This is a genomic window from Nocardia sp. NPDC056541 (assembly GCF_042794235.1).
Lineage (GTDB): Bacteria > Actinomycetota > Actinomycetes > Mycobacteriales > Mycobacteriaceae > Nocardia.
In genome coordinates, this window is sequence record NZ_JBHTUD010000014.1 from 55,923 (window position 1) to 112,938 (window position 57,016).

Consider the following 57,016-nt stretch of genomic DNA (forward strand, 5'->3'; position numbering starts at 1 on the left):
TCACGGCACTGCCGCGGCGCGTGTGCCCGATGATCGACCCGAGCGGCACCGCGATCACCGCCGACAGCGCCACCGCGAGGAAGCTGTACCACAGGTGTTGCAGCAGGCGATGTTCGATGCCGGTGGGTCCGCCCCAGTTCGCGCTGTCGCTCAGATAGTTCCAGGCTTCGACGAAGAGGTTCACGAGCGGGCCCCGCTCACGCGCGCGTCTGCCCTGGTCCACGGGGTTGCGAGGGTGCCGAGCAGGAACACCAGCCGATCGAAGATCAGCGCGAGCACCAGGGTCACGATGATGCCCGCGACGATCTGGTCGGGGTAATCGCGCTGGTAGCCCTGGGTGAACAGCTTCCCGAGCCCGCCGACTCCGATCAGCGCGCCGACCGACACCATGGCGATATTGGTGACCACCACGACGCGCAGCGAAGCGGTGAAAACCGGTAGCGCCAACGGCATGTCGACGGTGACGGTGCGCCGCATCCGGCCGAACCCGATCGCGTCGGCGGCATCGATCACGCTGTCGGGCACCGTATCCAGTGCCATCGGCACCGCGATCAGCAGCAGCGCGGTCGAATACACGGTGAGCGCGATGATCACATTGAGCGGGTCGATCATCGAGATGCCGACCAGTGGCGGAATGATCACGAACAGCGCGAGCGACGGGATGGTGTAGGCCAGGCTCGACGTCGTGGTGGTGATCCGCCGGGCCCAGCGGTTTCCGTGCACCAGTGCGCCGACCGGGACCGCGATCACCAGGCCGAGCAGTAAGGGGACAAGTGCCAGCACCAGGTGGGTGCGGGTGATCGCCATGATGTCGGCGAAGTTGTCGATCAGGTATCTCACGAGGTGCCCTGGGTGAAGAACTCCTGATTGCGTCGGGAGTCTTCGGCTACTCGCTGTTCGGCGAGTTGGGTCAGCACCTCGGTGGCGAGTAGCCCGCCGCGCACGGCGCCCGCCTCGTCGACGGCGACGCCGATTCCCGAGGGCGAGGAGATCGCCGCGTCCAGGGCTTGGCGGAGGTCGCCGGTCGGGGTGAACAGCGAGCCGCCCGCGGAAACACTGGAGTCCAGCGGTTTTCCGGCCCGCACCCGCTCGACGCCGGTGACGTCGATCCAGCCGCCCGGCTTGCCGAGCTTGTCGACGACGAGTGCCCATTCGCCCTGGGTGAGCCGCAATCCGGCGATGGCGTCCGGCTCGATCATCCGAATCGGCGCCAGCGCAACAGCTTCGGCGCTACGGAACGACAGTCCGCGATACCCGCGGTCCCTGCCGACGAACCCGGCGACGAAATCCGTGGCGGGCTGGGCCAAGACATGTTCCGGCGTGTCGTACTGCTGGAGCACCCCGCCGAGCCCGAACACCGCGATCTTGTCGCCGAGCGTGATCGCCTCGTCGATGTCGTGGGTGACGAACACGATCGTCTTGTGCAATTCGGACTGCAGCCGCCGCATCTCCGATTGCAGTTCCGCGCGCACCACCGGGTCGACCGCGCTGAACGGCTCGTCCATCAACAGCACCGGCGGGTCGGCGGCCAGCGCTCGCGCCACCCCGACCCGCTGCTGCTGGCCGCCGGACAGTTGCGCCGGATACCGCTGCGCCAGATCACGATCCAGCCCGACCCGGTCCATCACCTCCAGTGCGGCCGCGCGGGCGGCCTTGCGTGACTGTCCGAGCAGCATCGGCACGGTCGCCACATTGTCGATCACCCGGCGGTTGGGCAGCAGCCCGCCGCTCTGGATCACATAGCCGACACCGAGGCGCAGTTTCACCGGATCGACCGTCGCGATGTCGCGTCCGTCGACGGTGATGGTGCCCGCGCTGGGGTCGACCATTCGATTGATCATGCGCATCGAGGTGGTCTTGCCGCAGCCGGACGGACCGACGAACACGGTGAACGATCCCGAGTCGATGTGCAGGTTCAGATCGCGGACCGCGTGTGTGCCGTTCGGATAGGTCTTGTCGATACCGCGGAATTCGATGTCGGACAATGCGATTCTCCTCGAGGCGCGGGTTCGCCTAGCCGATGGGGGAGTTCAGCCCCTGGGCGGTGATCCAGGCGAGCGCGGCGGCCTTCGGTTCGATCTTGCTGTCGCCGGAGACGGCCGTGTTCAGCGAGATCAGTTCGGTGGTGGTGAGCTTGGCCGAGACCGCGTCGAGCACGGCGACGGCCTTGTCGGACTTCTTCGCGGCGTTGAACAGCGGGACCACGTTCTGCGCGGCGAAATTGTGCTTCGGATCGGCCAGCACGACCAGGTCGTTCTGCGCGATCGCCGGCGACGTGGTGAAGATGTCGGCCGCGGTGACCTGGCCGTCGACCAGTGCGCGCACGGTCGCGGGGCCGCCGCCGTCGGCGATCGGCACGAAATTAGCGTCGGTGATATCGAGGCCGTAGTTCTTCTTCAAGCCCGGCAGTCCGCCCGGGCGCTGGGCGAATTCGGCCATCCCGCCGAACTTCACCTCGGCCGAATGCGGCGCGAGGTCGGCGATGGACTTCAAGTTCCACTTGTCGGCCGTGGCGCGGGTGACGACCACCGCGTCCGAGTCCTCGCCGGGGGCGGGGGTCGCGATGGCGAGGTCGTCGCCGAGTGCTGTGGTGAGCGCGGCGTTCACCTCGGGCGCGGCGGTGGCCGTGGCGTCTTTGTCGAGGTATTGCAGCAGGTTGCCGGTGTACTCGGGGATGAGCGAGATCGCGCACTGGCGCAGTGCGGGGATGTAGGCCTCGCGCGAGCCGATGTCGAACTTGGTGTCGACCTTGAAGCCGTTGATCCGCAGCACCTCGGTGTAGATGTTGGCGACGGTCTCGGACTCGGGGAAGTTGGCCGACCCGATGATCAGCGCGTCGCTGGTGCAATCACCCTTGGCGGCAAGGGGATCGTTGTTGCCGCAGGCGGAGGCGATCATGGCGGCGGCCAGCGCCACCGCGGCAACCAGTACCCGGCCCGCCCGCATCACGAGGCGGCGTGCCGGTCGACGTTGTCCTGGCGATGAGGAGGCGAAGTCGGTTTTCACTGGTGTCCTTCCGGCAAAGGCGGGCAGTGCGCTGTGCGTGCGACCCGGGGGCCACAGGTACATTCTGGTAGTTCATACTGCCCGCCGTCGGGCCGAATTGCGCGGGTTGACGGCAAATACGGAAAGTTGGTGTCGCCGCATGTACTCGGTCGCCGTGCGTCGAACCGCCGCCGCGATCCTGGCCGCAGCCTGCGCTTTCACCACTCTTTCCTGCGCCTCCGACGACGCCGCCCCGGTGGTCGTCGTGGGTGGGAATTCGACGACGGAATCGGTTCTGCTCGCCGAGATCTATTCCCAAGCACTGGACCGCGCGGGCGCCGACTCCACCGTCTCGACCGGATCGGCCACCCCCCTCGCCGATCTCGACGCGGGCCGCATCGCGGTCCTCCCCGCCCGCAACGGCGCCCTCGTGGACCGCTGGAACCCCGCCTCGCCCGCCCGCACGCCCGACGAGGTGGTCGCCGCGGTCAACTCGGCTCTGCCCCAGGGCATTTCGGTCTCCGACGCCGCGGACGGCACAGACCTGCGCCTGCGCGCGCCGGGCGGAGCGCCCGAGGGCGCCGCCCGCTCCCAGAGCATCGTCGCCCTCTACCGCAGCGGCATCTTCGACCGCCGACAGCTGAAGAAGCTCAACTACGTTGCGGGCGAGCTGACCACCGAGGATCTGACCGAGTCGATCAACCAGATCGAATCCGGCACCAGCCCCGCCGACGCGGCCAGATCCTGGCTGGACGCCCACGGCCTGTAGCGCACGGTCGCACAGAACGGGCGGTCAGGAAGCAGCGTCGGACCACCCGGCTTGGGCCCGGCCGATTCGCACGATGCCCACGATCAGGCACCCCGCGGCGGCTGTGAACAACAGCGCCGAAGCCGACCGGCTCGCGCTGAAGATCAACAGGCCGTCGACTTCGTGGTCGCGCATGGTCTGGATGGTGTCGTGGTCATCGGGCATACGCAGCGAGACGATGCCTGCCCAAAAGGTGATCCAGGCGAGAACCCAGGTGATCCACCAACTCGCGATCAATCCCCTGCTGCGGCGTCGCGGTGCGGAAACCTTGTCGAGATCGTCGACGAACACGGCGGGGAACCACAGCGAAACGACCGGAACCACCCAACCCCAGAACGCCCACGGCGGCGAGAGGCGGTGCGTGGCGTCGGTGAACGTGTCGGCGTTGGCACGCGCCCGTGACAACCACACGGTCACGATGATCCAGGCGACCAGCATCGCCAGAAACGACATCAGCCACAGGCCGACCTCGATCGGGAACAGGGTGTCGCGCGCCCACTTGTAGTCGGAGCTACTGATCTCGCCCTCATAGCGTGCCGCGACTGTTCGGTAGCCGATCCACCGCAGAACCACGGCAGCCCACTGGATGACGACCGCGATCACCGCGATCACCGCAAAGGCCGAACCCACCCCCCGTACGGCGCGGAAATTCCCAGGATGATGCTGCATTGTCTTGCTCCCCTCCATGATTCGCCTCGCACGGTACTCGCCGTGGTATCGCCGCGCACGGACTCGCGGCCGCGAACCCGGATGGTGGCCGGCAGCGGTGTTCGGTGTGACGTCGTCGGGGGGGGGGGGGGCGCCCTTGCCAAGCTTTGTTCCGCTCCGTATATTCCTACTGGAATATTTGGTGGTGGAACATAGAGCTGAGTGGAGGTGGCGGGGTGGGGAAGCCCGGGCGGAATGTGATGACGCCGTTGGCGATCGCGGTGCTCGCGTTGCTCGACGAGCGCCCCATGCATCCGTACGAGATGTATCAACTGCTGATCGCTCGGCGGGAGGACCTGCTGGTCAAGGTGCGGCCCGGGTCGCTGTATCACGTGGTGGCCCGGCTGGCCGACGACGAGATGGTGGCGGCGGAGGGGATCGGCCGGGCCGGGAACAGGCCCGAGCGAACCACCTATCGGATCACCGATTCCGGGCGGACCGCCCTGCGGGGACGGATCGCCGAGCTGCTGCGGACACCCGTGCAGGAATATCCGATCTTCCGGGTGGCGTTGGCCGAAGCGCACACCCTTCCGCAAGAACAGGTCATCGCATTGCTCGACGAGCGCGTGGAGTACCTGACTCAGTCGCGGGCCGACACGGACGTGCTGCTCGACTGGGCGCGCAGCCGAGCCATCCCGCGCCGGTATTTCGTTGTCCTGGAATACATTCGCGCCACCATCCACGCCGAACTCACGTGGATCGAACGCTTCGCCGCCGAACTCGGCAGCGGTGCCGTGCCGTGGGAGCAGTACGACCCCGACACCGGCGAACGGATCACCGACGATCACGTCCACGAATGGCCGACCGGGGATCACCCCGACGCCGCGCCCCGGCCCCGCTGGGCCGCCCGAAGCTGAATCCTTCTCCTCGATTGGAACGAATTCGATGACCACCCAACGTAATCCGTGGCTAGCGCTCTTCGCGCTGGTGGTCGGGTTCTTCATGATCCTGCTGGACATGACGATCGTCGCGGTCGCCAATCCGGCCATCATGACCGACCTCAGCACCGACATCTCCAACGTCATCTGGGTCACCAGCGCCTACCTGCTCACCTACGCGGTGCCGCTGCTGGTCACCGGTCGGCTCGGCGACAAGTTCGGGCCGAAGAACATCTACCTGATCGGCCTCGCGATCTTCACCGCCGCCTCGCTCTGGTGCGGCCTGTCCGGCAGCATCGGCATGCTGATCGCCGCCCGCGCCGCCCAGGGTATCGGCGCCGCGCTGATGACCCCGCAGACGATGGCCGTGATCACCCGCACCTTCGCCCCGGACAAGCGCGGCGCCGCGATGGGCCTGTGGGGTGGCGTCGCCGGGCTGGCGACGCTGATCGGACCCATCCTCGGCGGCGTGCTGGTCGACAACCTCGGCTGGGAATGGATCTTCTTCGTCAACGTGCCGGTCGGCATCATCGCGTTCGGCCTGGCTGTGTGGCTGGTGCCCGCGCTGCCGACCAGCGACCACAAGTTCGACATCGTCGGTGTGATTCTCAGCGGTGTCGGCATGCTCGCCCTGGTTTTCGGTATCCAGGAGGGCAATGCGCAGGACTGGTCGTTGCGGATCTGGCTGCTGATCGGCTTCGGCGTGGTGATGCTGGTGGTGTTCGTGATCAACCAGGCGCGCAACAAGGGCGAACCGCTGGTGCCGCTGAGCCTGTTCCGGGACCGCAATTTCGCGCTGTCGAACCTGGCGATCGCCGCGATGGGCGCCGCGATCACCTCGATGATGGTGCCCTCGTACTTCTACCTGCAGGCGGTGCGCGAGATGACGCCGACCATGTCGGCGCTGGTCTTCGCGCCGATGGCGATCCTCACCGGTTTCACCGCGCCGTTCATCGGCAAGGTGTCGGACAAGCTGCCGCCGCGGCTGCTGCCGACGATCGGATTCGTGCTGTTCGCCGGTTCGGTGGCGTCGTTCGGCGCGCTCATGAGCCCGGATTCGTCGATCATCTGGTTCCTCGTCGCCGCCGCCGTCGCGGGCCTGGCCAACGCCTGCATCTGGGCACCGCTCGCCTCGACCGCCACCCACAATCTGCCGGTCGCCCAGGCCGGTGCGGGCGCCGGTGTGTACAACACCACCCGTCAGGTCGGCTCGGTTCTCGGTAGTGCCGCGATCAGCGCCCTGATCGCCGCCCGTCTGACCGCCAACGGCCTCGGCGGTGGCGGCCCGGTCGGCGAGGGCGCGGCCACCGGCCCACTCCCGCCGCAGATCATCGACGAATTCAGCACCGCGCTGGCCCAGTCGATGATCCTGCCCGCCGCCATCCTGGTGATCGGCATCGTCGCCTCGGCCCTGTTCGTCGGCCACGGCAAGTCCGCCGGAAACGCTCCCACGCGGGAGAAGGCCGACGCTTCGGCCTGATCGCGAGTGCCGAGTCGCCTGCCCGTCACGTGCGAACGTGGCGGGCAGGTTTCAGTTCACCTGGATGGTGAGGGTGGGGTAGCCGGTGGCGCCGTCGGGGACGACGTCTTGTTCGACGGCGGTCTGTGGCTGACCGGTGGTGTCGGTGGTGCGGGCGCGCAGGGTGTGCTGGCCGGGGGTGGCTTCCCAGTCGTAGGTCCACTGACGCCAGGTGTCGACGGTGACCTCGGTGGACAGGCGGGCGGGGCGCCAGTCGCCGTTGTCGACCTGCACCTCGACGCCGGTGACGCCGCGATGCTGGGCCCAGGCCACACCGGCGATCACGGTGCGGCCCTGCGGGATTCGCCCGCGCCCGCGTGGGGTGTCGATGCGGGTGCCGGTTTTGATCGGGCCCTGCGCCGACCAGCCGCGCCGGGTCCAGTAGGCGGTGGCCCTGTCGAAGCGGGTGACCTCGAGTTCGGTGACCCATTTGGTGGCGGAGACGTACCCGTAGAGGCCGGGGACGACCAGGCGAGCGGGGTAGCCGTGCCGGACCGGGAGGGGTTCGCCGTTCATGCCGATGGCGAGGAGGGCGTCGCGGCCGTCCGTGAGGACCGAGAGGGGTGAACCCGCGGTCCAGCCGTCTTCGCTGTGCGACAGCACCATGTCGGCGTCGGGGTGCGGTCGTGCCTCGGCGAGGAGTTCGTCGAGGCGATAGCCGAGCCAGCGGGCGTTGCCGATCAGGTCGCCGTTGATCGGGTTGGAGACACATGCCAGGGTGACCAGGCGCTCCACCGGAGTGCGGCGAAGCAGGTCGTCCCAGGTGAGAGTGATTTCCTGGTCGACCATCCCGTGGATGCGCAGGGACCAGGAGTCTGTGGACACCTGGGGAACGATCAGCGCGGTGTCGATCCGGTAGAAGTCGCTGTTCGGGGTGATGTACGAGGTGAGTCCGGGTACCCGGAGATCGGCATCCGGCGGGAGATCCGGCAACGGTGCTGTCGCCCTGGGCAATTCGACGGTCTCGCGCTCGGCCGTCACATCATGGCGCGCGCCGCCGAGCAGCCGGCCCGCCAGGCCGGCTCCGAGGGCGAGTACCCCGGTCGCCGCGATGCTACCGAGCACGCGCCGCCGCCCGGCTCCTGCGATCGACGCGCCGGTGCGGACCGGGCTGTCCTCGCCGCCTACCTCCGGCGCCGCGGTGGCCTCACCGAGTTGTGGCGCAGCGGGTTCCGTCGCCGGTCGCCGCGAATCGGATGCGTCATCGATCCGCCGGGTCAGTCCTCGCAACGCGAGAATTCCAGCGGCGGTACCGATCAGCGCGGGCAGCGCACCGGCGAACCCGCCGACTCTCCCGGCGCCGACGACAGCGGCGACCACGCCGAAGATCGCGAACAGTACCGATCCGATCGGTCGAGCCGCTCGCTCGAAATATCCGGCGATCCCCGCGACCACCACCGCGACAATGCCCATGCATACGAACAGCACGGCCTTGTCGCTGGTTCCGAAGGTCGAGATCGCCCATTCCCTGACCCCGTCGGGGGTGTGGTCGACCACCGTCGCGCCGAGTGCGTAGGCGGGTGCGCTCCCGGACCCGGTGAACACCGCGACCAACTCCGCCACACCGAGTACCAGTGCAGCGGCCACGATCCCGGCTATCGCCCGCAAGAACGCCATGCACAGAGCGTACGTCGCGCCCGGATCGCCCCGGTGACCGATTTGTGACGGCCGAACACCTCCCGCGGATCGGCCATCAAAACTACACTGCGTAGTAGAAACGATCCCGCTCGGCAGGAGACATGATGACCGAGACAGCACCGGACTCGACACTGCGCGCCACGACGGCGGTCTTCGCCGTCGCCCTCCTGGTCCACGGCGCCGACCACTTACGCCGGGGCATGGGCGCCACCTCATCGCTGGTGAACGCCCTCGGCACCCTGCAAATCCTCTTCGCCCTGTTCACGGTGTTCCTCGTGTTCCGCAGGCACCCGGCGGCCCCCCGCGCCGCGGTGTTCATCGGCTTCGCGAGCGCGATCGGTTTCACGATCGTGCACCTGCTTCCGGACTGGTTCGGTCCGCTCAGCGACAGCTTCATCAACGCGCCTGCCGCCTCCGGCGTCACCGGATTCTCCTGGTTCGCCGCACTGTTCGAGATCGCGGCCGATCTGGCGATCGGCATCGCGGGTCTGCGGATGCTGCGGTCCAGGGCGGTGAGTGTGGCCTGAACGCCGGGGCCGTCGCTCACCCGGCGGCGAATCCGGCCGAGTCGAGGCGATGGTGAACAGTCGCGGTCGGTAGTCTGCGCGGCATGACAGCACGTTCCTTCTCGCGATTCGTGTCTGCAGTCTTCTTGGCAGCCGCGATTCCCCTGGTATCGCCCACCCATCCCGCTACCGCCGAGCCCTGTTCCGATGTGGAGGTGGTGTTCGCTCGCGGGACCGCCGAGCAGGGTGGCGAACTCGGTCTGACCGGTATTTCCTTCGTCGAAGCGCTGCGCGCGAACGCGGGCGGACGCTCGGTCGGCTCGTACGGCGTCGACTACCCAGCCAGCAGCGACTTCACCGACCGGCTGGCCTTCGCCCGCACCGTCGTGCAGGGCATCGGTGATGCTCAGCGACGGGTCGAATACCTCGCGGCGAACTGCCCGAGCGCCCGCATCGTCCTCGGCGGATATTCCCAAGGCGCGGCGCTGGCCGGTTTCGCGACCGGTGTCGGTGTGCCAGAGGGTGTGCTGCCGGAGTACGAGATGTATCTGCCGCAGCCGATGGCGCCCGAGGTGGCAGAGCACGTCGCGGCGGTCGCGCTGTTCGGCAAACCGTCGGATCGGTTCATGGCCGACGCGGACGCACCGGCGGTCTCGGTCGGCGCGCTCTACAAGGACAAGACCATCGAGCTGTGTGTCCCCTCGGACAACATCTGCGACGGTTCCCCGCTCGCCCAGCCCAACGTCTCGCACACCCTGTACAGCATCAACGGAATGACCATCACCGCGGCACAATTCGCGGCGCAACGGTTCTGAACAGCCGAAAGGCCGGTTGCGCGAACGCAACCGGCCTCTCGGCTGTGTGGGATCAGGAGTAGATCTTGTCTACTTCGCCCGCGTACTGCTTCATGACGACGGCGCGCTTGAGCGACATCTTCGGGGTGAGCTCGCCGCCCTCCTGGGTCCAGTCGACCGGGAGGATACGGATCTTCTTGATCGCCTCGGCCTTGGAGACCTTCTTGTTGGTCTCGTCGATCGCGGCCTGCACCTCGGCGACCAGCGCCGGGTTCTCGATCAGGGTCTCGATCGCGGTGTCGGCGGCGACGCCGTTGCGATCCTTCCAGCCCGGCAGGGCTTCCGGGTCGAGAGTGATCAGCGCGCCGATGAAGGGCTGGCCGTCACCGACGACCATGACCTGGCTGATCAGCGGGTGCGCGCGCAGCGAGTCCTCGAGGATCGCGGGGGAGACGTTCTTGCCGCCCGCGGTGACCAGGATTTCCTTCTTGCGGCCGGTGATGGTGACGAAACCGTCGGCGTCGATGGCGCCCAGGTCGCCGGTCTTGAACCAGCCGTCCTCGAACGCCTCCTCGGTGGCCTCGGCGTTGCCCCAGTAACCGTCGAACACGACCGAGCCCTTGAGCAGCAGCTCGCCGTCCTCGGCGATCTTGGCCGCGTGGCCCTGGATCGGGCGACCCACCGAGCCGACGCGGATGAACGCGGGCGTGTTCACGGTGAACGCGGCGGTGGTCTCGGTCAGGCCGTAGCCCTCGTAGATCGTCACGCCTGCACCGCGGAAGAAGTGGCCCAGACGCGCGCCCAGCGGGCCGCCACCGGAGACAGCGGCCAGGCACTGGCCGCCGAGGGCCGCGCGCAGCTTGCTGTAGACCAGCTTGTCGAACACGAAGTGCTTGACCTTGAGCAGCAGGTCGGGGCCGCCCTTGGTCTCGAGCGCCGTGCTGTAGGCGATGGCGGTCTCCGCGGCGGCGTCGAAGATCTTGCCCTTGCCGCCGTCGTGCGCCTTCTGCTTGGCGGAGTTGAACACCTTCTCGAACACGCGCGGCACCGAGAGGATGAAGTCGGGCTTGAAGTCGCCGAACTGCTCGACCAGGGTGGTCCAGTCCGAGCTGTGGCGGATGGTCACCTTGGAATCGAAGGCGATCAGCGCGACAGCGCGGGCGAACACGTGCGCCAGCGGCAGGAACAGCAGGGTCTTCTGGCCCTCGGAGACGAACGCGCTGAGCTCGATGCCACCCGAACGCGATTCCGCCCACAGGTTCGCGTGGGTCAGCTGAACGCCCTTGGGGCGGCCGGTGGTGCCCGAGGTGTAGATCAGGGTCGCGGGCGAGGCCGCGCCGACCTGCTTGCGACGCTCGTGCACGGCGGCGTCGTCGAGCCCGGCACCACGCTCGACGAGGGTATCGATCGCGCCCTTGTCGATCTGCAGGGTCTCGGCCAGCGCGGGCAGCGAACCGGCTTCGATCTCGTCGATCGTGGCGCGGTGCTTGTCGTTCTCGACGACCAGCAGCTTGGTCTCGGAATCCTGCAGGATCCACTTGGCCTGCTCGGCGGCCGAGCTGTCGTAGATCGCGACGGTCACGCCGCCGGCGGCCCAGATCGCGAAGTCCAGCAGCGTCCACTCGTAGCGGGTGGCTGCCATGATCGCGACGCGGTCGCCCAGCTCGATGCCGGCGGCGATCAGGCCCTTGGCCACGCCGAGGACGGCCTTCTCGAACTGTGCTGCCGTGACGTCATTCCAGCCGCCGCTGCCGTTCGGGACGTTGAACAAGACCGTGTTCGGCGTCTCCTGCGCGAAGCGGAAGACGTTGTCGGCATTGTTCGCATCGTCCGGGATGGTGTAGGAAGCCGGAACTTCGAACTCTCGCATCTGTGCCCTTCCAGTGGGTTCTACTCGCCAGTAATCTACGACACGTTCGGGCGGGTCGCGATATCGCCGCCCGAATTGCCCGTCACCAGGCTTTATCGTAAATCGTCTATCGATACCGGCTGAATTGCTTCTCGCAGGAATTCCGCGAGTTCGCTGAGAGCCAGCGCTGCCTCGGTGACCAGCGCGGCTTGCAGTTGCGCGACATGCCAGAGGCCGCGGGTTTCGGTGAAGCGGACGTGCACGCCCGCTCCACGCAGGGCTGAGACGAGCTTGCGACACTGGTCGTGCAGGAGTTCGCTCACATCGACCTGCACGTAGGTGGGCGGCAGGCCGATCAGGTTGCCCGACAGCGGGGCGTAACCCGCTTCGGTCGCGGCGGAGTCGCCGAGGTAGTGGGCGGCGCAGGCTCGCGACCACGTTCGGTTGATCACCAGGTCGCGATCCCTGCTCGGCACCTCGGTGGGGTCCACCCAGGGCGCGATGAGGCCGAGCGCGGCGGGGGTCATCTGATGCTTCTCGATCAGCCGCTGGGCCAGTGCCATCGCCAGGCCGCCGCCCGCCGAGTCGCCCGCCAGGCAGATCTGCTCGGGCCGGTAGCCGACGTTGCCGACCAGGTCGAGGAACGCGGCCTCGGCGTCGTCGAGCCCGGCCGGGAACGGGTGTTCCGGCGCCAGCCGGTAGTCCAGCGAATACACCGCGCAGGAGGTCTCACGCGCGAGACCGGCCACCAGCGAACGGTGTGTGGCGATCGAGCCGACCACGTAGCCGCCGCCGTGCAGGTACAAGATCGCGCCCGCGGCACGTTCGGGCGGGACCGCCCGGGTACGCGAACCCGGAATGGCGGTTTCGGCGATCACGCGTTCGGCGGGGCGCCCACCCAGCTGCAGGTGCTGCACGACGGAACCGTCGGGCACCAACTGCAGCCGGGAGACCGCGTCGAGCAGAACGCGCTGTACCGCGACCGGTAGCCGTGCGTTGAGCGTCACCCGGAACACCGGGTCGAGCAACGCACGGGCGATCGGCAGCGGAATCTTGAACTCGCGCATGGAGTTTCCTCGGGTCCGGAGGAGCGTCAGTGTGGCATGAAGCGGCCGTTGACCACGGCCGAGATCCGGCTGTAGCCGGAGGCGAGGAAGCGCACGCTCACGTCGAGCACCTTGGCCTCCCAGCCGATCAGCACGCGGGCCTGCCCCTTGCGCACGCCCTCGGTGATGGTCTGCGCGGCCATCTCCGGGGTGTGAATCGCCAGGTACTTGTCGAACAGGGTGGCGGCGTTGGCGCCGTCCATGCCCTCGGCGTAGGTGGCGTTGCGGGCGACCGCGGTCTTGATGCCACCGGGGTGCACACAGGTGACCTTGACCGGCGCCTTGGCGACCTTCATCTCCTGGAACAGCGCCTCGGTGAAGCCGCGCACCGCGAACTTGGCCGAGTTGTAGGCCGCCTGGCCGGGCACGGCGACCAGGCCGAAGAGGCTGGACACGTTGATCACGTGGCCGTCGCCGGACTCGATCAGCATCGGCAGGAACGCCTTGGTGCCGTTGACGACGCCCCAGAAGTCCACATCCATGATGCGTTCGATGTCTTTGAACTCGGTCTTGATCACGTCGCCGTGGTAGGCGATGCCCGCGTTGTTGTAGATCTGGTGCACGACGCCGAAGTGCGCCTTCACCTGATCGGCGTAGAGCAGGAACGCCTCGCGCTCGGCCACGTTGAGCCGGTCGGACTTCACCTGCGCGCCCAGCTTCTCGCAGGACGCGACGGTCTGGGCCAGGCCCTCGGCGTCGATGTCGGACAGCGCGAGTTTGGCGCCACGCGCGGCCAGATTCTCGGCCAGCGCGCGACCGATGCCGGAGCCGGCTCCGGTGATCACGCATACCTTGTTCGTGAAGTAAGCATCTTTGCTCACTGTGCTGCCACCACTTCCCTGTCGGCGTCTGCGGTTGTCGTAGTGTAGGCGGCGGCATCGAAATGCCGTGTGAGCCTACGGAATTCGAACGTGAAGTCCGGCCACAACGTGGTGTTGTTGCCGTGCTTGTCCAGGTACCAGCTGGCGCACCCGCCAGTGTTCCAGACAGTCTTACCCAACTTTTCCTGCAGGTCGGCGTTGTAGGCCTGCTGCACGTCTTCGCGAACCTCGACCGTACGCAGACCCTGCGAGTCGATCGTCGCCAGCGCGTCGCTGACGTAGTTGATCTGCGATTCGATCATGAACACCATCGAGGTGTGGCCGAGGCCGACATTCGGGCCGACCAGGAAGAACATGTTGGGGAAGTTCGCGATGGCCGAGCCCTTGTAGGCCTGCTGGCCGATGTCGTCGAACACCTCGGCCAGCGTGCGCCCGTCGCGTCCGACCATCGCGTTGTAGGTCGGGGAGTCGGTGACGTGGAAACCGGTGGCCACGATGAGCGCATCGATCTCGCGCTCGGTGCCGTCCTTGGTGACGATCGAGCCCGGCCTCACCTCGGCGATGCCGTCGGTGATCACGTCGACATTGTCGCGATCCAGCGCCGGGTAGTACTCGTTGGAGATCAGCATGCGCTTGCAGCCGATCCGGTAGTTCGGGGTGACCTTCTTGCGCAGTTCGGGATCGCGGATCTCGATCTGCAGCTTGGCGCGCGAGAGGGCTTCGAAGGCCTTCATCAGCACGGGGAAGCGGGTCAGGCCGACGACCTGGGTCTCGCGGGCCGCGTAGATCGCCGCGCGCGAGAGGCGCTGGACGGCGGGGATGTGCTTGAACGCCAGCCGCTCGGGCAGCAGGTACGGGCGGTCCATGCGCGGCAGCAGCCAGGGGGCGGTGCGCTGGTAGACGTCGAGGGTGGCGACCTCGCTCGCGATGGCGGGCACGATCTGGATCGAGGAGGCGCCGGTGCCGATCACCGCGACGCGCTTGCCGGTGAGGTCGGCGTCGTGGTTCCAGCGGGCGGAGTGGAAGATCTCGCCCTCGAAGTCGTTGATGCCCTTGATGTCGGGTAGCGAGGGCTCGCACAGCGCGCCGACCGCGGAGACCACGGTGTCGGCGGTGAACTCGCCCTGGCTGGAGCTGATCTCCCACTGCGCGGCCGCTTCGTTCCAGCGGATGCTCTGCACATCGCAGTCGAAGACATGGCGGTCGAGCACGTTGTAGCGCTCGGCGACGCTCTTGATGTACGCCTGGATCTCACCCTGCTTGGAGAACGAGCGGGTCCAGTTCGGGTTCGGGGCGAACGAGTACGAGTACAGGTGCGAAGGCACGTCGCAGGCGGCACCCGGGTAGGTGTTGTCGCGCCAGGTGCCGCCGACTTCGCTGCCGCGCTCGAGCACGAGGAAATCGTCGCGACCCTCTTGGCGCAGGCGGATGGCCAGGCCGAGGCCGGCGAACCCGCTGCCGACGATGATCGTCTTCACGTGGCGGGTTTCAGCGACCCGGGGCTCGACAACGTTGTCTGTAACCTTACGACTCATGTATTGCAGAATACGGTCTTATTGAGCCGGAGTCAACAGCTATTGAGCCGGGTTCAGTAGTGGCTAGGATGGCGGGTGTGACTACCAGGAGTGCGGGAGAGACGAAGCGTGTGCGGCTCAGCCCCGAGGAGCGCCGGCTGCAGCTGATCACCCTCGGCGCCGAAATGCTGGTCGACCGGTCGCTCGAGGACGTCTCGGTCGACGACATCGCCAAGCAGGCGGGCATCTCGCGGGGCTTGCTGTTCCACTACTTCGCCTCGAAGCAGGAATTCCACGAGGCGATCGCCCGGCACGTGAGTACCGAGTTCTTCGTCGCGATCATGCCCAACCGCGAGTTGTCACTGTTCGACATGTTGCGCGACTCGATCGAACGATTCGTCGACTACGCCACCGAGCACTCCGCGTCGTATCGCTCGGTGCTGCGCGGGCCCGCCAGCGTCACTCCCGACATGGCCGACTACGTCAACGAAACCCGCGGCGCCATCGCCGATCTCATCGTGAGCGAACTGCCGCTGCCGCCCGAGGATCCCGATCTGGCCCGGCTCACCTTGGCCATTCGCGGCTGGATCGCCTTCGTCGAGGAGACCATCCTCACCTGGATGATCGACAAGCCGATCAGCCGCGAGTCGCTGGTCGATCTGCTGGTGGAGTCGCTGCCCGCGCTGGCGCTGAGTCCGGCGTTGATCGCCGCGCTCCAGGGCTGAATTCCTCCGGATCGCTGTTAACGCGCCGGCGGGAGTGTCGCGAACAACTGAGGGGCTTGCACTGCCCTCCGCCGCTGCGTGCCCCCAGTTCCGGTGGCCCTGAATCTGTTGTGGCACAACATATTCGGATGCCGAATCGAGACCATTGCGGTGGCTAACGGTGCGGCTGTTCGGCACGACGAAGTGGGTATGACTCTCACGAACAGCACAATTCGCAAATTCTCGGCCGTGGTTGTTTCCGCCGGCGCCGTCCTCGTCGGGCTCGGTGCGCCCGCCGGCGCGCTGCCGTCGGATCCGATCGCGGTGTTCACGCCGACGCTGAGCCGGACTCCCGGCGCCAACTGCGCGGCGATCATCAACGCCCAGACCGTGCCGCAGCCGCAATCGGGCACCTTCGGTGTGCGGGTGGCGATCACCCAGACCGGAGACTTCTGCCAGCGCTACCAGGTGGCCGTACGCTTCCGCAATCTCGATACCGGCTACAGCGACGGCCAGTCGCACCCCGTGGAGAACGGTCAGATCCTGCACGCGCCGGGCAATGTGATCGTCGGGTTCGGGACCGCGCCCGGCAAGGGCCGGGTGGAGGCCTGGATCGTGACCACCGACGAATCCCTGCCCCAGCATCAGGAATTGGAGCACATCGCGGGACGCGCGAGCTTCACGCTCGGCTGATTCTCGCTGTCTTCCGTCGGGGCGAGTGCACAGGTGAGTGCGCTCGCCCCCGACGGGCTTGCCCTAGTCGGATTTGGGGCGGGCGCGCAGGTGCGCGCGCTCGCCCTGCTTGCCGAACAGGCTGATGAATTCGACGGATTGTTCGTCGGCCGCGCCGAACCAGTGCGGGATATGGGTGTCGAACTCCGCGGCTTCGCCGGGGGTGAGGATCAGATCGTTGTCGCCGAGAATCAGGCGCAGGCGACCGTTGAGCACGTACAGCCACTCGTAGCCCTCGTGCACCTGCGGTGTCTGGGGTCGATCGCGGGCGCCGGGGGCGATGATCATCTTGAACGCCTGGATGCCGCCCGCGCGCTTGGTGAGCGGGAGCATGGTCATGCCGTGGCGGGTGACCGGGCGCAGGTGGATGCGCGGGTCGCCGGTGGGCGGGGCGTCGACGAGCTCGTCGAGGGTGACGCCGTATGCCTTGGCCAGGGGGAGCAGCAGCTCCAGGGTGGGTTTGCGGTCGCCGGATTCCAGACGTGACAGGGTACTCACCGAGATGCCGGTCTCCTGAGCCAGGTCGGCGAGGGTGGTCTGGCGCTGTTTGCGCAGGTTACGCAGCCGAGGTCCGACCGAGTCGACGGTTTGATCGAGGTCCTCCATGCTCCCCACTTTGCCATATCGGCAAAGAAGGTTGCCAGTATTCGGCGTTGGAATGCACTGTGGACGCTCGAAGGAGGTCGAGATGACACAGCTGGATGATTCGTACGACGTGGTGGTGCTCGGCGGTGGAGCCGCCGGGCTGAACGCGGCGCTGATGCTGGCGCGTTCGCGGCGCTCGGTGGCCGTGATCGACGCGGGGGCGCCGCGCAACGCGCCTGCCCAGGGGGTGCACGGACTGCTCGGGCGGGAGGGGATGTCGCCGCTGGAGCTGCTCGAGCTCGGGCGAGCCGAGGTGCGCGGGTACGGCGGCGATGTGGTGGCGGGACGGGTGGTGAACGTCGCGCGTGTGAATCGCGCACCCGAGCCCGGAATCGTTGCGGACGAGCGTGATTCAGTTCAGGTCGGTCCGGGTGACGGCGCTGCGGCGGGGGCGGGTCGGCGGTCGGATGTCGAAGAATTCTTCGTGACCCTCGACGACGGCCGGACCGTGCGGGCTCGGCGCGTTCTCGTCGCCACCGGACTCGCCGACGAGCTCCCCGATGTTCCCGGGCTGCGTGAACACTGGGGTCACGATGTCCTGCACTGCCCCTACTGCCACGGTTGGGAAGTGCGCGATCAGCGCATCGCGATCCTGGCGAGCAGCCCGATGTCGGTGCACCAGGCGCTGCTGTTCAGTCAGCTCAGCGACGACATCGTCTTCCTGTCGCACACGGCCGATCCATTGAGTGACGAAGACGTGGAAAAGCTGGTGGCACGCGGTATTCGGATCGTCGACGGCAAGGTGGTCGAGGTGCTCGGCGCCGACCGGCTGACGGGCGTCCAGCTCGCCGACGGCACCGTCATCGCACGGGATGCGCTGGTCGTGGCGCCTCGGATGAACACCCGCGCCACCTTCCTCACCGAACTCGGCCTGGTTCCCGAACCCCACCCCTCCGGCATGGGCGACCACATCCCCGCCGATCCCGTCGGCCGTACCTCGGTGCCCGGCGTCTGGATCGCGGGTAATGCCACCGATCCGTCCGCCCAGGTCGGCGCTGCCGCGGCAGCCGGGGCCATGGCCGGTGCGCAGATCAACGCGGAACTCGTGATGGCCGAAACCGCTGCCGCGGTGGCGGCACACCGAGCCGATAGCGTCGAATCTGCGTCCGTGTAGGCCCGATCGATCCTCGGTACGACAGCGAAGGACCCCGTCTGAGGTGATGACGGGGTCCTTCGCTGTCGGCTCAGTTATCGGTGGCCGGGCACACGGTGCTGCTGAACGGGCACGGCTTGAACAGCTCCTCGATGAGCATCACCAACGTGGCGCTCCCGCTGGTCGCGTCGGCACTGCCGGTCCCCGCCTCGGCGACCGATACCGTCGGCGCGGCCGCCGCGGTAGCGGGCACCACCGCACCGAGTGCCACCATCGCCATGCCCGCCATCACGAATTTCCCGATCGACACGCTAACTCCCAATTTCGACAAGTGTTGTCACAGTTGACGACATGGATGCTGCCTTCTGAACCGACCGACCGGTAGCCCTGAAAACCAGGGTTGCGGCTGTCGATTCGGGGGCTCCGGGCGACGATCCGCGCCGTCGGCCACGCCATGAGCAGGTGAACCGCCGGGATGTCCACAGCACCCGGCATCCGGCCTACGGGTGACGACCCTGACCGAGCCGTCTGACTCTCGATGTCCTGGTCACGCCGTTTCGGGAAGGGGCGCGCCTTCCGGGAAGCGGCGCACGACTTCGATCACCCCGACGATGTTGCGGTTGAATTCGTCGAGATCCGCTGCGGGGATCCAGTATTCGAGGATGTCGCGGCCGCCGGCCTGTTGCACGTCGTAGTTGTCGAGGTAGTCGGTTCGGACTGCGAAGCGGGTGACGTATCCCGCGCCGGACGCGGGCACATTCCAATCGCGGGCGATCAGCACCGCGTAGGCCTCGTTGAGGACCGGGTAGAAGATCGGCTGGTCGGGTAGGCGTGGTGGCCAGGTGCGCCAACCGGATTCGGCGACAAGCGCCAGCTCCTTGGGGCCGGTCGGCCGCCAGAGGATGGTGGTGCGTGGTGCGGTTGTCATCGTTACTCCTTCGCGAGTAACGCACCGTATCCGAGTAGCCCTGGGGAGGCCATTTGTTATTCGGTGGGCGGTGTCGCGAAGGATTCGAGGCCGGTTACTCGGAGGAGGTCTAGGGCGGTGGCGGTGTGGGTGTGGGGGGCGGCGGAGTAGATGATGATGGTTTGGTCGGTGTCGGGGACGTGCATGGCGTCGCAGTCGAGGGTGAGGGCGCCGAGGTCGGGGTGGGCGATGGTTTTGGTGAGGCTGTGCATGGCGCTGGAGCGGCCTGCCTGCCAGAGTGACTCGAATTCTGGGCTGCCGGTGCGTAGTTCGGTGAGCAGGCGGGTCAGGCCGGGGTCGTCGGGGTAGGTCGCTTTCACCGCGCGCAGGCAGCCCACGCAGGCGGCCGCGTTGCTGTCGGCCTCCTCGGGTGTCATCACGACGCGGCCCATGCCGGTGCCGAGGAAGCGCTGCCACATGATGTTGCGCCGGCCCACCGGGATCGCGGAGAAATCACCGAGCAGGGCCGCCGACAAGGGATTCCAGGCAAGAACGTCGGATTTGGCCGAGAGCACGAGCACCGGCAGATCGGCCAGGCGATCCAGCAGCCGCAGCACGCTGGGACGGATCACCATCGGAATCCGCCCGGCCTGCGGCGGTTCCGACCCGGCGAGCCGGAAGACGAGATCGCGGTCGACATCGGTGAGCCGCAGCGCCCTGGTCAGCGCGCCGAGCACCTGCTCCGACGGTTTCGGTCCGCGACCCTGCTCCAACCGCACGATGTAGTCGACGCTCACCCCGGCCAGGTTGGCCACTTCCTCGCGCCGCAATCCGGGGACCTGCCTGCGTGATCCGCCCGGCAGGCCCGCGTCGGCGGGGGTCAGCCGGGAACGCGCGGTGCGCAATACCGTCGCCAATTCCGCTCTGTCCACCCTTCCCATGGTGCCGCAGGACAGCGGGTCGGGGGTGGTACCGCGGGTCCTATGCCGAGGCAGCACTGGAGACCGGGCCGGGTCGGGGTGACTCTGGAGCCATGACAACGATTGCCTTGGTCACCGGGGCCAACAAGGGACTCGGCCGGGAAACGGTGCGCAGACTGGCCGAAGCCGGCTGGCTGGTGTTCCTCGCCGCCCGCGACACCGCGCTCGGCGAGGCCGCCGCCGCCGAATTCACCGCGGCCGGTGTCGACGTTCGATTCGTCCCGCTCGATGTGACCTCCGACGACTCCGTCGCCGCGGCCGCCGACATCGTGAAGGCCACCACGGGCCGCCTCGACGTGCTCATCAACAACGCGGGCATCGGTGGTCCCCGTAGCGCACCCTCCGAGACCGGCCCCGATGATCTGCGAGAAGTGTTCGAGACCAACGTCTTCGGCCCGGTCCGGGTGACGAACGCGTTCGTGGGTCTGCTGCGGTTGTCCGACCATCCCCGCATCGTGATGGTGTCCAGCGGTGTCGGCTCCATCGCGACGGTCACCGACCCGAAGTGGCAGGGCCTGCTGCCGCCCGCCCTCGGCTACCCGAGCACCAAGGCGGCGCTGAACATGCTCACCGTCATGTACGCGAGCGAACTCGGCGAGATGAAGGTCAACGCGATCGATCCCGGCTATACCGCCACCGACCTCAACGGGCACAGTGGTTTCCAGACCGTCACCGAGGGCACCGACGCCGTCGTCGCCGTGGCGACGGCCGACCGGGACGGCCCGACCGGCGGATTCTTCGACCGAACGGGCCCCACCTCGTGGTGAAGGCGGGCGCCCTGCTCGTGGCGGTGCTCGCCGGCCTCGGCGTCACCACCTACCTGATGAGAACGGAGAGCCCAGTGGCACAACCGAAGACGAGCACGGTGCTGTCGATCGGTCTGCACCCCAGCGCCGTCGACTACACGCGCTACCCGCAGATCGACGAAGCCACCCTGACCGCGCGCATCACCGCAGGCGAAACCGCCTTGCGCGAAGCAGGTTTCGACATCGTCTCCTGCCAGGTCCCAGCCGACCCCGACGCGGCCGAAGCGGTCCTGCGCGAATGCGCGGCGGGTGGGGAGTTCCGGGTCGCGATGATCGGCGCGGGTGTGCGGATGGCGCCCGAACACACCCTGCTGTTCGAGCGGCTGATCAATGTCGCCTCCGACCTCGCGCCCGGAATTCGATTCTGTTTCAACACGTCTCCGGAATCCACCATCGACGCCCTGCGCCGCTGGGTTCAGCCCGGCTGAGAGGTGACCGCCTACTTGTGGCCGCCGCCGTGGTCGTGACTGCACGTGTCGGTGCGCCGGCCGTCGGCGCTCGCCTGGCCCGCTCCATGACCTTCGAGCGCCGCGAACGGGCCGCACTGATGCGGGGCGATCCAGACGTGCACCATCGGATTGCCCGCGCCGGGGTTGATGGAGTTGGGCGGGCAATTGCCCTGGGCGTCGAGGACACCGGCGACCACGGGGCCGTTGTCGCCCGCCTTCCAGCAGAGATTGTCGTGGACGTGCCACTGCATCAGGGACCCGCCGAAGTCCACCAGGCTCGGGTCGTCGATCTTCTTGCCGTTGGCGATGTACATCGCCGACACGAGGGTGCGGCCGGTTCCGTCGACCCGATAGACCAGCGACTCCGGGTGGGCAGGGTCGAGGAAGTTGTTGTCGCGGATGTAGCTCATGTTGATGTAGTGCTCGTACCCGGTGGCCGAGTCGCCGATCGAGCGGAAGCCCAGGGCGCCAACGGTGTTCACATCCGAGAAGGCGGGCAGGCCGTCGAGCGTACTGCGCACCAGGTTGGTCGCGCGCGACTGCTGGTCCGACGTCACACCGGCGACACCCGACAGGTCGATCGGCTTCGTGGGATCCCACGGGCGCGGCCAGTTCGCCTCGGTGCCGTGATCGTCGCCCGCGCCGTGCGCGTGGTCATCGCCCCCGGCATGCGCGTGATCGCCGGTGTCGCCGTGACTGTGGACGTGCCCGACACCGTTGAGCATCGCCGCCAGCGCCAGCACACCCACCGCTGCGGCCGCGATTCCGGAGCGCATCGGCGGCAGGGTCGCGGTGGGCCGGAGCAGACCGATGCCCGCGGCGACGGCGGCCAGCGCACCCAGCACCGCGCACACGGTATCGGCCACCTGCGGTGACTCCGCGGTCAACCCGGCGATCCACCCCACATCGGCGAACCGGGTGAACACCCACACCGCGGCGGCGAAGGCATTCGCCGCGAGCATCGAGCTCACGACCACCTTCCGCTCGCTCAGCAAGACCGCCAGTCCGGTCGCGCACTGGATCGCGGCGAGCACCACCATCAGCCGCGCCAGCGTGGCGTGCTCGGTGTGCATGCCCGCCGCCATGAAATGCACGGCGCCCGCCCCCACCGACGCGATCCCGCCCAACAGCAGGTATCCGTTACGTCCGTTCGCCATGCCACGCTCCTGTGTTTTCTGAGCGCTGGCGCGCTCGAGCGGGGCCCTTCGGGCCCCTGATCTTCCCTCCCTCCGGGCACTCCTTCGTCGCACCCTCCACTCAGTCCAGATCAGGGCGGGCCCCTTGGGGTAGTTCGCGCCGGACATTACCGGGGCACACTGTGGCACCGTTGCCACCCGGATAAGAGAACTCTGTGACCGATGTCTCGCCACAGTGTCCGGAAACGGCGAACGCCGGGCGGATCGCGATGATCCACCCGGCGCAGGCCGTTGTGCGAGAAGAACTTACGTGGTCGGCTCGAAAGCCTCGCCGATGATCTCGGCCTGCTCCACGGCGTGCACCTTCGACGAACCCGAGGACGGGGCCGACATGGCGCGACGCGAGATGCGGCGCAGACGGCCCAGGCGCTCGGGCAGCACCTCGGGGAGGTTGAGGCCGAAGAAGGGCCATGCGCCCTGGTTGGCCGGCTCTTCCTGGACCCAGGCGATGTCGGTCGCGTTCGGGTACTTGGCCAGCGCCTCGTTGAGGCGGTACGTCGGGATCGGGTAGAGCTGTTCGATCCGGACGATCGCCACGTCTTCGCGCTTGTGCTTGGCCTTCTCCGCGGCCAGCTCGTAGTAGAGCTTGCCCGAGGTCAGCAGGATGCGCTTGACCTTGGCGGTGTCGCCGATGCCCTGTTCGTAGGTGGGCTCGTCGAACACCGAACGGAACTTCGACTCGGTGAAGTCCTTGACGTCGGACACCACGGCCTTGTTGCGCAGCATCGACTTCGGCGTGAAGACGATCAGCGGACGACGGATCCCGTCGAGCGCGTGCCTGCGCAGCAGGTGGAAGTAGTTCGCCGGGGTGGACGGCACCGCCACGGTCATCGAGCCTTCAGCGCACAGCTGCAGGAACCGCTCGATACGACCGGAGGTGTGGTCGGGACCCTGACCCTCGTGGCCGTGCGGCAGCAGCAGCACCACGTCGGAGAGCTGGCCCCACTTGGCCTCACCGGAGGAGATGAACTCGTCGATGATCGACTGCGCGCCGTTGACGAAGTCACCGAACTGCGCCTCCCACAACACGAGTGCGTTGGGGTTGCCCAGGGAGTAGCCGTATTCGAAACCGACGGCGGCGTACTCGCTCAGCGCCGAGTCGTGCACCGCGAACCAACCCGGCTTCTCCGAGCCGATGTTGTGCAGCGGGGTGTACTCGACGGCATTGATCCGGTCGATGATCACCGAGTGACGCTGGGTGAACGTGCCGCGCCGCGAATCCTGACCGGTCAGGCGCACATCGTGGCCCTGGTCGATCAGCGAACCGAAAGCGAGCAGCTCGGCGAAGGCCCAGTCGACCTTGCCCTCGTAGGCCATCTCGCGACGCTTCTCCAGCACCGGCTTCACGCGCGGGTGCACGTTGAAACCGTCGGGAGTGTTCAGGAACGCGTCACCGATGCGCTGCAGCACCGACTTGTCGACCGCGGTGACCACGGTGGCGGGCACCTTCTGGTCGTCCTCGACGGACTCCGACGGCTCCGGAACGTACTTCTCCAGCTCGCGGACCTCGTTGAACACGCGCTCCAGCTGACCCTGGTAGTCGCGCAGCGCGTCCTCGGCCTCTTTCATGGAGATGTCGCCACGGCCGATCAGCGATTCGGTGTACGCCTTACGCACCGAACGCTTGGTGTCGATGATGTCGTACATCTCCGGCTGGGTCATCGAGGGATCGTCACCCTCGTTGTGCCCGCGACGGCGGTAGCAGACGAGGTCGATGACGACGTCCTTGCGGAACTTCTGCCGGAAGTCGACCGCGAGGCGCGCGACCCAGTCGCAGGCCTCCGGGTCGTCACCGTTGACGTGGAAGATCGGCGCGCCGATGAACTTCGCGATGTCGGTGGAGTACTCGGTGGAGCGGCTGTTCTCCGGCGCCGTGGTGAAGCCGATCTGGTTGTTCACCACGATGTGGATGGTGCCGCCCACGCGGTAACCACGCAGACCCGACAGGTTCAGCGTCTCGGCGACCACGCCCTGACCGGCGAACGCGGCGTCGCCGTGCAGCATCAGCGGCATCACCGAGAAGCCGTCGGGGCCGTCGCCCTTGTCGAGCAGGTCCTGCTTGGCGCGCACGAGGCCCTCGAGGACGGGGTCGACCGCCTCCAGGTGCGAGGGGTTCGCGGTGAGCGAGACCTCGATCTCGTTGTCGCCGAACATCTGCAGGTACTGGCCGTGCGCACCGAGGTGGTACTTCACGTCGCCGGAGCCGTGGGTGGCCGCCGGGTTCATGTTGCCCTCGAACTCGGTGAAGATCTTCGAGTACGGCTTGCCGACGATGTTGGCGAGCACGTTGAGGCGACCGCGGTGCGGCATGCCGATGACGACCTCGTCCATGCCGTATTCGGCGCACTGGTCGATGGTGGCGTCCATCATCGGGATGACAGCTTCGGCGCCTTCGAGCGAGAAACGCTTCTGGCCGACGTACTTGGTCTGCAGGAAGGTCTCGAACGCCTCCGCGGCGTTGAGCCGGTTCAGGATGTACTTCTGCTGCGCGACAGTCGGTTTGACGTGCTTCTGCTCGACCCGATCCTGCATCCACTTGAGCTGATCGGTCTCGAGGATGTGGGTGTACTCCACGCCGACGTGGCGGCAGTACGCGTCACGCAGGATCGACAGCACATCACGCAGCTTCATCCGCTCCTGGCCGTGGAAACCGCCCACGTCGAAGGTGCGGTCCAGGTCCCACAGGGTGAGGCCGTGCTCGGTGACGTCGAGGTCGGGGTGGCTGCGGAACTTGTCCTTGACCAGGCGCAGCGGATCGGTGTCGGCCATCAGGTGACCGCGGTTGCGGTAGGCCGCGATCATCTCGAGCACCCGCGCGCTCTTGTCGACACCGCGCGCGCTGATGTCCTTGCGCCAGCGGATCGGCTCGTACGGCACGCCCAGGCCGTGGAAGATCTCGTCGTAGAACTCGTCGGAGATCAGCAGGTTGTGGATGGTGCGCAGGAAATCGCCCGACTCGGCACCCTGGATGATGCGGTGGTCGTAGGTCGAGGTCAGCGTCATCAGCTTGCCGACGCCGATATCGGCGATCCGCTCGTCGCTCATGCCCTGGAACTCGGCGGGGTACTCCATCGCACCGGCGCCGATGATCGCGCCCTGGCCCGGCATGAGGCGCGGCACCGAGTGCACGGTGCCGATGGTGCCGGGGTTGGTCAGCGAGATGGTGACGCCGGAGAAGTCGTCGTTACCGAGCTTGCCCTCGCGGGCCCGGCGCACGACGTCCTCGTAGGCCGCGTGGAACTGACCGAAGCTCATGTCTTCGGTTTCCTTGATGGCGGCCACGGCCAGCGATCGGTTGCCGTCCTTGCCCTGGAGGTCGATCGCCAGGCCCAGGTTGGTGTGGGCCGGGGTGACCGAGTTCGGCTTGCCGTCGATCTCGGCGAAGTGGCGGTTCAGGTTCGGGAACGTCTTGATCGCCTGCACGATCGCGTAACCCAGCAGGTGGGTGAACGAGATCTTGCCGCCGCGGGTGCGGGCGAGGTGGTTGTTGATCACCAGGCGGTTGTCGATCATCAGCTTGGCCGGGATCGCGCGCACCGACGTCGCGGTGGGGATCGTCAGCGAGGCCGACATGTTCTTGGCGATCGCGGCGGCGGGGCCGCGCAGCACCTTGTTCTCCGGACCGGCGGCGGCAGCCTTGGGTGCGGTGGTGGCCGGTGCGTTCGACACCGGTGCAGGTGTGGTCTGCGGTGCGCGCACCGTCTTGGCGGCCGGAGCCGGAGCGGCGGCCGGCGCCGGAGCCGGAGCGGCGGCTGGAGCCGCGGCGGGCTTGGGCGGTGCCGTCGCTACCACGGCTTTGGGAGCCGGGGTCTGCGCAGCAGCCGCCTTGGGGGCTGCGGCTGCTGAGGGAGCGGAGGAGGCGACCGGTGCCTGGCTGTTAGCGGATTCGGTGGCTTCCGGCGTGTAATCCGCGAGAAACTCGTGCCAACTCGCGTCGACCGAGGACGGGTCCTGTTTGAACTTCTGATACATCTCGTCGACTAGCCACTGGTTCTGTCCGAACTGGGAAGTTGAGCTGCTCACAGCTGGTGTTCGCCTCATTTCGTTCTTCGCGCTGCGACGTTTGTGACGTGCCCGGCAGGGGAATCAGCGGATGGCTGCCGATGCGCCCTCACCGAGCATATGCCCAGCGGTTGACAGGCGTCGCTACCGGTCTTGGGTCGACACTATGCCCTCTGCCTCCAGCCCCGCCGCCCAGAGTCGGGAGTACCGGCCGTTACTGGCGAGTAGGTCTGACGGTGCGCCGAATTCCACGATACGGCCGTGTTCGACCACCGCGACCAGATCGGCGCGCGCCGCGGTCGCGAGTCGATGCGCGACCACCACGGTGGTCCGCCCCCGTGTCAGCGATCGGCTCGCTACCAGCACCGATGCCTCGGTTTCCGGATCGAGGGTGGAGGTGGCCTCGTCGAGGAGCAGCAGGTCGGGATCGACCAGTTCCGCCCTGGCCAAGGCGATCAGCTGGCGCTGTCCGGCGGACAGCCCGCGGCCGCGTTCACCGACCGGATGATGCATTTTTCGAGGTAAACCATTGATCATTTCCGACGCACCGACGGTGTCGGCCGCGATCGCGATGTCCACCGATGTGGCAAATGTTTGCCCGAATGCAATGTTGCTCGCCACGTCGCCGGTGAACAAGTGAACTTCCTGGGGCACAATTCCCAGCCGCGTCCGGTACTCGGTGAGGACATATTTACGCAGATCCACACCGTCGACCCGGATCGCGCCCGCCGCCGGGTCGGGCGGGAGGTCGTAGAGACGGGCCAGCAGCTTCACGATCGTCGACTTGCCCGCGCCGGTCGGGCCCACCAGTGCCAGCGTCGCGCCGGGCGCAACGGTGAAGGTGACGCCGTCGAGGGCGGGGGCGCTCGCACCGGGGTAGCGGAAGTGAACGTCGTCGAAGCTGATCTCACCGCGCAGGCGATCGACAGATATCGCGTCGGGTGGGTCGGCGGCGATCGACGATGTGGTGCGTAGCAGGTCGCCGATGCGCCGGAGTCCGACCCTGGCCTGCTGGTAGCCGTCGAAGACCTGGGACAGATCCTGGATGGGACTGAACAGCAGACCGAGGTAGAGCACGAACGCGACCAGCGTTCCGGTGGACGTGCGTCCGTCGGCGACGGCGTTGGCGCCCAGGTAGACCACCACGGCCAAGGCCACGTCGGCCCAGGCGAGGCCGAAGGAGAAGTAGGCTGCGATCGCGCGCTGGGCGCGGATCCTGGCATCGCGATAGCGGTGGGAGTATTCGGCGAAACGCCGCGCGGCGGCAGGCTCGTAGCGGGCGGCCTGCACGGCGCGCAGGCCCGCGATGTTCTCCTGGAATCCGGCGTTGACCACCGAGACCCGTTCGCGCGAGACGGTGTAGGCAACCGAGGACACCCGCCGGAAGGCAAGGGTGGCCAGCAGCATCGGCGCGACGGCGATCAGCACCACCACGGCCAGCCCCGCATCGATGAGGAACAGCCCGAGGGCGACGCCGATCAGGGTGATCAGCGCGACCAGCCCGGTGGCGACCCCGGTCTGCAGGAACGTCGACAGCGCGTCGACGTCGGTGGTCATCCTGGTCATGATGCGGCCGGACAGTTCACGCTCGTAGAAGTCCAGGCCGAGCCGCTGCAACTGGGCGTAACTGCGCACCCGCAGACCGAACAGCACGCGCTCGCCCGTGCGCGCGGTGAGAACGGTGACCACGGCGCCGACCACCAGACCGACCAGTACCAGACCGATCCCGATCACCGCCGAGACGAGCAGCGCGGTGTCGTCGCCCGCGGTGACACCGGTGTCGATGGCATAGCGGACCAGCGGCGGGAAGGCGATCCCGACCAGCGCGTCGACGACGAGCAACAGGACGACCACACACACCAGGCCGCGGACCGGGCGCAGCAGTGCGCGCAGGCCGAAGTCGGGTTGGGGTGCGCGCAGGTCGCCGGGCAGGGCGGGGTCTTCGGTGGCCGGTGGCAGTGCGTCGACGGCGGCGCGCAGCTCCGGCGTTTCGCTGAGGTCGGTCGACGCCGACGCCATGGATCGGGGTCTGCCCGCGTCGTCGCGCGGGGTGGTCGGGTCGGCGGCCGTCGGCACCACCGAACCGGTGGGTGCGGGCAGCCGGATGACACGGTCGGCCTGGGCCAGCGTCGATTCGCGGTGCGCCAGGATCAACGTGGTCCGCCCGCCCGGATCGGGCAGGCGACGGAAGATCTCGGCTTCGGTGACGGCGTCCACCGCGGAGGTGGCGTCGTCGAGCACCAGCACGCGGGGACGGGTGAGCAGCACCCTGGCCAGGGCGATGCGCTGGCGTTGACCGCCCGAGAGCGTCAGCCCGCGTTCGCCGATGACGGTGTCGTAGCCCTCCGGCAGTGCGGCGATGAATTCGTCCGCGGCGGCGGCCCTCGCGGCCGCCGCGATCTCCGCGTCGGTGGCGTCGGGCCTGCCGAGCGCGATGTTGGCGGCGATGGTGTCGGAGAACAGGAACGGATCGTCGAAGACGACACCGACCGCGCCGCGCAGCTCGTCGGCGCGCAGGTCGGCCAGGTCGACGCGGGTGCCGTCGGCGCCGACGAGGTTGATCCGGCCCGTATCGGGTGCGTAGAAGCGGGGGAGCAGCAGCGAGAGCGTGGACTTGCCCGAGCCCGCCGGGCCGATCACCGCCACCGTCTCGCCGGGGCGCACGGTGAGATCGAGTTCCTGCAACACCGGTTGATCCGGTTCGAAACCGAAACCGACAGCATCGAATTCGATCCCGAGTGGTCCCGGCGGCAGCTCGGTGGGGTCCGCTGGATCGACGAGTATCGGCGCCGCGTCGATCACCCCGAAGACCCGATCGACGGCGGCCTTGGTGAGCTGAGCCATGATCACCACCGAGGTGATCGTGCGGGCCGAGGACGTCATGGTGGCGAGGTAGGCGGTGAACGCGAGGAAGGTGCCGATGCCGATCGCGCCGTGTGCGGCGAGCACCCCGCCCACGATGATCACCGCGACCAGCCCGGCCTGGGGCAGCGCCGACACCACCGGCGCGAACCTGGCATTGATCCGCGCGGCGCGCATCCGTTCGGCGAACAGCAGCCGACCGTGGTCTTCGAGGATGTCGACCATCCGGGATTCCTGCCCGAATCCCTTCACCACCCGGACTCCGGTCACCGTCTGTTCGACGTGTTCGGCGAGGTCGGCCGCGCGCTGCTGGGCCGACCAGGTCGCCGCGTAGAGCCGGGGCCGCATCCGCAACACGATCAATGCCATCGCGGGCGCGACCAGCAGCGCGGCCAGCGCCAGCGGCGGACTCAGCCACACCATCACCACCGCCGACAGCACGAACTGCAACACGGCCAGTCCCGACCACGGCACCATCGCCAGCAGTCCCTGCACCAGTTGCAGATCGGTGATGGAGCGCGACACCACCTGTCCGGTGCGGATCGCGTCCTGACCCGCGCCGTCGAGCCGCTGGAGGGCGGCGAGCAGCGAAATCCGCAGGCTGTGTTGCGCTTCCAGCGACAGTTTGCCCGCCCAGAGCCTGCGCGCGAACGTGACGACGAACCGGGTCACGGCCAGCCCGGCGAGCAGAGCGGCGGCGCTGCCGATCACCGCGGTGTCGCCCACCTGTGCGGCGTCGACCGCGCGTTTGGTGGCCAGCGGTGCGGCGATCGCGACGGCCGCACCCGCCAGCACCGAGACCACGATGCCCGCCAGCAGCCGCGGATGTTCCAGGCACAGCCGCCAGAGCCTGCGGATCCAGCCCGACGAACCCGCGGTCGCGGGCACTACAGGTCTCGGTTGCGCAGGTCCCACCACCCCGCGGCGCCGACCGCTGCGGTCCACAGCAGCAGGACCACCAGGGCCGCCGGTGTCGGTGCGAAGACCTCGGCCTCGTCGAACGAGCCCGCGCTCACTCCGGCCACCGTGGCCGAGACGGGCAGCAGCGCGGCGAATCCGCCCGCGCCGAAACCCTTGGCCACCACCCAGATCAGCGGTTCGAGCGCGAACGCCCAGCCGAGCACCAGCCACACCGCGCCGCTGAAGGTGCGCAGCAGCAGCCCGATTCCGGCGCCGAGCACCGCCCAGCACATGGCGACCAGCAGACCGGCGGCGAGCACCTCGATCAGCTGCCAGCCGAGTGCGAATTTTCCGCGCGCCGCGACGAGCAGCACCAGGAAGCTCACCAGCTCGGCGGCCAGCGCGACAGCGAAGGCGAACGCGGCGGTGGCGAGGTATTTCACGATGGCCAACCGGTCGCGATCGGGCGCGAACAGCACGCTCAGCGCCATGGTCTTGTGCCGGTACTCACCTCCGGTGGCGGCGATGCCGAGCAGTGCGGCGACCACGAAGACCGCGATCATCCCGAGGTAGAGCCCGACCGTGGCGGCGCCGGTCGCGGGCTGACCCTTCGGATCGGCCGGCCCGGACATGATCGCGGTGATCAGCGTCCCGACCAGTGCCAGCGCGATCGGCGCGGCCAGCAGTAGCCGGGTCTGCCGCAGCGCGACGATCTTGCGCGCCTCGGTATCGATACCGGGAACGAGATCGGCGGGCAGCACGGAGGTGGTCATCGGGGCATCCCATACGAGGTCGGCGCCGGGGCGTACGCGGCGGGATTCGGCGTGGGCACGGTGTGCCGGTGACGGCGGGGTTTGGTGAGCGAGGCGAGCACCCGGTCGGGGTGGATGGGGTCGGCCACGATGCTGCCGATCCGGACCTGCGCGAGCTCCGCGACGGCACGGATGGTGGCCTCGTCCGCCTCGGCGACGGCCAGCCGGCCGTCGGGGCGCATCACCGCGTCGGTGAAGCCCCGTCCCGCCAGCGCGGTCGCCAGTGCGATGGACGGGGACGCGGCGACGACGAGCCGGTCGGGATGGCCGCGGCGCAGCTTGGCCGGTGCGCCCTGCCAGACGACAGTGCCTTCGCTGAGCACCACGAGTTGATCGGCGCTCGCCACCACATCGGCCAGTGCGTCCGAACTCACCAGCACGGTGCCGCCGCGGTTCACCTGGCGGCGCAGCAGCTCGTGCAGCCAGCCGCGTTCGATGCCGTTCGCACCCGCGAACAGATCGTCGAGCACCAGCAGCGGGGGATCGGCCAGCAACGCCATGGCCAGGGCCAGACGCGTCTGCTGACCCGGATGCAGCTGCGCCACCACGGTTTCGGCGACAGCGGTGAGCCCGGTCTCGTCGAGCACCGCCGCGACCCGGCGACGGGACGCGCCCGCGACCGGCGCGTAGCACCGCAGCTGCTCGCGCACGGTGCGTGCCGGATGCAGCCCACGGGGACTCAGTACCGCCCCGACCGCGGCGGGACCGTGGCCGGGGCCCTCGATATCGCCGGTGGTCGGCTGCTGGAGTCCCAGCACCATCCGCAGCACCGTCGACTTGCCTGCCCCCGCGGGACCGACGAGCGCGGTGACCGACCCCGCCGGGACGGTGAAGTCGATCTCGTGGACCGCGCTCACCGGACCGAACTGTTTGCCGACGCCACGCACCAGCACAGCGTCACCGCCGCGGCTCCTGCTCACTTCTTGTTCACCTTGCCGGTGCCGATCGCGGGCAGCGGATCGGCGTCGATCACGTTGTGCAGCGGAGTGGGCCACATCGCCGGCGCGGGGCCGAAAGCCTTGTGCGCGTTCTCGATGGTGACCTTGCCCAGCGCCCGGTTGCCCGCGCCACCGATGGCGGCGCCGATGCCGGCGGGCAGCACTTTGCCCGCCATCAGCGCGGCGCGCTTGGTGATGAAGCGCTTCATGAACTGTTGCAGCAGTTTGCTGTTGATCCCGCCGAGGCCGGGAACCTTGCCTGCCAGCGCGCCCGCCCAGTTCTTCGACTGGGTGCTCAGCCCCTTCTGCACGATCGCCATTCCGGCGTCACCGAGCACGACCGCGAGCACCAGCGCGCGCCGGGCTTCCTTGTTCTCGGGCTCGATGCCGTGCACCGCGGCCTGGGCCAGGGTGAACAGCGCCGACGCCTCCATGAAGAACACGGTCTCGGCGCTCACGGCCCCGAGCGCGGCGATCGTGCCTACCCCGGGCACCGCCGCGGTGGCGCCGACCGCGGCGCCACTGCCGGTGACGGCGAGCAGATACTGCTTTTCGAGCCGTGTCACGATCTGGGCCGGACTCTCCCCGGGATGACGCTCACGCAGGAACTCGACATAGCGGCGTACGGCCGGCGCCTGCAGCTTCGATCCGGTGTCGAGCACATCGACCACGGCTTTTTCGATCGCGTTCTTGAACACGGCGTCGTCCTCCTCTTCGCCCCAACGAGTCGAACTGTAGGGCACTTGCGCGCCCCAGAGCTCATCATGCCAACGACCACCGACAGCCCGCGGTTCCGTGACGTGCGCGACCGATTCCGGTCGGCCGGTCCGACTGACGCTGTCGGCCGCGGGCCCGGGTTCTACGCTGACCCGATGAGTGAAAACCAGCCAACCCGACTCATCCGCGATTTCACCGAAGCCGGCGCCGAGTTCGCGACGATCACCCTCGACCACCCGCCGCTGAACCTGTTCGATCGCACACTCATCGCGTCGCTGATCGCCGATATCGCCGCGGTGCGCCGGCTGCCGCCGCGGGCATTGCTGATCAGGGCCGAGGGAAAGGTCGTCTCGGGCGGAGTCGACGTGAACATCTTCGACGGCCGAACCGTCGAGGAGGGCGCGCAGCTGTGGCGTGAGCTGTTCGAGCAGATCATCCACCCCCTGGAAGCGCTGCCGTGTCCGGTGGTGTTCGCCGCGCACGGGCTGACCCTGACCGCCGCCTTCGAGATCTCGCTGGCCTGCGACATCATCCTGGCCGCGCCGAAGGCGAAGTTCGGGCTGGTGGAGACCGTGGTGGGGCTCACGCCGTCGATGGGCGGGCCGCAGCGGCTCGCCGAGCGGGCGGGTTCGGGCCGCGCCCGCGAGTTCGTGATGACCGGCGACCTCTACCCTGCCGCGACGATGGCCGAGTGGGGCGTGGTCAACGCGGTCCACGAGGATCTGGAGACCGAGGCTCGCGCGCTGGTCACCCGTCTCGCCGACGGCCCGACACGCGCGCACGCGGCGACCAAGCAGATCATCGAGGCGTGGCGTTCCGGCGGTGTGGCACACGCTGATTCGGTGACGCCGGAGGTCTCGGGCGAGCTGTTCGCCACCGCGGACCTGCGCGGCGCGGTCCGCAGCTTTCTCGATATCGGACCGGGTAAGGCGACCTATCGCGGCGAATGAGCGCGCCGACTGCCTGACAGCGATGTGATCCACGTCATATAGTCACAGGTGCGGCTGTATCGACGTACGGAGGTCCGGATGGGTCATGGCGAGCACGAACCGGGCGCGGCCGTCTTCGAGTTCCCCGCCACCAGCGCGGCAACGCAGCTGCGGCGGGGCTCCGACGGCGTGCTGCGCTACGGCGACCTCAGCCCGGCCCTCACCGAACTGCTGGACCTGCGCGTGCACTCGTTCACGAATCGGGAGGCGGTCGTCGAGGTCGGCGGGCCGCGGCTGACCTACCGCGAACTCTGGCACAGCGCTTCGCGGATCGCGGGCGGCCTGCAGGGCCACGGCATCGGCTACGGCGATCGGGTCGCGGTGCACATGCCGACCAGCGCGCGCTGGGTGCAGGCGTTTCTCGGCGCGTTGCTCTCGGGTGCGGTACCGGTGCTGGTGCCCGACGCCCTGCCCGCCGTGATCGCCGACCGCGTGATCGCCGACAGCAGAGCCGATTTCGTCCTCGGCCCCGACGGCCCGCTGCCCGACAGCACCGCCTACATCGATGACGGTGCGGCCCTGGATGATCCGGCGCTGCTCTGCTACACCGGCACCCGTCGGTCCATGCCCGCGGGTGTGGAGTTGTCCAACGAGAACCTGCTGTCGGCGGTGTCGTCGGTGGTCGGCGCGCTCGGGCTGCCCGCCGACGGGTTGCGCAATCTGGTGTTGCTGCCGCTCGCCCATGCCAGCGGGTGCGTGGATCAGCTGCTGCCCACCTTCGCGGTGGGTGGCACAGTCGTGCTCGCGCCGGGTGCGCGCAGTCTCGCCGACGTGCTGGTGCGGGAGCGGATCGACACCGTCTCGGGGACGCCGCGGATCCTCGCCGGGCTGGTACCCGAACTCGTCGCCCGCCGTGCCGGCGCCGGTGTACGCCGGATCAGCAAGGCCTGTCACCGCTCCGAACGCGCCGCCGCGGCGGCCCCCGCCACCCTCACCGCCGCGTTGCGCGGGCTGTTCCCCGCGGCCAAGCAGTGGTCGGTCTGGGGGGCCACCGAGACCAGCGGAATCGGCCTCGTGGTCGACGACACCGAGCTTGTCGACGCCGGATCGGCCCTCGGATTCGCCTTCGGCGGAACCGAATTGGCCCTGGCCGGCCCGCAGGCAGGCACCGGCCACGGCGAATTGCTGTGTCGCGGACCGAATGTCAGCCGCCGCTACTGGAACAACCCCGACGCCTCGGCCGCCCGGTTCAGCGGAAGCTGGTTCCACACGGGCGATTTCGTGAGCATCGATGCCGACGGACTGGTTCGGGTGGACCCGAGCCGTCGCGTCAGCGGGCTCTGATCCGGGCGGGTCAGAGCAGGCGCGCCCGCAGGGCATCGCGGAGGTCGCCGGTGAGGCCGACCGTGGTGAGGTAGGTCTCGATGTCGCCGTGGGTCTCGCGGACGCTGGCGTCGGCGGTGCGCAGGTATTCCTCGCGGACGCCGAGCAGGTCGTCGGAGAGCGCGTCGCCGTTGCCGATCTTCGGTTCCAGCAGCCTGCGCAGCGGTTCGACCGCCGCGTTGCTGGCCAGGAAGTCGGTATACACGTCCTCCTCGGTGACGCCGACCGCGCGCAACAGCGTGGCCACGGCCCAGCCGGTGCGGTCTTTGCCCGCCGCGCAGTGCACCAGCACCGCGCCGTCGCCACGCACGACCGAGCCGGCCAGCTCGGCGATCGCGGTGTGCGCCTCGGGCAGCGTCGGGAAGGCGCGGTAGACCTCGATCATGTGCGCGAACGCCGAGACGGTCTTCGCCTCGTGCGGCGGCGCCTCTTCCATCCGCGAATCGAACGGCGTCACGTGCAGCCGTACGTCGCCGGGCAGGGTGTCGTGGCCGATGTGGTCGATCTCCACGATGCCGCGCAGATCGTGCACATCGGTGACCCGCAATTCACGCAGGGTGTCGTGCCCCTTGTCGTCGAGACCGCTCAGCTGGGCCGACCGCAGCAGGACGCCGGGGCGAACGGTGGTGCCGTCGGCGGTACGAAGGCCGCCCACATCGCGGAAATTGAAGGTGCCGCTGAGAGCGAACTGGTCGGCAGGAGGCGAAAGAGTCACCTGACCAGGTTATCGGCGACTCCGTCGCCGCCGCGCCGAGTTCGCGGATCGGTCACCGGATGTGTTGCGTCCGTTCCGGTGGGTGCCACTGTGCCGTCGCACACACCTCCGGAGCGTCGTCGCTCACACCCACGGAGCTGACCAGGGCCTACTTGTACAATCGACCAGGTGCGCGGATTCCGGCGCGGGGGTGTCGGATATCCAGGAATGCGACAAATTGAGGCCGTATGGTCGGTTTTACAAAAGGTCGCATTCGGATAACAAAACAATCTTTCAGTCTGAAAAGGATGGCTGAACCAGTTCGTGAATCCTGAAAACCTTCTAAGATCGAGCTCGGTGACCACCAAGCTCGCATCGCCGCGGGCAGCGATATTTGTTGCCGAGGAGTCGTCGTTGAGCGCCAGCCGTGAACTAACTGAAATTTCGCTACGGCCCGCCGTATGTGATGCCGTCGAACAAGCCGCCGCCAGTTCGGACGCTACCGGCGTTCGGGCGCTGCGGGTGTTCTTACATGCCGGGCTCAGCACCTACTGGCCGTTGGTGAAGGCCGCGCCTGCCCGGCGAATCGCCGCCTATGAAGCCGCGTTGCAGACCTTGCGTCTGCGGTGGGCGCCCACCGGTGACACCATCGGCGACCCGACCGCCGTCGCGATGTTCCGCGAGATGGACGACGAGGCCGCGGACTTCCTCGGGATGTGCGCGCGCCTGTCCGGCACGCAGTGGCTGGAGCCGGTCGACTCGGTGGCGGGCTACCTCGTCTCGGTGTTCCACGGCGCGGTGCTGCGCTGGCTGGCCGACGGCAACGACGAGACGATCCTCGTGGTGATCGACGACCTGGTCGGCTGCCTGACGCTGAAGGCGGTCGAAAGCTGACGCGCAATGCTGGACGACTGACCAAATAGGTGGTTCAGTAGTCGTGTGACACCGACGACATCGCTGCATCATCTGCACGCGGCGACCGCGGAGCTCGACCCGCCGCTGGCCGCCGTCGACCTGACCGCGCTCGACCGCAACGCCGCCGACCTGGTCCGGCGCGCGAACGGCATCGCGGTGCGGGTGGCGAGTAAATCCGTGCGCTGCCGGGCGGTGCTCGAGCGTGTACTCGGCGACGGACTGACCGCCCGCGACGGCTTCGCCGGGATCATGGCGTACTCGCTGCGTGAGGCCATCTGGCTGGTCCGCCTCGGCGCCCGCGACGTGCTGCTCGGGTACCCGGTTCTCGACCGTGCCGCGCTGGCCGAACTGGCTGCCGCCCCGGCCCTGCTCGAGGCGATCACGCTGATGATCGACGATGTCGCCCAGCTCGAACTCACCCGGGCCGCGCTCGGCACCGACCTGGTCCACCCCCGCGTCTGCCTCGACGTCGACGCGGCTCTGCGGATCGGCCCGCTGCACCTGGGTGCCCGGCGCTCGCCCGTGCGCAGCCCCGAGGACGCCGCCGCGCTGGCCGCCGAAGCGCTGCGGCGCGGGTTCGATGTGGTCGGTGTGATGACCTACGAGTCGCAGATCGCCGGACTGCCCGACAGCAACCCCGCGGTGCGCGTGGTGAAACGTCTGTCCGCACTCGAAATCGGGCGCCGCCGTACCCTGGTGGTCGATGCTGTCCGGGCGGTGACGGGCCCGCTGGAGATCGTCAACAGCGGTGGCACCGGTTCGATCGAAGTCTCGATCACCGATCCCGATGTCACCGAGGTGACCGCCGGTTCCGGCCTCTACGTGCCGACCCTGTTCGACCACTACCGCTCGTTCACGCCCCGCCCCGCGCTGTTCTTCGCCACCCCGGTCCTGCGCAAACCCGCACCGACCATCGCGACCGTCTTCGCGGGCGGCTACATCGCGTCGGGCCCCGCGGGTCCGAGCCGCGTCCCGGTCCCCGTGTGGCCCGCGGGGCTGAAGCTGCTCGGCTCCGAAGGCGCGGGCGAGGTCCAGACGCCCCTGGCCGGTGGCGCCGAACTCGAGATCGGTGATCGCGTCTGGTTCCGCCATGCCAAGGCGGGCGAACTGTGCGAACGCTTCGCCGAGCTCCATCTGGTCGACGAGGCGGGCACCCGCACGACGGTTCCCACCTACCGCGGCGAAGGTCAGTGCTTCGGCTGAGGTCGACAGGCGTCTCAGCGCAGGAGCGCGATGACCTCGTCATCGTCGAGCTGGTGAAAGTCGCTGTACGCCATGCCGACTCCACCCAGGTCGGTGGGCGTCCACAGGCAGACGAGCTCGTCACATTCGCGCTCGACCCGCCGCGCCGCCTCGGGCGCGGACACCGGCACGGCCACCACCAGCAGATCCGGCCGCTGCGCCCGCGCCACCCGGCACGCGGCCACCATCGTGGCCCCGGTCGCGATCCCGTCATCGACGATCACCACCGTGCGCCGCGCCAGGGGAATCGAGTCGCCGACCCGCAGGACCGCCTGCCGACGGCGTAGTTCGGCCCGCTCGGCCAGTTCCACCTCGTCGAACGCCTCGGCGCTCACCCGGCTGTGGTCGACGACGTCACGATTGAGGACCAGCAGTCCGCTCTCCCCGAGCGCCCCCATCGCCAGCTCCGGCTGCGACGGCAGCCCCAGCTTGCGGACCAGCAGGACATCGAGTTCCCCGCCGATCGCCGCGCTCACCGCCGCCGCCACCGGCACACCCCCGCGTGGCAACCCGAGCACCAGTGGACGGGTGGTCCGCAGGTGTTCGAGGGCCGTGCCGAGAGCGCGGCCCGCCGCTGCCCGATCCGGGTACACCATCGCCTCGAACGCTACTCCGCTCCGGACGCCTCGGAAATGGTGAACCGTCGCAGCGACAGGCTGGGATTGGCGGTGCGCACCCTGGCCAGATGCGCCGTGTCGACCGTTGCCGAGGCCACGCCCGGTTCATCGCCCAGTTCGGCCAGCACCGTGCCCGCCGGGTCGATGATCATCGACGAACCCGCGCCGCGTGGCGCGCACTGATCGGCCGCGGCCACGTACACCGTGTTCTCGATGGCGCGTGCCCGCAGCAGCGTCGTCCACTGGTCGACCTTGGCCGGTCCCGGAATCCACTGCGCGGGCAGCAGCAACACGTGTGCGCCCGCCGCCGCGACACGCCGACACCCTTCCGGAAATCGCAGATCGAAACAGGTCTGCATGCCGAATACCACACCGTCGACCGCGAAAGTCGCAGGCGCGACGAGCGGCCCCGCTGCCACCACATCCGATTCCAGATGACCGAACGCGTCGTAGAGATGCACCTTGCGATACACCGCGACGCGCGCGCCGTCGGGCCCGTGCGCGACGAGGGTATTACTGATCCGGGTCGCCCCCGGTGACGGCAACTCCACCACACCGGCAACCAGGAATACGCCGAATTCGGCGGCGAGCGCCGCGAGTCCACTGGTGAACGGACCGTCGAGCGGTTGCGCGATCGCCACCACCCGCTCATCGAGCCGAGTCACAGCGAACATCGAGTATTCGGGCGCGAGCACCACGCGCGCACCCGCTGCGGCCGCCGTCCGCACGTGTTCTCGCAGGGTCGACAGATTGGTTTCGGGATCGGTTCCGGGGGCGAATTGGACCACCGCGATCCCTACTGTCACCGGCTGAAGTTCCTGATGTGCTGACCCGTCGCGCAGTTGCATAGGTCTCACCGTATTCACCTGGTGGTTGGGGCAGCTACCGCCAGGCAGTAAACTCGTGGTCAATGAGTACAAATGAGGTCGACAGCGTTCCTGCCGACAACGACAGGAACGACACCGGCCCGACTTTCGCCGATCTCGGGATCGATGACCGCGTGCTGCGGGCCATCGCCGATGTGGGCTACGAGTCGCCGTCCCCGATTCAGGCGGCGACGATTCCCCCGCTGCTCTCCGGCGCCGACGTGGTGGGCCTCGCGCAGACGGGCACCGGCAAAACCGCGGCATTCGCGATCCCGATCCTGATGAACCTGGACACCGCGCAGCGCAAGCCGAGCGCCCTGGTGCTCGCGCCGACTCGTGAGCTCGCGATCCAGGTCGCCGAGGCGTTCGGCAAATACTCCTCGCACATCCCGGGTCTGCACGTGCTGCCGATCTACGGCGGGCAGAGCTACGGCGTGCAGCTGTCGGGTCTGCGCCGTGGCGCGCACGTCGTGGTCGGTACGCCCGGCCGCGTGATCGATCACCTGGAGAAGGGCACGCTGGACCTTTCGCAGCTGCGCTACCTGGTGCTCGACGAGGCCGACGAGATGCTCAAGATGGGCTTCCAGGAAGACGTCGAGCGCATCCTGCGTGACACCCCCAAGGACAAGCAGGTCGCGCTGTTCTCGGCCACCATGCCGGGTGTGATCCGCAAGATCTCCAAGCAGTACCTCAACGATCCGGTCGAGATCACGGTCAAGTCCACGACGCAGACCAGCTCCAACATCACCCAGCGTTATGTGCAGGTGTCGCATCAGCGCAAGCTCGATGCCCTCACTCGCGTGCTCGAGGTCGAAACCTTCGAGGCGATGATCATCTTCGTGCGCACCAAGCAGGCCACCGAAGAGCTGGCCGAGAAGCTACGCTCGCGTGGTTTCTCCGCCGCCGCGATCAACGGTGACATCGCGCAGAACCAGCGCGAACGCACCATCGGCCAGCTGAAGGCGGGTGGCATCGATATCCTGGTCGCCACCGATGTCGCCGCGCGTGGTCTCGACGTGGACCGCATCTCCCATGTCGTCAACTACGACATCCCGCACGACACCGAGTCCTACGTGCACCGCATCGGCCGCACCGGCCGGGCCGGCCGTTCGGGCGAGGCGCTGCTGTTCGTGGCCCCGCGCGAGCGTCACCTGCTCAAGTCGATCGAGCGGGCCACCAAGAGCGCGCTCACCGAGATGCAGTTGCCGAGCGTCGACGACGTGAACGCCACGCGTGCCTCCAAGTTCGGTGACTCGATCACCGAGAACCTGGCCTCGGACAACATCGCGCTGTTCCGCAAGCTGATCGAGGACTACGAGGCCGAGCACAACACCCCGCTCGCCGACATCGCCGCGGCACTGGCCGTGGGCGGCTACGACGGCGACAACTTCTTCATGTCGCCCGAGCCGGAGCCCGCCCCGCGCCGCGAGCGTGACTACGACCGCGACCGTGAGCGCGCACCGCGCCGCTACGACGACGAGGACCGCGCCCCGCGTCCGCCGTCGTTCAACCGGGAGAACGGCGAAGAACTCGCCACCTACCGGATCAGTGTCGGCAAGCGGCACCGCGTGGTGCCCGGCGCGATCGTCGGCGCCATCGCCAACGAGGGCGGCCTGCGTCGCAGCGACTTCGGTCACATCAGCATCCGGCCCGACTACAGCCTCGTCGAGCTGCCTGCCAACCTGCCCAACGAAACGCTGGAAGCCTTGCGGCGCACCAGGATCAGCGGTGTGCTGATCCAGCTGACGCCCGACCAGGGCGCACCGGCGCAGCGTTTGAACGCTCGCGGCCCGCGCCGCGACCGCGAGGCACGTCCGCGCACCGAACGGCGTAAGCCGCGCACCTAGTCCGCTCGTGCGCACCAGGGCCGAGGTCAGGCGCGTTCGTCCTGTCCGTGGGTAGTGCCCTGGTCGCTCGCAGCGCTGGTTAAGGTGATGGGCGTCGGGTGTGCGTGAACACAGGAGGGCCGCGCTTGTTCGTGTCCGGTGATCGGGTGGTCGGTGCCGTCGGCGATCTCGCGCGCGCGGCGAACTGTGAGTTCGCGGTGTTGCGCGGAATCGACGCCGCTCTCGGCAATCTGCCCGGGGTTCCCGACACGACAGCCCCGCTGGTGCGCACGGCCGAACCGTCCGCCGAACTGGTCGCCCACTTCGGTGACAGGCTGGTCCGGATCCCGTCGCCCGAGGTGCTCGGTGGCGACGCGACGGCCCGGATCGCGGCGCTGACCGCCGCCGCGGAGCACACCGCGCGAGCGCTGAGTTCCGGCGCCGAGGCGATCTACGGCGCGGTGTTCTTCGACGGTCGATTCGCCTGTGGTGCCGACCTTCTGGTCCGTGGTCGCGCTGGTTACACCGTGCACAGCGGGCTCGGTGAGTATTCGGTGGGCGTTCCCGGTGCGCCGCATCATGGCGACGGTCGCGGGAACGCGCCGTCGGCGTGGTCGCACGTCGAGGACGCTGCGGTGTCGCCAGGTCCGGCGGGAACGCCTCTGCCGGCACGCGATTCGGCATCGGCGGACGAGGAATTCAGTAGTTTCGCCGGCGCGGTATCTCCTGCCGACAGCCGGGTGCTGCGACGCGAATTGGCCGCGGGCCGGACGCCTTTCGAGCGCGTCGCGGCGTCGGTGCAGGCGATCAAGGTCGATCCGGCTCGTGAATTGCTGAGTGCGCGCCTGGAATTCGCGGCGTGCGCGCAGGCACTCGCCGACGCGGGGATCGGAGTCGATCCCCGCGCGTATCTGTGGACCGCCGAGGGTGTGCGGCGCGAAGTGAGCGCGGAACTGGCTCCGGTGTATTCGGCGCGGCGAGCTCGCGTGGAGCACATCATCGAGGACAAGCTGGCGGAATTGCTGCCGGTCCAGTGGGGTGACCCGCGCTATCTGGCCTGCGGGCGGTGCCCGAGCTGCCGTGCCGCGGCGGCGAATGCGCGAGACCTGCTGCTGGTCGCGGGGATCCGACCCACCCAGCGGGCCAGGCTGCGTGAGGCCGGCGTGCTCACGATCGATCGTCTCGCCACCACCGCCACTCCTGTCCCAGGACTGGCTCCGCGCACGCTGGCGGCCCTGCGTAAACAAGCCGATATCCAGCTCGTCCGCGAACGCACCGGCCGCCCGGCCTTCACCCTGCGCGACGCCACCGCGCTCGGGGCCCTGCCCGCACCGCGCCCCGGCGACCTCGCCCTGGTCATCGACCTGGACCGGCACGGCGCCATGACCGGCCTCGAACTCGCCGACGCCACCACCATCGTCTTCCGGCCGGTCGTTGCCGGTGTGGAGCAGCCGAACAGCGTCGGTTACCGGCCGCGTATGCCCGTCGGTCCGATGGACACCAACGCCGTGGTCTTCGGGCCCGGCGGCGTCGAACCCGCGAACGCGGCGGGCTACCCCAGCGCCGATCCGGCCGAAGCGGACACCATCTCGTTCGGGCGCATAGTCATCGGTGACGACGCGGCCATCGGCGACGACCCGGCGGATCCGCTTGCCGCCGATCCGCGCCAGACCGGTGTCGACGCGGTGCCGCGCAGCTCTCTCGGCCTCGAACACGCGGGCCCGTCGACGCAGGACGGGGGAGTGCTCGAGGAGTTGCTGGAGATCATCGCCGAGCATCGGGCGGCGGATCCGGATGTGCGCGTGTACCACTACGGTTCGGATATTCGCACGGCACTGCTCGATGGGGCGGGCAGGCTCGGCACCGGTGCCGATCTGCTGGACGAGCTGTTGGCCGAGGGCGCGCTGGTCGACCTGGCGCCGATCGTGCGCACGGCGCTGCTGATCGGCGAACAGTCCTATGACGCAACGGGACTCGCCGCGCTGCTGCCGGATACGCCGGGTCGGGCGGCGACGGTTCTCGGCATCCGCGACTGGCTGCTCGACCGCGCGGCCGACGCGGGAATCGCGGTGCCGGGCACCCGGTTCGCCGTGGCGGAATCCGACGTGCCGCCCTCGCTGCACCCCGGCTCGCTGGAAGCGGCGCTGAGCGAGTTCGCCGCGGACGCGCAGGGGGATTCGGCGCGCGCCGCCGCCCTGACGGCCGCGGTCCTGGGCTATCACCGGCGTGAACGGCAGCCGCGCTGGTGGGCCCACATCGATCGGCTCGGCCATCCGGTCGGCGACTGGGCCGACGCACCGGGTGTGCTCGTCGTCGAATGGGGCACCGTCGACACCAAATGGCATCGCACGCCGCAACTTCCGACGATGCGCCGCTACCTGACGCTCACCGGCAGGTTGGGCACGGGCGCGACGCTCACCCCGGGCACCCAGATGGTCACCATCTACGACGGTGCCGCCGCGGCGGGCATGACCCAGACGCTCGGCCGCCGCGCCACCGCCACCGCCACCGTGCTCGGGTGCGCCGTCGACCCTAATTTCGACGACACCGTCCGGCTGGAAGAACTGCTCCCGGCAGGCTGCCCGCCCTACGACGACCTGCCCGCCGCCATCGCTCCCGGCCCGCCCGACGGGGAGGCCGAGATCGAGGCCGCACTGGAGCACACCGCTCAGGATCTGCTGATGAGCCTGCCGTGGGTGCCGGAGAACGCGGTCTACGATGTGCTGCTGCGTCGCGCGCCCCGGCTGCGCGACGGGATGGCGCTGCCGCAGCCCCACGACGATCTGGGCGCCGTCCTCGCCCACGCGGTCGGCGCACTGGACGCCTCGTACCTGGCCGTGCACGGGCCGCCCGGTACCGGCAAAACCGGCATCACCGGGCGTGCGCTCGAGCGGCTCGTCACCCGCCACAAATGGCGGATCGGGGTGGTGGCGCAGTCGCACGCGGTGATCGAGCGGATCTTCGATGCGGTCGTGGAAGCGGGCCTGCTGCCCGAACTCGTGGCGAAGAAGGACGTCGCCTCGGTCGGTCCGGATTGGTCGGCGATCGATGCCGCCCGGTACCCGCGCTTTCTGGACAATGCTGTCAACGGGTGCGTGATCGGTGGTACCACGGCGGATTTCGTCGACGAACGACTGATCGCGCCCGGCGCGCTCGACCTGCTGGTGATCGCCGACGCGGGCGAATGCTCACTGGCCGACACCGTCGCGGTCGCGGTGAGCGCGCGCAACCTGCTGCTGATCGGCGATCCGGTCCCGGCCAGGGCGCAGGCGAAACATCCGGAGCCCGTGCAGGTCTCGGCCCTGGAATGGCTGTGTGCAGGCGCGGGGACCCTGCCCGTCGAACGCGGCTACTTCCTCGACCGGACCTGGCGCATGCACCCCGCGATCTGCGAGCCCGTGTCGGCCTGCTGCTACGACGGCCGGCTGCGCGCGGACGAGGCCATCACGCTGACCAGGGATCTGGCAGGGATCGCGCCCGGGGTGAGCACGGTGCTCGTCGAGCACCGCGGCAGTGCCACCGAATCCGATGCCGAGGCACGCGAAGTGGTGCGCCAGGTCCGGATCCTGCTCGGCGAGACCTGGACCTCCGACGGCGGAACCCGCAAACTCCACCCACACGACATCTTCGTGGTCGCGCCGTACGCCGCCCAGGTGGCGCGGATCCGGACGCTGCTGGCCCGCGCCAAGATCGAAGACGTGCTGGTGGGTACTCCGGATCGCTTCCGTGGCCGGGAAGCCGCGGTGGTCCTGTTGTCGATGACCACCTCGACCCCCGCCGACGCGCCCTTCGGGATGCGGCCGCTGTTGTCGCGCACCGTCATCCATGCCACGCTGTGCCGGGCTATGTGGAAGGCGATCGTCATCCGCTCACCCCTGCTCACCGAGTACCTCCCGGATACCGCCGAAGAACTCGCGGACCTCGCCGGTTTTCTCCAGCTCGGCTGATTCAGACGTTGCGGAGAAGGCGGCGTAGCCATTCGACGGCGGTGTCGGGGGTGGCGGGGGTGATGTCGATGTGGCGGCTGGCGTGGACCAGGTAGCGGCCGTCGCCGGTGAGGTCGATCCACGACAGCACGCCCGAGGGCTTGGGGTCGGTGCCTGCCGCGACGAGGATCTGGCCGATGCCAGTGCGGGGGCGCTGGAGGAGTCGGCGTATGCGCGCCGCGTCGGACGGGCCGGCGACGGGGGCGGTCACCAGGTCGCGGCTGTCCTCCTCGACCCGGGTCGCCGGTGCCGTGATGCGCGGGGTGAGTCCGGGGCGTTGGGCGGGGAGCCGGGAGAACACCTGGGCGGCAAGACGTTTCGTACTACCGACCTGCACGTGCACCGAACCGCCACGGTCGGCAGCGCTACCGGGATCCTGCACCGCGAGAACCGCGACATCCGCGGTGACCGCGCCGAGCATCCGCACCGGCGCGGGCGCGTGACCACAGACCTCGACCCGGATCTCCGGTTTCGCCAGCACCCGCAGGGCGGCCGCGAGGTCGGCGTCGAGGGTGCGAGCACACCAGGCGTCGAGCGCGGGTTGCTGGGCTGCCCGCTCGACGGTGTCGCGTGCGGACGCACGGACGGCGAGCGGATAGGGGATCCGGTCGCCGTCGGTGCGCGCCCAGCCCAGCGCGAACTGGTCCGGGGTGAAGTGCCAGTTCACTCCCGTTCGGTCCACTCACCGAGCACCGCGGGACTGGTCGGCTCCATCTTCCCGATCAGCGCGTTCACTTCGTCGGCGGGCTCGAGGTAGGTCGGCTCCTCCTCGAGGAACCGCAGGAACTCGTCTTCCTCGTCCTCGAGCTCCTCGGCCACCTGGGCGGGACGCGGACCACCGGAGGGCCGCGTCTGATCCGCGGCGGCGATCGCCCCACCCATCATTCCGCCGATCGCGCCCGCGCCCATCCCGGTGGCGGCTTCGCCACCGGACACCGAGGGATCGCGCTCCTGCCTGCCCTCGCTCGCTGCCTCCGTGGCCGTATCGCTTCCCGTCGCGTTGCCGGCGGCCGCGGTGTTCGCCGAGTGGGTCTCGTCGTTCGATTCGCCGGGGGGCGGTGTCGCGCCGGCGGGTACGGACGTAGTCGAGGTTCCCGCGCGACGGGTTCGGGCACTGACGGACATCGTGCCGGGGAAGGCCGTGGTCGAGGCCGGGGTGGTGGTGCTCACCCTGCTGGCGTTGGCAGGCGGCTGGTTCGGGGCTGTTGTCGCGGCAGGGGCGGTAGTCGCCGGAGTCGTCCCGTTCGCGACCACGCCCGGGGTCGCGGCGGTCCCGTTGGTCGGGAGCGCGCCGTTGCCGGTGGAGAGGGTGCCCGCAGTTCCGGCGACCGGCGCGGATGCGGCGGGCATCGTGGCGGCGGTGACGGTGGCCGGTGTCGTCGCCGACGAGACGACGGCGCTCGCCTGCGGAATTCCGGCCGGGAGAGCGGCACCCGACGCCGTCGCAGCGGCGGTGACAGTTCCTGTCTCCGTGGCGATTCCGGTGAAGGCGGGTACCCCGGACCCGGTCGGCAGGAAGGCTCCGGCGTAGATCGTCTCCATCGCCTGCACCGCGTCGAGGCGGGCGTTCTCGGCCTCGCGGGTGATGGTGGCGTTGTTCGCGGCCTGCTCGGAGTCCAGGAGCGCGGCCGCCGGATCGGGCTGTGCCCCCTCGGGTTCCGCGACCGCGGAGCGCAGGGACTCGGCGGCGTCACCGGCCTGGCTGAGCCGGACGCCGACCGCGGTCAAGACATCGGCGATGCGCCGACCGGCCTGCTCGAAGTCGCGTACCGCGTCGGCGGCCTGCTGGGCCGCCGCGCCGCGCCAGCCGTCGGCGATGGCGGCACGGATCTCACCGTGTGCGATCTCGACGCCGTCGCCGAGGCCCGAGGCGGTGGTGAGGAACGTCTCGCCCGCGCCTGCCAGTGCGGCTGGATCGAGTTGCCTTACCGCACTGTGAATGTCGGCATGGGACAGGTTGTCGAAGACTTCGACGACGGAAACGTAGTCCACATCGGTACGGCCGGAAATGCTACGCATCGCCATCACCGGGAACCTCGATCGCGGCGACCGCGCCCGCCAGTGCCTGATCGGCCTCGCGGAAGTTCGCCCCGGCGGCGCGGAACACGGCGGCCAGGTCACGCGCGGTGCTCGCGTAGGCGCGCAGTTCGTCGAGTGCCTCGGTGGCCTTGGACTCGAAACCGGTGCGCAGGGCGCCGCCCGAGGGGAGACCACCGAAACCGGGGATGACAGCGGTCGCGCTGAGCGCCCGCACCTGGGCCTCGACCTCATCGGCCAGCCGTTCGTAGCGCAGCGCGCAGCGCTCGGGCGCGCCGTCGGCGACGAGCACCCCGTCGATCCACAACCCGCCCTCGTCGACGGCTTGGCCGAGAGCCGCCGTATTCGGCAGCCCCGTTCGATTCGGTTGCACCGGTTCCCCCTTCGTCGTTCATCGCACCGCGGTGAGTACCCACTCCGCGATATCGGCCGCCACGCGGTGCTGCACCGGTTCGTGCAACAGGTCGTGTCCGGCGTCGGCGTACTCGCGCAAATCTACCGATCGGTGCCGTGCTGTCCATAGCCGGATTACATCGACGGGTGCGCGCCGGTCGTCCACGCCGTGCACCGCGAGCAGCGCGAGACCGGGCTCCGGCGCGATGTCGGCGACGCGGCGCGGAGTACCACACAGGATGAGTCCGGCCAGGTCAGCGGAGTTTTCGTGGGCGAGGTGCACGGCGGTCACGGCGCCGAGGGAGTGCCCCATCAACACCGGCGGGTCCGGGTGATCGGCGCGGACGAGTTCGAGAAATCCCCGCGCGTCGGCGGTCAGCTCGTCGATGGTGCCCGGCGCGTCGGGATCGCCCTCGCTCAGTCCCTGCCCCGAGGTGTCGAGGGCCCACAGCTCGATCCCGGCGGGACGCAACGCCGCGGCGAAGCGGTGATAGTGGCCGCTGTGCTGACCGGTACCCGGCAGCAGCGCCAGCCGCGCCGCCGGTCGGTCGACGGACCAGCACCGGCAGTGCAATCGTCCACGCTCGCTGTCGAAATAGGGCACCTGTCGATTATCGCTGTTCGGCCGATCGAATTGTTCTGGGAGACAGCACTAGTACGTGGTACCCCGTGATGGGAACCGCAGGTGACGTGGGCTGCACACGGTGGGCCCGCAGCCGTTAGACTTCGCGCGTCGAACCGGGTCAACAGAGTCGAGGGTTACAGATGTTGTCGTTCCGTCGTTGCGTCGTCCGTGTTGTGGTCGGTGCGGCTGTCGTGACCAGCGCCTCGCTCGGTTCCGGCGCCGTCGCGGGCGCCGCCCCGCTGTCCCTGTGCGGACAGGCGCGCCAGGACGTCGCGATCAGGTCGAGTGTGCCGCTGCTGGACTGGTCGGAGAACTTCGGCATCGACGCCCAGGGTGACCTGTGGGTTTCGCGGGTCATGCGCGGCGAGGTCCAGCGCTACGACCGCGACGGGCGCCTGACCGCCACGGTGGCCGTGCCCTCGCCCGGTGCCGTCCGGCTCGGTCCCGACGGACTGCTGTACGTGGTCACCGGTAACTCGCCGCTGGCCGGCTCGGGCGGCATCGTCCGCTTCGACCCGGCGGCCGCGCGCCCGAACCCCGTCGCCTTCGCCACCGGCTTCCCGCAGCCCAACGGTGCCGCCTTCGACGCCGACGGCAATCTGTACGTGACCACCGGCAACGGACTCCACCGCCTGCGCCGCGACGGCAGCGAGGACATGGACTGGTGGTCGGCCGTCAGCATCGAGGGACCCAACGGTGTTGTGGTGTCGGGTGACTCGGTCTACGTCACCGCGAACTTCGTCGGTGCGGGTGGACCCGTCGGTCGCGTACTGCGACTGTCCCGTACCCACCCGGGCGCGGCGACCACTGTCGCCGACCTGACCTCGTTCGGCACACTGCCCGATTTCGTCGATGACCTGGTTGTGCGCGACGGTGCCCTGTACGTCACGACGCTGGCCGGGCACCTGGTCCGCGTCAACCCGAACACCGGCACCGCGTGCACCGTCGTCGCCACTCAGCCGCTCACGGCCGTCGTCGCCGACCCGTCCGACCCGTCGGCGCTGCTCGCGGGCTCCGAGGAGGGCACGGTCCTGCGCATCCGCCCGATCGGCTGACGCGACCGTCGAGGTGACCGGCGCGCGGAACCGGGCCGCCGTTGTCCGGTCGGCGAATTCGTCCGCCGGCCAGGGGACCTACTGAACCCGGCTCAGCCGCCGACGTTGGTCGCCGCGGGCGGGGCCGGGGGAGCGGGCACCGGGGCGGGCTGGGGCGTTTCGACCGGAGCGGGCGCCGGGGCCTTCGATGTCGGTGCGCTCGAGGAGGATTCACCCGAACCCGGGCTCACGGCCTGCGGTTCGGGAGCTGGCGGTGCCGCGGGGGCTTCGGGGACCACCACCGGCAGATCGGGCACGACGAACGTGCCGACGGTCGGGGTCATCACGCAGCGGGCGCCCGCGTAGTCGATGGTTCCCCACATGGAGGCGACCACGGTGCCCGCACCGCTGTGCACCGTCTTCGACAGTGACGGCAGATTGAACTCGGTCTGGTCGTCGAGGCCGACGATGCCGCTCTGACCGTTGTTGACGTTGACCCACGCGACGCTGAGGCCGGAGGCCAGCGGAACGCCGGAGTGGCGCGGGCTCGCGCTGAAACGGATATCGCCCGGCGTCAGGCTCGTCGCGGTGCGCGGGCCCGGCCCTTCGAACGACGCCGCGGCGATGATCGTGGTGATCGGGCCGTTGCTGCCGCAGCCGAAGGTGGGGGCCGCGTAGGTGAAGGGGGTGAACTGCGTCGAGATGTCACGCAGGGCGTCGACGCCGACGATGCCGGTGAAGCTCGCGATCGCGCCGACACCGGCCTTCGCCGTGGTGTCCTCGCCGGCGAGGTGGGTGAGGTGGCCGATCGCGTCGTCGGTGGGCGACGCGATCGCGCTCGGGGCCAGCAGGGCCAGCGCGCCGATGCTCGCGGCGGTGACGACCGCTGCTCTACCTGCGATGGATCTGCCGTTCACCCGTGACTCCTCGATGGATGCTCGTCGCCGGATAGTCCGGTTCGTCTGGCAACGTACCAGGTCGTCGCGCGGGTCGCCGAGCCGCCGACAGCGCGGCGGGGGCCGCTGGGACAGCCATCGTGTGTGATGTAGTCGACACCGAGGATTACCGAAGGGTAGGTTTCTCTTCGACGGCTACGAGTGACTGGGAGACCCGTATGAAGTTAGCCCTGTCCCCGGAAGAGGTCGCTTTCCGCGACGAGCTCCGGCATTTCTACGCGACCGAGATCCCCGCCGACATCCGCGATCGGGTGAAGCACGGCCAGGATCTGTCCCGCGAGGACATCGTCACCGCGAACAAGATCCTCAACGACAACGGCCTGTGCGTGCCGAACTGGCCGGTGGCCTGGGGCGGCAAGGACTGGACGCCGATGCAGCGCCACCTCTGGCTCGACGAGATGCAGCTGGCCTCGGTACCGGAGCCGCTCACGTTCAACGCCTCGATGGTCGGCCCGGTGATCGCCCAGTTCGGTTCCGAGGAACTCAAGCAGCGCTTCCTGCCGCCCACCGCCGCGCTCGACATCTGGTGGTGCCAGGGCTTTTCCGAACCCGACGCGGGCTCGGACCTCGCGTCGCTGCGCACCACGGCGGTGCGCGACGGCGACTCCTACATCGTGAACGGCCAGAAGATCTGGACCACGCTCGGCCAGTACGCCGACTGGATCTTCTGCCTCGTGCGCACCGACCCGAACGCGCCGAAGAAGCAGGCGGGCATCTCCTTCCTGCTCTTCGACGTGAAGTCGCCCGGTGTCACCATGCGCCCGATCAAGCTGATCGACGGCAGCTACGAAGTCAACGAGGTGTTCTTCGAGAACGTCCGGGTGCCCGCCGATCAGCTCGTCGGCGAGGAGAACCAGGGGTGGACCTACGCCAAGTATCTGCTCGGCAACGAACGCACCTCCATCACCGGCGTCGGCAAGACCAAGGTCAAGCTCGGCCTCGCGAAGGATTACGCCCGCGCGACCAGGACCGGGCGCGGCACGCTGCTCGACGACCCGGTGTTCGCGGCGCGGCTGGCCGAGCTGGAGAACGAACTGCTCGCCCTGGAACTGACCCAGTTGCGGGTGGTCTCCAATTCTGTTGAAGGCAAGCCGAATCCGGCGTCGTCGGTGCTGAAGCTCAAGGGCACCGATTTGCAGCAGGCCGCCACCGAACTGCTGCTCGACGTCGCGGGCGCCGACGCGCTGCCGGTCGACGCCGACAACATCGCCTCGCCCGCGTGGGCCCAGCACACCGGCCCCGGCTACCTGAACTACCGCAAGGTGACCATCTACGGAGGCTCGAGCGAGGTCCAGCGCTCGATCATTTCCTCCACGATCCTCGGATTGTGAGGCGCTGACATGGAACTCGCACTGACCGAAGAACAGACGATGCTGCGCGACACCGTGCGCGAACTGCTGCACCGGTTCTACGACGGCGAAGCCCTCACCAAGAGCGGCGACACCGACCCCGGCTGGAATCGCACGGTCTGGAAGCAACTCGCCGACCTCGGGGTGCTCGGGCTGACCATTCCCGAGGAGGACGGTGGCGTCGGGGCGGGCCCGGTCGAGGCGATGCTGGTGCAGGAGGAGCTCGGTCGCGCGCTGGCCCCGGAACCGGTGCTCGACTCGGTGGTGATCCCGGCCGAACTGCTGCGGCTGGCAGGCAGTGCCGAGCAGCGTCAACGGCTCTTGCCCGCGCTGGCGGAGGGAACCATCCTGCTCGCCTTCGCGCACGCCGAGCCCGGCCTGCGGTGGCCGTCCACGGAGCTCACCACCACCGCGGTGGCCCAGGGCGACAACTACGCGCTGACCGGTGTGAAGAATCCGGTGCTGCGCGGTGATGTGGCCGACGAGGTGATCGTCAGCGCACTGCTGCCCGGCGGCGGGACCGGGCTGTTCCTGGTCGACCCGAATCAGGATGGCGTGCAACGACGGTCGTACCGCACCTTCGACGGTCGTCGCGCCGCCCAGTTCGACTTCGACAACGCGGCGGGCCAACTGCTCGGTGACGCCGTCGACGCCGCCGAGCAGATCGCCCTGACCCAGGGCTACGCGCAGGCGGCACTGTGCGCGGAGTCGGTCGGGGCGATGGAGGTCGCGCTCACGCTCACCACCGAATACCTCAAGACCCGCAAGCAGTTCGGGGTCACGCTGTCGAAGTTCCAGGTGCTCACCCAGCGCGCGGCGGACTGCTACGTCTCGCTGGAACTGGCCCGCAGCATGAGCCTGTACGCGACGGCGGCGCTGGCCGACGGCGGCAACGATCCGGTCGTCGCGTCACGGGCGCGGTTGCAGGTGGGGAAGTCGGCCGAGCACATCGGCCAGGAGGCGATCCAGATGCACGGTGGCATCGGCGTCACCGCGGAGTACCCGGTGAGCCACTATGTCGCCCGGTTGACCGCGATCGGGCAGACACTCGGTGGGGCGCTGGAACATCGGCGGGAACTGGCCGACCGGATCGGCGAGTACGACCTGGTCGAGCTGTAGCTTCGTCGATGATGGTGCGTGCCCGGGGTTCGGGTGCGCACCATCGTTGTGTCAGCCCTCGGCGGTGGTGGGGGCCGGGGTTGCAATGGTCGTCGCCGCCTCGGTGGTTGTCACCGTGGTCGGGGTGGCGCCGGTGTCGGCCGGGACGACAGTGGTCGGGGTCGCGCGGTCGAAGGCGTGGGTCGGCGGATAGTCCTCGGACGCTTCGTCATCGCCCACGCGGGGCGGGGTGACGGTGCGGGTGGGGTTCTGCCGGGTGGGGATCTGCGGCCGGGTGGTTGTCGGCTCGTCTTCGGTGGTCTCCGGCGGGCGCGTCGTCGTCTCGGCGGGCCGGGATTCGGTCGTCGCCTCGGCCGGGCGGGATTCGGGCGCCGGTTCGCCCTCGGGCGGTGGCGTCTCCGACGGCGAGGTCTCGGTGGAACTGAGGCTGAACGGCTTCCGCGGCGACATGTACGGCGCGATCCGCCAGCTGGGCGACGGCGGGATCGGGATGTGCGCTGTCGTCGAGGTGGGCTCGTCCGCCGACCGCGCGGGGGCGGCGGCCAGATCCGCGCTCAACGGCGGCGCCGGCACGTAGACATCCTGCTGCCCGACACCGCACGCACCGATGATGATCAGTCCGAGCGACACCGCGCCAACAGCGACTGCCGGACCCACGAACTTGGCCCTGCTGTTATCCATCGCCTGTTACTCCTCGTCGGCTTCGAGATCGCCTCACAGTAGTGCAGGTCGGGCAAAAGAGCGCATTTTAAACGTTAGTGGTCCAGATATCGGATTGATCAATTCAGCGTGTCGTGGGGACGTGTCGCGCGCGTTCGACGTCGCCGAGTCGTAGCGTGTGTGAGCAAAGTTACGCATGAGACGTCCGGCAACGTTACCCCTGACGCGCGAGGTCGCGCGGCGCAAGTATCTGATCGGCGTCATCGAGGAGAATCTCATGGGAGCACTCTCGACACCCCGGCTGGAAACCGCGGCGGCGAACACCGATTCGGCCACCGTCGGGCATCTTTCGTCGACACCGCCCGGCAACCGCACCCTCGCGGTGGTCGCGCGGATCATGGGCTGGTTGTTCTTCGTCGGCGGACTCGTCGGCGCCGGCCTCGGGATCGCGGGCCTGCACGTGGAGATCACCGTCGCCGGGCTGATCCTGGCCTGTACGGCTGGACTCATCCTATTGAAGCTGCGCACCGATCGGGACATCCCCGAAACAACCTGAGACACCTCATAATTCGAATGCGTTCGCGGGTGTGACGGCTTACCGTCGGTGTGGTGCGCATCGACATCACCACTGACGCTGCCCGGTTCCTGGCCGACGTAGCGCCGTTCCTGCACGGCGATCCACTGCGCCACACGGTCATTGCGACTGCCCTGGTGAACCGGATCAACGGCAGGTCCGGCGGAATGGTCACGCAATTCGCGAGCGTCCGCGATGACGCGGATACGGTCGTCGGCCTCGCACAGTGCACGAACGGCGCCGCCTACCTCGGTGAGATGCCCGCACAGAGTATTTCGGCCGTCGCCGATGCCTTCCGGGCGCATGACATCGCACTGCGCAGCGTCGAGGGAGACGATGCCGACGCCGTCGCATTCGCGGCGCACTGGTCGAAGACCGTCGGCGGTACCTACCGCGAGAAGTTCTCGGTCCGCCTGTTCCGCCTCGGCACCCTCCAGATGCCGGATGCCCCTGGCACACCACGGCAGGCCGGCCTCGACGACGTGGCCGTCTGCATCGCGATGACCGAGGAATTCGGCGTGGAAGCCGATGTGCCACATCGACTCGACGAGACGGCGGTGCGCAGGCGCATCGAGGCCGGATCCTCGTGGTTGTGGGAGCACGACGGGCAGCCCGTCACCCTGGTCGCCCGGCACGAGGCAGTCCTCGGCTGGGCCAGGATCGGCCCGGTCTACACCCCACCGCGGTTCCGGGGCAACGGTTTCGCGAGCGCGCTGACCGCCACGGTCGCGGGCCGAATTCGCGCGGAAGGCGCCGATGCCTGCCTGTTCACCGACCTGGCCAATCCGACCTCGAACAAGATCTATCAGCGAATCGGCTTCGAGCCGGTGCGCGACTTCGTGCACTACACACTGACCGCCTGATGGGCGCGGACGCGCAGCGGTCCTCGAACCGTGCGCAGCCGGCGCGAACGCGCGCCTAGACCAACGGGGCGGAGCGCCACCAATCCAGCACCTGGGCCTCGTCGGCGATGAAGCCGCGGCTGTACATGAGCATGGCGCCGCGGGCCGGGTCGCCGTCGAAGCGGGTGACCATGCGCGGTGACCTGGGCTGGCTGTCGTGCAGGACGAAGTTCGTACAGGTGTGGCCGGTGTGCGACGTGGGGCGCACGTCGTTGGCGGGCAGACCCGCGATCGCCTGCGCGGCAAGATCTGCGGAGGGGTAGAGGAAGAACTCGTAGGTGGCCTTGTTGCCGCCGCCGAAGCAATGCCACATCACCGACCAGTCGCCCATATCGGCGTCGTCGGAATCGCGGCTGGCGGTCGCGCGGTCGTAGGCGAAGCAGCCCGCGTTGCCCAGCCCCGAACCGGCATGGACCAGGTTGCTCGCCGAGGTGGCGGGCAGCATGCGGGGGAACTCGTCGCTGAGCTTCGCCGCGTTGGCGCCGATGACCCGTCGGTCGCTCGTCGGCGGGGTGGTCGACGTCAGCCGCTGGGGAGCGGAGGTCGTCGCGTCGACGGACGGTGTAGCGACCGCGGAGGTTTCGGAACCCTGCCCGCCCGACGCACCGGCGTTGCCGTCATCGCCGAAGGTGGTCACCAGAATCCAGCCGAGGAAGATCATGACGGCGATCATCGCCAGCCAGCCGATCGGCGATCCCTCCCAGCGGGATTTCCGCTTCTTGCCGAGATACTCCTCGGCGACCGAAGGGCGCGCGCCCCTACCCGTCGCCCTGGAATTCCCGGCGTCGCGACGACGTTGCGCGCCCGCGTTCGGCGCACTCGCGTGGTTCGCGGATTCGTTGGGCCACGACGGGTTCGGCTGCGCGGCCCAGGAGGAACCGCCACCGACCGCCGGCCACTGCTGACCGAGGCCGGGGGCGGCGTTGCCGGCCCACTGTGAACCGGCGGGTCGGCCGCTCACGGCCCACGGCTGATCGGGACCGGTCGTGCCCGGCCATGGCGGCTGTCCGCCAGACGAATTCGGGTCGGTACGACCTGCGATCGGGTATCCGGCACCGGGGGTATACGGAGAGTTCGGCGGGTAGGTTCTGGTGGCCGCCGAGCCGTGGAGTTGCTGCGGGGGAGCGTGACCGGCGAGGGCCCGCAGCGCGGCGGCGGCGAACTCGGCGCAGGTGGCGAAGCGCTCTTCGGGGCGCTTGGCCATGCCACGGGCGATGACCGCGTCGAGTGCGGGGGTGATGCCCGATCGGAGGGTGCTCGCGCGGGGCGGGGGTTGCTGGAGGTGGCCCTGGATCACCGCGACGGGGTTCGTGGCGTCGAAGGGGGTGGTTCCGGTGAGGAGCCGGAAAAGCGTGCAGGCCAGGGAATACTGGTCGGCGCGGCCGTCGAGGGCGGTGCCGGAGAGCTGCTCGGGAGACGCGAAAGCCAGGGTGGCGGTGAAGGTTCCGGTCTGGGTCAGCTTGGCGGCGTTGTCGTCGTGCAGGCGGGCGATGCCGAAGTCGGTGAGGTAGACGCGTTCGGTGCCGTCGACCGATTCGATCAAGATGTTGGCGGGTTTCACGTCGCGGTGCAGCACGCCGCGGCTGTGCGCGAAGTCCAGTGCCGCGGCGGTTTCGGTGACGATGCGGACCGCCCGCGCCGGGTCGACCGGCGAGGGCAGCGACGACGCGTCGGCGCCGTCGATGTAGCGCATGGAGATCCACAGCTGGTCGTTCTCGACGCCCCGGTCGTACACGGTGACGATATTCGGGTGCTCGAGCTGCGCCACGAGATCGGCCTCGCGTTCGAACCTGGCCTTGATCTCGGTGTCGAAGAACAACTCCCGGTTCAGCAGCTTCATCGCGGTGCGCCGTGGTAGCCGCGGATGGCGTGCCAGATACACCGAGCCCATGCCGCCGCGGCCCAGCAGTCGTTCGATGGTGTATCCGGCGAAAACGCCGCCCTCGTCATACATCGCGGTCAGTTCAGCGGGGCCGAGCGCCACCAACGCAGCACCTCGTCGGCCGTGCCGTAGCCGTCGGTGTACATCAGGAACTGGGC

The 57,016-nt window shown here is 68.7% G+C and carries 52 protein-coding genes (2 of these 52 only partly in view); 21 read left to right on the forward strand and 31 right to left on the reverse strand.

Translation table 11 applies throughout. The features are described from left to right. The 4 genes in view from ACFQ9R_RS23945 to ACFQ9R_RS23960 are tightly spaced (at most 28 nt apart) and all read right to left on the reverse strand, a layout consistent with a single transcriptional unit that may run on beyond the window. On the reverse strand, positions 1-184 hold the 5' portion of the coding sequence (locus ACFQ9R_RS23945; RefSeq protein WP_378993398.1) for an ABC transporter permease. 521 nt of this gene lie to the left of the window's left edge; 184 of the gene's 705 nt are visible here — the first part of the coding sequence; it begins with the start codon at positions 182-184; its stop codon lies off the left edge, out of view. Beyond that, the gene (locus ACFQ9R_RS23950; protein ID WP_378993400.1) at positions 181-840 is read right to left on the reverse strand and encodes an ABC transporter permease; all 660 of its coding nucleotides are present in this window, start codon (positions 838-840) and stop codon (positions 181-183) included. The genes ACFQ9R_RS23945 and ACFQ9R_RS23950 overlap by 4 nt, the downstream gene beginning before the upstream one ends. Next, the gene (locus tag ACFQ9R_RS23955; RefSeq protein ID WP_378993402.1) at positions 837-1,985 is read right to left on the reverse strand and encodes an ABC transporter ATP-binding protein; all 1,149 of its coding nucleotides are present in this window, start codon (positions 1,983-1,985) and stop codon (positions 837-839) included. The genes ACFQ9R_RS23950 and ACFQ9R_RS23955 overlap by 4 nt, the downstream gene beginning before the upstream one ends. 28 nt (positions 1,986-2,013) lie before the next feature. Then, positions 2,014-2,946: an ABC transporter substrate-binding protein gene (locus ACFQ9R_RS23960; RefSeq protein WP_378638448.1), complete on the reverse strand. Its 933-nt coding sequence runs from the start codon at positions 2,944-2,946 to the stop codon at positions 2,014-2,016. Between the two features lie 199 nt (positions 2,947-3,145). Between ACFQ9R_RS23960 and ACFQ9R_RS23965 the strand changes: the two genes are divergently transcribed. Then, the gene (locus ACFQ9R_RS23965) at positions 3,146-3,754 is read left to right on the forward strand and encodes a hypothetical protein (protein ID WP_378993404.1); all 609 of its coding nucleotides are present in this window, start codon (positions 3,146-3,148) and stop codon (positions 3,752-3,754) included. A gap of 24 nt (positions 3,755-3,778) precedes the next feature. On the opposite strand, the gene ACFQ9R_RS23970 is transcribed toward ACFQ9R_RS23965, so the two are convergent. After that, positions 3,779-4,462, reverse strand: coding sequence for a DUF4328 domain-containing protein (locus tag ACFQ9R_RS23970; RefSeq protein ID WP_378993406.1), 684 nt, complete (start codon positions 4,460-4,462; stop codon positions 3,779-3,781). A gap of 215 nt (positions 4,463-4,677) precedes the next feature. On the opposite strand from ACFQ9R_RS23970, the gene ACFQ9R_RS23975 reads away from it, so the two are divergent. Next, positions 4,678-5,358: a PadR family transcriptional regulator gene (locus tag ACFQ9R_RS23975; RefSeq protein ID WP_378993408.1), complete on the forward strand. Its 681-nt coding sequence runs from the start codon at positions 4,678-4,680 to the stop codon at positions 5,356-5,358. A 28-nt stretch (positions 5,359-5,386) separates the two neighbouring features. Then, positions 5,387-6,859: a DHA2 family efflux MFS transporter permease subunit gene (locus ACFQ9R_RS23980; protein WP_378993410.1), complete on the forward strand. Its 1,473-nt coding sequence runs from the start codon at positions 5,387-5,389 to the stop codon at positions 6,857-6,859. Between the two features lie 51 nt (positions 6,860-6,910). On the opposite strand, the gene ACFQ9R_RS23985 is transcribed toward ACFQ9R_RS23980, so the two are convergent. Further along, a complete protein-coding gene (locus ACFQ9R_RS23985; RefSeq protein ID WP_378993412.1) occupies positions 6,911-8,515 on the reverse strand; it encodes a molybdopterin-dependent oxidoreductase in 1,605 nt (534 codons plus the stop codon). Positions 8,516-8,640: 125 nt separating this feature from the next. Between ACFQ9R_RS23985 and ACFQ9R_RS23990 the strand changes: the two genes are divergently transcribed. Together ACFQ9R_RS23990 and ACFQ9R_RS23995 are read left to right on the forward strand one after the other, a co-directional pair. Further along, the gene (locus ACFQ9R_RS23990; protein ID WP_378993414.1) at positions 8,641-9,063 is read left to right on the forward strand and encodes a hypothetical protein; all 423 of its coding nucleotides are present in this window, start codon (positions 8,641-8,643) and stop codon (positions 9,061-9,063) included. An 83-nt stretch (positions 9,064-9,146) separates the two neighbouring features. Then, positions 9,147-9,857 (forward strand): cutinase family protein, encoded by a 711-nt coding sequence (locus ACFQ9R_RS23995; RefSeq protein ID WP_378993416.1) that lies wholly within the window; start codon positions 9,147-9,149, stop codon positions 9,855-9,857. Between the two features lie 52 nt (positions 9,858-9,909). Here ACFQ9R_RS23995 and ACFQ9R_RS24000 read toward each other — a convergent pair whose 3' ends face one another. From ACFQ9R_RS24000 to ACFQ9R_RS24015, 4 genes are all read right to left on the reverse strand, one after another. After that, positions 9,910-11,706, reverse strand: coding sequence for an AMP-dependent synthetase/ligase (locus tag ACFQ9R_RS24000; protein ID WP_378993418.1), 1,797 nt, complete (start codon positions 11,704-11,706; stop codon positions 9,910-9,912). A 92-nt stretch (positions 11,707-11,798) separates the two neighbouring features. Beyond that, positions 11,799-12,752, reverse strand: coding sequence for an alpha/beta hydrolase (locus ACFQ9R_RS24005; RefSeq protein WP_378993420.1), 954 nt, complete (start codon positions 12,750-12,752; stop codon positions 11,799-11,801). Between the two features lie 26 nt (positions 12,753-12,778). Next, entirely contained in the window at positions 12,779-13,612 is an 834-nt protein-coding gene (locus tag ACFQ9R_RS24010; RefSeq protein WP_378993422.1) for an SDR family NAD(P)-dependent oxidoreductase, read from the reverse strand. Then, positions 13,609-15,147 carry a flavin-containing monooxygenase gene (locus tag ACFQ9R_RS24015; RefSeq protein WP_378993424.1) on the reverse strand — a complete coding sequence of 513 codons (1,539 nt, stop codon included), beginning with the start codon at positions 15,145-15,147 and terminating at the stop codon, positions 13,609-13,611. The genes ACFQ9R_RS24010 and ACFQ9R_RS24015 overlap by 4 nt, the downstream gene beginning before the upstream one ends. A gap of 68 nt (positions 15,148-15,215) precedes the next feature. Here ACFQ9R_RS24015 and ACFQ9R_RS24020 point away from each other — a divergent pair, with 68 nt between their 5' ends. After that, entirely contained in the window at positions 15,216-15,851 is a 636-nt protein-coding gene (locus tag ACFQ9R_RS24020; RefSeq protein WP_378993426.1) for a TetR/AcrR family transcriptional regulator, read from the forward strand. Between the two features lie 228 nt (positions 15,852-16,079). Then, entirely contained in the window at positions 16,080-16,523 is a 444-nt protein-coding gene (locus tag ACFQ9R_RS24025; RefSeq protein ID WP_378638330.1) for a hypothetical protein, read from the forward strand. A gap of 63 nt (positions 16,524-16,586) precedes the next feature. Here the strand turns inward: ACFQ9R_RS24025 and ACFQ9R_RS24030 are convergent, their stop codons facing one another. Next, complete coding sequence (locus tag ACFQ9R_RS24030; protein WP_378993428.1) at positions 16,587-17,168, reverse strand: helix-turn-helix domain-containing protein; 582 nt, start codon at positions 17,166-17,168, stop codon at positions 16,587-16,589. An 82-nt stretch (positions 17,169-17,250) separates the two neighbouring features. Here ACFQ9R_RS24030 and ACFQ9R_RS24035 point away from each other — a divergent pair, with 82 nt between their 5' ends. Further along, the gene (locus tag ACFQ9R_RS24035; RefSeq protein WP_378993430.1) at positions 17,251-18,321 is read left to right on the forward strand and encodes an NAD(P)/FAD-dependent oxidoreductase; all 1,071 of its coding nucleotides are present in this window, start codon (positions 17,251-17,253) and stop codon (positions 18,319-18,321) included. Between the two features lie 70 nt (positions 18,322-18,391). Here the strand turns inward: ACFQ9R_RS24035 and ACFQ9R_RS24040 are convergent, their stop codons facing one another. From ACFQ9R_RS24040 to ACFQ9R_RS24050, 3 genes are all read right to left on the reverse strand, one after another. Next, positions 18,392-18,610, reverse strand: coding sequence for a hypothetical protein (locus ACFQ9R_RS24040; RefSeq protein WP_378993431.1), 219 nt, complete (start codon positions 18,608-18,610; stop codon positions 18,392-18,394). Positions 18,611-18,847: 237 nt separating this feature from the next. Next, positions 18,848-19,228: an ADP-ribosylation/crystallin J1 gene (locus ACFQ9R_RS24045; protein WP_378993433.1), complete on the reverse strand. Its 381-nt coding sequence runs from the start codon at positions 19,226-19,228 to the stop codon at positions 18,848-18,850. A gap of 56 nt (positions 19,229-19,284) precedes the next feature. After that, positions 19,285-20,139 carry a helix-turn-helix transcriptional regulator gene (locus ACFQ9R_RS24050; protein WP_378993434.1) on the reverse strand — a complete coding sequence of 285 codons (855 nt, stop codon included), beginning with the start codon at positions 20,137-20,139 and terminating at the stop codon, positions 19,285-19,287. A gap of 101 nt (positions 20,140-20,240) precedes the next feature. On the opposite strand from ACFQ9R_RS24050, the gene ACFQ9R_RS24055 reads away from it, so the two are divergent. Continuing rightward, positions 20,241-20,954 carry an SDR family NAD(P)-dependent oxidoreductase gene (locus ACFQ9R_RS24055; protein ID WP_378993435.1) on the forward strand — a complete coding sequence of 238 codons (714 nt, stop codon included), beginning with the start codon at positions 20,241-20,243 and terminating at the stop codon, positions 20,952-20,954. Continuing rightward, positions 20,948-21,421 (forward strand): hypothetical protein, encoded by a 474-nt coding sequence (locus ACFQ9R_RS24060; RefSeq protein ID WP_378993436.1) that lies wholly within the window; start codon positions 20,948-20,950, stop codon positions 21,419-21,421. Before ACFQ9R_RS24055 ends, ACFQ9R_RS24060 begins: the two co-directional genes overlap by 7 nt. 11 nt (positions 21,422-21,432) lie before the next feature. Here the strand turns inward: ACFQ9R_RS24060 and ACFQ9R_RS24065 are convergent, their stop codons facing one another. The 6 genes from ACFQ9R_RS24065 to ACFQ9R_RS24090 all read right to left on the reverse strand — a co-directional run bounded on the left by ACFQ9R_RS24065 (position 21,433) and on the right by ACFQ9R_RS24090 (position 32,850). After that, positions 21,433-22,599, reverse strand: a complete 1,167-nt coding sequence (locus ACFQ9R_RS24065; RefSeq protein WP_378993437.1) for a hypothetical protein — start codon at positions 22,597-22,599, stop codon at positions 21,433-21,435. Between the two features lie 285 nt (positions 22,600-22,884). Further along, positions 22,885-26,679, reverse strand: coding sequence for a multifunctional oxoglutarate decarboxylase/oxoglutarate dehydrogenase thiamine pyrophosphate-binding subunit/dihydrolipoyllysine-residue succinyltransferase subunit (locus tag ACFQ9R_RS24070; protein ID WP_378993438.1), 3,795 nt, complete (start codon positions 26,677-26,679; stop codon positions 22,885-22,887). Between the two features lie 105 nt (positions 26,680-26,784). Then, positions 26,785-30,390, reverse strand: a complete 3,606-nt coding sequence (locus tag ACFQ9R_RS24075; protein ID WP_378993439.1) for an ABC transporter ATP-binding protein — start codon at positions 30,388-30,390, stop codon at positions 26,785-26,787. Next, on the reverse strand, positions 30,390-31,175 hold the full coding sequence (locus ACFQ9R_RS24080) for an ABC transporter permease (RefSeq protein ID WP_378993440.1): 786 nt from the start codon (positions 31,173-31,175) through the stop codon (positions 30,390-30,392). The genes ACFQ9R_RS24075 and ACFQ9R_RS24080 overlap by 1 nt, the downstream gene beginning before the upstream one ends. After that, complete coding sequence (locus ACFQ9R_RS24085; protein WP_378993441.1) at positions 31,172-32,134, reverse strand: ATP-binding cassette domain-containing protein; 963 nt, start codon at positions 32,132-32,134, stop codon at positions 31,172-31,174. Before ACFQ9R_RS24085 ends, ACFQ9R_RS24080 begins: the two co-directional genes overlap by 4 nt. Then, on the reverse strand, positions 32,131-32,850 hold the full coding sequence (locus tag ACFQ9R_RS24090; protein WP_378993442.1) for a hypothetical protein: 720 nt from the start codon (positions 32,848-32,850) through the stop codon (positions 32,131-32,133). Before ACFQ9R_RS24090 ends, ACFQ9R_RS24085 begins: the two co-directional genes overlap by 4 nt. Positions 32,851-33,024: 174 nt before the next feature. Here ACFQ9R_RS24090 and ACFQ9R_RS24095 point away from each other — a divergent pair, with 174 nt between their 5' ends. Both ACFQ9R_RS24095 and ACFQ9R_RS24100 read left to right on the forward strand, forming a co-directional pair. Further along, positions 33,025-33,819: an enoyl-CoA hydratase/isomerase family protein gene (locus ACFQ9R_RS24095; RefSeq protein WP_378993443.1), complete on the forward strand. Its 795-nt coding sequence runs from the start codon at positions 33,025-33,027 to the stop codon at positions 33,817-33,819. A gap of 78 nt (positions 33,820-33,897) precedes the next feature. Continuing rightward, complete coding sequence (locus ACFQ9R_RS24100; protein WP_378993444.1) at positions 33,898-35,142, forward strand: class I adenylate-forming enzyme family protein; 1,245 nt, start codon at positions 33,898-33,900, stop codon at positions 35,140-35,142. Between the two features lie 10 nt (positions 35,143-35,152). Here ACFQ9R_RS24100 and ACFQ9R_RS24105 read toward each other — a convergent pair whose 3' ends face one another. Next, positions 35,153-35,896, reverse strand: a complete 744-nt coding sequence (locus tag ACFQ9R_RS24105; RefSeq protein ID WP_378993445.1) for a tyrosine-protein phosphatase — start codon at positions 35,894-35,896, stop codon at positions 35,153-35,155. 303 nt (positions 35,897-36,199) lie between these two features. On the opposite strand from ACFQ9R_RS24105, the gene ACFQ9R_RS24110 reads away from it, so the two are divergent. Both ACFQ9R_RS24110 and ACFQ9R_RS24115 read left to right on the forward strand, forming a co-directional pair. Beyond that, the gene (locus tag ACFQ9R_RS24110) at positions 36,200-36,769 is read left to right on the forward strand and encodes a TetR family transcriptional regulator (RefSeq protein ID WP_378638373.1); all 570 of its coding nucleotides are present in this window, start codon (positions 36,200-36,202) and stop codon (positions 36,767-36,769) included. Positions 36,770-36,814: 45 nt separating this feature from the next. Further along, entirely contained in the window at positions 36,815-37,993 is a 1,179-nt protein-coding gene (locus ACFQ9R_RS24115) for an amino acid deaminase/aldolase (RefSeq protein WP_378993446.1), read from the forward strand. A gap of 14 nt (positions 37,994-38,007) precedes the next feature. On the opposite strand, the gene ACFQ9R_RS24120 is transcribed toward ACFQ9R_RS24115, so the two are convergent. Together ACFQ9R_RS24120 and ACFQ9R_RS24125 are read right to left on the reverse strand one after the other, a co-directional pair. After that, positions 38,008-38,628, reverse strand: a complete 621-nt coding sequence (locus ACFQ9R_RS24120) for a phosphoribosyltransferase (RefSeq protein WP_378993447.1) — start codon at positions 38,626-38,628, stop codon at positions 38,008-38,010. An 11-nt stretch (positions 38,629-38,639) separates the two neighbouring features. Then, a complete protein-coding gene (locus tag ACFQ9R_RS24125) occupies positions 38,640-39,497 on the reverse strand; it encodes a carbon-nitrogen hydrolase family protein (RefSeq protein WP_378993448.1) in 858 nt (285 codons plus the stop codon). Between the two features lie 62 nt (positions 39,498-39,559). Between ACFQ9R_RS24125 and ACFQ9R_RS24130 the strand changes: the two genes are divergently transcribed. Together ACFQ9R_RS24130 and ACFQ9R_RS24135 are read left to right on the forward strand one after the other, a co-directional pair. Then, on the forward strand, positions 39,560-41,362 hold the full coding sequence (locus ACFQ9R_RS24130; protein ID WP_378993449.1) for a DEAD/DEAH box helicase: 1,803 nt from the start codon (positions 39,560-39,562) through the stop codon (positions 41,360-41,362). A 614-nt stretch (positions 41,363-41,976) separates the two neighbouring features. After that, positions 41,977-45,288, forward strand: a complete 3,312-nt coding sequence (locus tag ACFQ9R_RS24135) for an AAA domain-containing protein (protein ID WP_378993450.1) — start codon at positions 41,977-41,979, stop codon at positions 45,286-45,288. Between the two features lies 1 nt (position 45,289). Here the strand turns inward: ACFQ9R_RS24135 and ACFQ9R_RS24140 are convergent, their stop codons facing one another. From ACFQ9R_RS24140 to ACFQ9R_RS24155, 4 genes are read right to left on the reverse strand one after another with little or no spacing between them, the layout of a single operon-like run. After that, a complete protein-coding gene (locus tag ACFQ9R_RS24140; RefSeq protein WP_378993451.1) occupies positions 45,290-46,009 on the reverse strand; it encodes an ESX secretion-associated protein EspG in 720 nt (239 codons plus the stop codon). Continuing rightward, a complete protein-coding gene (locus tag ACFQ9R_RS24145; protein ID WP_378993452.1) occupies positions 45,991-47,352 on the reverse strand; it encodes a hypothetical protein in 1,362 nt (453 codons plus the stop codon). Before ACFQ9R_RS24145 ends, ACFQ9R_RS24140 begins: the two co-directional genes overlap by 19 nt. Next, complete coding sequence (locus tag ACFQ9R_RS24150; protein WP_378993453.1) at positions 47,339-47,737, reverse strand: hypothetical protein; 399 nt, start codon at positions 47,735-47,737, stop codon at positions 47,339-47,341. The genes ACFQ9R_RS24145 and ACFQ9R_RS24150 overlap by 14 nt, the downstream gene beginning before the upstream one ends. 18 nt (positions 47,738-47,755) lie before the next feature. Next, positions 47,756-48,361, reverse strand: a complete 606-nt coding sequence (locus tag ACFQ9R_RS24155; protein WP_378993454.1) for an alpha/beta hydrolase — start codon at positions 48,359-48,361, stop codon at positions 47,756-47,758. Between the two features lie 212 nt (positions 48,362-48,573). Here ACFQ9R_RS24155 and ACFQ9R_RS24160 point away from each other — a divergent pair, with 212 nt between their 5' ends. Next, on the forward strand, positions 48,574-49,437 hold the full coding sequence (locus ACFQ9R_RS24160) for an SMP-30/gluconolactonase/LRE family protein (protein WP_378993455.1): 864 nt from the start codon (positions 48,574-48,576) through the stop codon (positions 49,435-49,437). 92 nt (positions 49,438-49,529) lie between these two features. On the opposite strand, the gene ACFQ9R_RS24165 is transcribed toward ACFQ9R_RS24160, so the two are convergent. After that, positions 49,530-50,333 carry a hypothetical protein gene (locus ACFQ9R_RS24165; RefSeq protein WP_378993456.1) on the reverse strand — a complete coding sequence of 268 codons (804 nt, stop codon included), beginning with the start codon at positions 50,331-50,333 and terminating at the stop codon, positions 49,530-49,532. A 197-nt stretch (positions 50,334-50,530) separates the two neighbouring features. Here ACFQ9R_RS24165 and ACFQ9R_RS24170 point away from each other — a divergent pair, with 197 nt between their 5' ends. Then, complete coding sequence (locus tag ACFQ9R_RS24170; protein WP_378993458.1) at positions 50,531-51,703, forward strand: acyl-CoA dehydrogenase family protein; 1,173 nt, start codon at positions 50,531-50,533, stop codon at positions 51,701-51,703. 9 nt (positions 51,704-51,712) lie between these two features. Then, positions 51,713-52,840 (forward strand): acyl-CoA dehydrogenase family protein, encoded by a 1,128-nt coding sequence (locus ACFQ9R_RS24175; RefSeq protein ID WP_378993460.1) that lies wholly within the window; start codon positions 51,713-51,715, stop codon positions 52,838-52,840. A 51-nt stretch (positions 52,841-52,891) separates the two neighbouring features. On the opposite strand, the gene ACFQ9R_RS24180 is transcribed toward ACFQ9R_RS24175, so the two are convergent. Continuing rightward, positions 52,892-53,521 carry a hypothetical protein gene (locus ACFQ9R_RS24180; RefSeq protein WP_378993462.1) on the reverse strand — a complete coding sequence of 210 codons (630 nt, stop codon included), beginning with the start codon at positions 53,519-53,521 and terminating at the stop codon, positions 52,892-52,894. Between the two features lie 175 nt (positions 53,522-53,696). Between ACFQ9R_RS24180 and ACFQ9R_RS24185 the strand changes: the two genes are divergently transcribed. After that, positions 53,697-54,056: a hypothetical protein gene (locus ACFQ9R_RS24185; RefSeq protein ID WP_378993464.1), complete on the forward strand. Its 360-nt coding sequence runs from the start codon at positions 53,697-53,699 to the stop codon at positions 54,054-54,056. Positions 54,057-54,109: 53 nt separating this feature from the next. Continuing rightward, the gene (locus ACFQ9R_RS24190) at positions 54,110-54,937 is read left to right on the forward strand and encodes a GNAT family N-acetyltransferase (protein WP_378993466.1); all 828 of its coding nucleotides are present in this window, start codon (positions 54,110-54,112) and stop codon (positions 54,935-54,937) included. A 55-nt stretch (positions 54,938-54,992) separates the two neighbouring features. On the opposite strand, the gene ACFQ9R_RS24195 is transcribed toward ACFQ9R_RS24190, so the two are convergent. Both ACFQ9R_RS24195 and ACFQ9R_RS24200 read right to left on the reverse strand, forming a co-directional pair. Next, complete coding sequence (locus ACFQ9R_RS24195) at positions 54,993-56,960, reverse strand: protein kinase (RefSeq protein WP_378993567.1); 1,968 nt, start codon at positions 56,958-56,960, stop codon at positions 54,993-54,995. After that, positions 56,936-57,016, reverse strand: partial view of a serine/threonine protein kinase gene (locus tag ACFQ9R_RS24200; protein WP_378993468.1) — the 3' portion only. The gene runs 1,746 nt beyond the window's last position; 81 of the gene's 1,827 nt are visible here — the last part of the coding sequence; the start codon falls outside the window, past its right edge; it ends in the stop codon at positions 56,936-56,938. The genes ACFQ9R_RS24195 and ACFQ9R_RS24200 overlap by 25 nt, the downstream gene beginning before the upstream one ends.

Bases quoted from the DNA above. Each gene is read 5' to 3' on its own strand.
- ACFQ9R_RS23960 (WP_378638448.1), bottom strand. From the start codon at position 2,946: ATGCGGGCGGGCCGGGTACTGGTTGCCGCGGTGGCGCTGGCCGCCGCC.
- ACFQ9R_RS23965 (WP_378993404.1), top strand. From the start codon at position 3,146: ATGTACTCGGTCGCCGTGCGTCGAACCGCCGCCGCGATCCTGGCCGCA.
- ACFQ9R_RS23970 (WP_378993406.1), bottom strand. From the start codon at position 4,462: ATGCAGCATCATCCTGGGAATTTCCGCGCCGTACGGGGGGTGGGTTCG.
- ACFQ9R_RS23980 (WP_378993410.1), top strand. From the start codon at position 5,387: ATGACCACCCAACGTAATCCGTGGCTAGCGCTCTTCGCGCTGGTGGTC.
- ACFQ9R_RS23985 (WP_378993412.1), bottom strand. From the start codon at position 8,515: ATGGCGTTCTTGCGGGCGATAGCCGGGATCGTGGCCGCTGCACTGGTA.
- ACFQ9R_RS23990 (WP_378993414.1), top strand. From the start codon at position 8,641: ATGACCGAGACAGCACCGGACTCGACACTGCGCGCCACGACGGCGGTC.
- ACFQ9R_RS23995 (WP_378993416.1), top strand. From the start codon at position 9,147: ATGACAGCACGTTCCTTCTCGCGATTCGTGTCTGCAGTCTTCTTGGCA.
- ACFQ9R_RS24000 (WP_378993418.1), bottom strand. From the start codon at position 11,706: ATGCGAGAGTTCGAAGTTCCGGCTTCCTACACCATCCCGGACGATGCG.
- ACFQ9R_RS24005 (WP_378993420.1), bottom strand. From the start codon at position 12,752: ATGCGCGAGTTCAAGATTCCGCTGCCGATCGCCCGTGCGTTGCTCGAC.
- ACFQ9R_RS24015 (WP_378993424.1), bottom strand. From the start codon at position 15,147: ATGAGTCGTAAGGTTACAGACAACGTTGTCGAGCCCCGGGTCGCTGAA.
- ACFQ9R_RS24020 (WP_378993426.1), top strand. From the start codon at position 15,216: ATGGCGGGTGTGACTACCAGGAGTGCGGGAGAGACGAAGCGTGTGCGG.
- ACFQ9R_RS24030 (WP_378993428.1), bottom strand. From the start codon at position 17,168: ATGGAGGACCTCGATCAAACCGTCGACTCGGTCGGACCTCGGCTGCGT.
- ACFQ9R_RS24035 (WP_378993430.1), top strand. From the start codon at position 17,251: ATGACACAGCTGGATGATTCGTACGACGTGGTGGTGCTCGGCGGTGGA.
- ACFQ9R_RS24045 (WP_378993433.1), bottom strand. From the start codon at position 19,228: ATGACAACCGCACCACGCACCACCATCCTCTGGCGGCCGACCGGCCCC.
- ACFQ9R_RS24055 (WP_378993435.1), top strand. From the start codon at position 20,241: ATGACAACGATTGCCTTGGTCACCGGGGCCAACAAGGGACTCGGCCGG.
- ACFQ9R_RS24065 (WP_378993437.1), bottom strand. From the start codon at position 22,599: ATGGCGAACGGACGTAACGGATACCTGCTGTTGGGCGGGATCGCGTCG.
- ACFQ9R_RS24070 (WP_378993438.1), bottom strand. From the start codon at position 26,679: ATGAGGCGAACACCAGCTGTGAGCAGCTCAACTTCCCAGTTCGGACAG.
- ACFQ9R_RS24080 (WP_378993440.1), bottom strand. From the start codon at position 31,175: ATGACCACCTCCGTGCTGCCCGCCGATCTCGTTCCCGGTATCGATACC.
- ACFQ9R_RS24095 (WP_378993443.1), top strand. From the start codon at position 33,025: ATGAGTGAAAACCAGCCAACCCGACTCATCCGCGATTTCACCGAAGCC.
- ACFQ9R_RS24100 (WP_378993444.1), top strand. From the start codon at position 33,898: ATGGGTCATGGCGAGCACGAACCGGGCGCGGCCGTCTTCGAGTTCCCC.
- ACFQ9R_RS24120 (WP_378993447.1), bottom strand. From the start codon at position 38,628: ATGGTGTACCCGGATCGGGCAGCGGCGGGCCGCGCTCTCGGCACGGCC.
- ACFQ9R_RS24125 (WP_378993448.1), bottom strand. From the start codon at position 39,497: ATGCAACTGCGCGACGGGTCAGCACATCAGGAACTTCAGCCGGTGACA.
- ACFQ9R_RS24130 (WP_378993449.1), top strand. From the start codon at position 39,560: ATGAGTACAAATGAGGTCGACAGCGTTCCTGCCGACAACGACAGGAAC.
- ACFQ9R_RS24145 (WP_378993452.1), bottom strand. From the start codon at position 47,352: ATGGCGATGCGTAGCATTTCCGGCCGTACCGATGTGGACTACGTTTCC.
- ACFQ9R_RS24170 (WP_378993458.1), top strand. From the start codon at position 50,531: ATGAAGTTAGCCCTGTCCCCGGAAGAGGTCGCTTTCCGCGACGAGCTC.
- ACFQ9R_RS24175 (WP_378993460.1), top strand. From the start codon at position 51,713: ATGGAACTCGCACTGACCGAAGAACAGACGATGCTGCGCGACACCGTG.
- ACFQ9R_RS24180 (WP_378993462.1), bottom strand. From the start codon at position 53,521: ATGGATAACAGCAGGGCCAAGTTCGTGGGTCCGGCAGTCGCTGTTGGC.
- ACFQ9R_RS24185 (WP_378993464.1), top strand. From the start codon at position 53,697: ATGAGACGTCCGGCAACGTTACCCCTGACGCGCGAGGTCGCGCGGCGC.